Source organism: Elongatibacter sediminis (assembly GCF_037892215.1).
Classification (GTDB): Bacteria; Pseudomonadota; Gammaproteobacteria; order Xanthomonadales; family SZUA-36; genus Elongatibacter; species Elongatibacter sediminis.
The window spans coordinates 324,536-368,347 of the sequence record NZ_JAZHOG010000004.1 but is presented as its reverse complement, the minus strand read 5'-3'; the positions used below and the strand labels follow the sequence as shown (position 1 = coordinate 368,347).

Genomic DNA, 43,812 nt, shown 5'->3' with positions numbered 1-43,812 from the left:
TTTGGGTTCTCCCCAAATGCAGTCATGTGTAAACCATGTGCTCGGAATATTCTGTCAGCTATCTGTCGATAAGCTCATCAAAGGCCTGCGAGAAATCGCGGGCCTTTTTTTGTTTCAGTAAAGCCCAACACCCTTCGCGCTCTCCTGCGAGCATCAGGTGCAATTTGAATTATCAATAGTCGGCATCGAACAATTGAATTGTACTTTTAAATAAGCAAACCCTAATATTGACGTTGCCCCGTCTTCCGACTTTCTATCTCTGCAGGACGAACTAAAGTGGAATCCCTCGACCCGGTGCTTCTCGCGCGGATCCAGTTCGCGTTCACCATCAGTTTTCACATCGTATTTCCCGCGTTCACCATCGGTCTGGCCAGCTTTCTGGCGGTGCTCGAAGGATTGTGGCTGGCGACCGGGCGCGAGGTGTTCCTGCGGCTGTTCCGGTTCTGGTTGCCGGTGTTCGCGGTCGGCTTTGCCATGGGGGTCGTATCGGGCATCGTGATGAGCTACCAGTTCGGTACCAACTGGGGACCGTTCTCGGAGATGACCGCACCGATTCTCGGCCCGCTGCTGGCCTACGAGGTGCTGACGGCGTTTTTCCTGGAAGCCGGCTTTCTCGGCATCATGCTGTTCGGGCTGGAGCGGGTCGGACCGCGGCTTCACTTCACGGCCACGGTGCTGGTGGCGGTCGGCACCCTCATTTCAGCCTTCTGGATACTGTCGGCCAACAGTTGGATGCAGACACCGACGGGCTGGCTGCTGGAGAACGGGCGATATGTACCGGAATCGTGGCCGGCGGTGATTTTCAATCCGTCTTTCCCCTACCGCTTCATCCACATGGTGCTGGCCGCCTACCTGAGCACCGCATTCGTGGTCGGTGCGACCGGTGCCTGGCACTTGCTGCGCAACCGCGCCAGCGAACCGGCCCGCATGATGTTCGGAATGGCCGTGTTGATGGCGGCAGTGGTGGCGCCGGCACAAGCGGTGGTCGGCGACCTGCACGGACTCAATACCCAGCAACATCAGCCGGCCAAAGTGGCGGCCATGGAGGGACACTTCGAAACCCGCCGCGGTGCGCCACTCATTCTGTTCGGCATGCCGGACATGGAGGCCGGGGAAACCCGCCATGCACTGGAAATCCCCAAGCTGGGCAGTCTGATACTCGCGCATGACCCGGACGGCGAGGTCACCGGCCTGGACGCTTTCCCGCGCGCGGACTGGCCCAACGTTCCGATCGTGTTCTGGACCTTCCGCATCATGGTCGGCATCGCCCTGCTGATGATCGCGTTCGGTCTCACCGGCGCCTTTCTGGCCTGGCGCCGCCGGCTGTTCGGCTCGTCCACGTTTCTGCGCTGGGCCATTGCCATGGGACCGCAGGGGTTCATTGCGCTGTTGGCCGGATGGTTCGTCACCGAGGCAGGCCGCCAGCCATACCTGGTATACGGACTGATACGCACCGCCGATGTGGCTTCTCCGATCGGCGCACCGGGCGTGGCCGGTTCGCTGCTGGCCTTCGTGGTGGTCTACCTGCTGGTGTTCGCAGCCGGTACGTTCTACCTGCTGCGTCTGATGCGCCGCATACCGGAGGAAATCGGCATGCGCTCGCTGAAACAGGGGCCACTGCGCAGCGGCGGCCCCGGCGAGGCCGCGGTCTCCGGCCATCATGACGATCCGGAGGTGACGTCATGAGCCTTGACCTGCCCACCATCTGGGCGCTGTTGATCTGCATCGCCATCCTCGCCTACGTGGTTCTGGATGGCTTCGATCTCGGTATCGGCATCCTGTTTCCGCTGGGGCGTAACAAGGAAGAACGCGACACGATGATGAACACCGTGGCGCCGGTCTGGGACGGCAACGAGACCTGGCTGGTGCTGGGCGGTGGCGGGCTGTTCGCGGCTTTTCCACTGGCCTATTCGGTGCTGCTGACCGCCTTCTATGCCCCGGTCATCGGCATGCTGCTCGCGCTGGTGTTCCGCGGCGTCGCCTTCGAGTTCCGGTTCCGAACCGAGCGTTGGCGGCCGCTCTGGGATTTGGCGTTTACCGGCGGCTCGACCCTGGCCGCATTTTTCCAGGGGGTGATGGTCGGCGCCTTCGTGCAGGGTATCGCGGTGCAGGACCGGGTCTACGTCGGTGGCTGGTTCGACTGGCTGACACCGTTCTCCATCCTCACCGGCATCGCCCTGGTAACGGGCTACGCGCTGCTGGGCGCCTGCTGGCTGGTCATCAAGACCGACGGCAGCCTGCAGCGCCGGATGCGCGATCTGCAGGTACCGCTGGGAACGGCTGTCGTGGCCCTGATCGGGCTGGTCAGTTTCGGCACCGTTCTGGAAAACGACGCGGTGCGTGATCGCTGGTTTGCGCTGGGCTCGTTGCTGATCCTGTGGGGCATTCCGCTGGCCACCGCCGCGATCGCGGCGGCGTTTTTCCTTGCCGTGAAACGGGGACGCGAAGTCCTGCCGTTCGTCCTCTCACTGGGCCTGTTCGCGGTTTCTTTTGCCGGCCTGGTCGCCAGCCTGTACCCCCACCTGATCCCGCCCCACATCAGCTACCGGGAGGCCGCCAACGCGGATTCCAGCCTGAGTTTCATGCTGGCCGGCACCCTGGTGCTGCTGCCGGTCATCCTCGGTTACACCGGGTACTCTTACTGGATTTTCCGCGGCAAGGTTCGGCCCGGCGAGGGATACCACTGATGCCGCGCGAACAGGACGCGCCCCCGCGATCACCGGCCTGGAAGAAAGGGCTCTGGTTCGTGACGCTGTGGGTCGGCGGTGTCGTCGCCGTTTCGACGCTGGCCTGGCTGGTTCGGCTGCTGATTCCCGCCACTTGACCCCGGCTACCGGAGGTCCACTCATGCCCGCTTGCGGTCGGTCGCGGCCGCGGCGAAAAATGTTTTTGCGCGAGTGCCGGCCGGGCGGCTACAATCCGCACGCCGTCCGGGCCGACGTGCCGGGTCGTTCTTCCGGTGTCGCGAACCGGGATTAGCGCGCCGCCCGGATGGCTTTCGCATTAACCCCTGCTCCACTTGCCGGCGAGCCACTGCCGTCTGGCCCGTCAGCGCAGGCTCGCGTATCGTTCCCCCATGGGCAAAATTCGCGACAGCGGTATGCCGGAAGCATCCACCTGGGACGGATTTTTCGCCCCGGAACGAATTCTCGATGCCCTCAATTGCCGCGATCTCGAACACGACATCGTGGATTTCGGCTGTGGCTACGGAACGTTCACACTGGCCGCGGCACGGCGCACGGCCGGCACGGTGCACGCGCTGGACATCGAAGCTGACATGATCGACCGGGTTCGTGACCGGGCGGGCGTGGAAGGCCTCGCCAATATTCGCACCGAGTGCCGCGACTTCATCCGCAACGGGACTGGCCTGGCGGATGCCTCATGCGACTACGCCATGCTGTTCAACATCCTGCACGCCGAAGCACCGCTCGAACTTCTGCGGGAAGCCGCCCGCCTGCTGCGGCCCGGAGGGCGGATCGGCATCGTCCACTGGGTGCACGACCGGCCGACGCCGCGTGGCCCCGATCCGGCCATCCGGCCGCGGCCGGACCAGTGTTGCGCCTGGCTGGAGGCCTGCGGTCTGTCCACGGAAGTCCCCGGCTTGCCCCTGCCGCCACATCATTTCGGGGTCGTCGGCCGCCGCGCCCCAATCACGCGCTGACCGGCGTCAAGGCAAAAAATCTAGGCTTCGAGCCAGTTCGGTACCGGCAGATCTTTTTCCCGGAGAAAGGCCGGGTTGTAGAGTTTCGACAGGTAGCGCTGGCCGAAGTCGCACAACACCGTGACCACGGTGTGTCCCGGGCCCAGTTGCCGGGCCAGCTTGATCGCGCCCGCCACATTGATGCCACTGGAGCCGCCCAGGCACAGACCTTCTTCCTGCAGCAGCGGGAACAGCACGTCCAGCATCTCCGCGTCGGTTACCTGAAACGCATCGTCGACCGGCGCGCTGCCGATGTTGGCGGTGACCCGGCCCTGACCGATGCCTTCGGTGATGGAGTTGCCCTCGGCCTTCAACTCGCCGTGCTTGAAGTGATTGAACATGCATGAACCCATTGGGTCGGTCAGGGCAATGACCGTCCCGGGATTGCGCTCCTTCAGATAACGGCCGACGCCTGAAATCGTGCCACCCGTGCCAATGGCACAGCAAAAAGCATCGACGGTTCCGTCGGTGTCGCGCCAGATTTCCGGCCCGGTGGAGCGGTAATGGCCGTCGCCGTTGGAAAGGTTTTCCCACTGGTCGGCGTAGAGCACGCTCGCGGATTCACTGGCGCGAAGTTCATCAGCCAGCCGTTCGGCCACGTGCACGTAGTTTTCGGGGTTCTTGAACGGCACGGCAGGCACTTCGTGCAATTCAGCCCCCAGCAGTCGCAGCGCGTCCTTCTTCTCCTGCGCCTGGGTGTCGGGAATGGTGATGACGGTGCGGTAACCCCGCGCCCGGCCGACCATCGCCAGTCCGATCCCGGTATTGCCGGCCGTGCCTTCGACGATGATGCCGCCAGGCTGCAGTTCTCCGCGTTCCTCGGCATCGAGAACGATGAATTTCGCTGCGCGGTCCTTGATCGAGCCGCCCGGGTTCATGAATTCGGCCTTGCCGAGTATCGTACAGCCGGTTTCCTCCGAGGCCCGCCGCAGGCGGATCAACGGTGTGTCGCCGATGGCATCGAGCAGGTTGTCGCGTACGTCCATGGAAGTTCGTCCCCCGTGAAGCTCTGTGAGCCCTCTGCGTTGCGAGGGTCGATTGTAGCCAAGACGGGCGCCGAAAACAGCATGGCGACCGACCATTGGAACGGTGGCCGCGGCGCCGGGGAACGAGTGAAAACGGGCGCCGCGGCCAACCAGCGGCTCAGCTCTCCAGTGCCAGGTTCGCGGCGGACCCGGACCGGCTCACCGGACGTGTGCCCAATGCGAACGCGCCCGCACCCAGCAGTGTCTGGACCAGGGACATAACGGCCAGCAGGAGTGGATACTCCCAGCCGCCACCGGCATTGGAGAATACCCAACCATTACCCGCGTGCGCCCAGGTGGCGCCGAGCATGACCGGAATCAGCGCCGCCGCGGCCAGGCGTACGCGCCAGCCGGCCAGCAACATGAATCCGGCCGTCACCTCGATGGCGAATACAAAATAGGCCAGCCAGGCGGGCAAACCCAACGAAGCGAAGTACTGAGCAGTGCCTGGCAAGGTGAAAATCACGCCTTTCAGATACAGGCTGTGCGTCAGTGCCACCACACCCAGAGTCATGCGTGTCAGCGCGATACCCCAGGATTGAAGTTGTTTATCGTTCATGACCAATCTCCTTTCCAAAGTCAGTGGCTGAAGTTTGCAGGTTGCGTTACTGCAAGTAAATTCGCAAAATATGAAAATGAATATTGCAAATTTGCAAACTCTGGACTGGGATGATCTGCGTGTGTTCAACGCCATCGTCGGCGCCGGTTCGCTGAGTGGTGCCGCGGAACAGTTGGGGGTCAACCACTCGACGGTGTTCCGCCGCCTCCGGCGCCTCGAGCAATCCATGGGTGCGCGTCTGTTCGACCGCCTGCCCCAGGGTTACGTGCTGACCACGGCCGGGCATACGCTGGCCGAGCATTCCGGGCGGATCGGCGAGGAAATCGACACGCTGGAGCTTCGTCTGCTCGGCCGCGACTACCGGCCCAGCGGCACCATCCGGGTCACCGCACCCGACAACATCGCCTACAACTACCTGCCCCGCCACTTCGAAACCTTCCGCGCCCGATATCCCGACATCCGCATTGAACTCATCGTCGGCGCGGCCTCGCTGGATCTGTCACGCCGCGAAGCGGATATCGCGGTTCGCGCGACTTCCAAACCGCCCGAGCACCTCGTCGGTCGGCAAGTTTGCCGCTTTGCCTGGTCCTTTTACGCAGCACCCGCCTACCTCGAAGCCATGGGTCGTGTCGACGAACAGAGCCGGCTGGAGGGCCACCGGCTGATCGCCGCTGAGGGTTCTCTGACCCGCCTGCCCGCACTGCAGTGGATCGACCGCAACGCCGCACACCAGGTGGTAGCCCGCTGCAACACACTCAACGGCATAGCCGCATTGGCACTGAGTGGTCTGGGGATCGCCCTGCTACCGGACGATCAGATGCGACCCGGCCTGGAACGGCTGTTTCAGCTCACCCCGCGCGTCACCAGTGACCTGTGGGTCCTGACCCACCCGGAACTGCGTCGAACCGAGCGCATTCGTTTGTTGATGCATCACCTGAGCGAGGAGTTGGGAGACGAGAATTCCCGGCTTCGCCAGGCGCCGGGCTGAAGGAAGTGCAGAATGCGGCTGACAATCGGGCCGCAAACGTCTGATTACACGCGACAGAACGGCCCCGGGCAGGACGGGAAGGATCACATCGCCGAACCCGCCAATGGAACGGTCGGTATGAATGTGCTTAACTTCGCAATCGTAAACCCGGCGGATTCCGGCGGAGCCCGGAACCAACCCGGGCTTCAACGGTCCATCCCGGTGCCCCATACCTGACAGGAGAACACCATGCGCCAGACCGCGCTCACGATGATCGGATTGTTTCTGTTGCTGTCTGAGACGGCCTTCGGCGCCTGGGAACCGGACGCCAACAACCAGATGGAACTGGCCGTCCAGGAAGCCATTCTGGCCATCAAGGAAAAAGATCCCGGCATGAACGACTGGTTCGCCAATTCCGCCGGCTATGCCGTGTTTCCCAAAGTCGGAAAGGGCGGTATCGTCATCGGTGGCGCACACGGAAAGGGCCTGGTGATCGCCAATGACCAGGTAATCGGCGAGACCTCGCTGACCCAGGCATCCATCGGCCTGCAACTCGGCGGCCAGGTCTACTCCGAGTTCATCTTTTTCCGCGACCAGACCGCTCTTTCCGACTTCCAGCGCGGCAATTTCGAACTCGGCGCACAGGCTTCGGCGGTCGCGGTAACGCTCGGTGCATCGGCGGACGCCAGCTACAACAAGGGCGTGGCCATTTTCACCAACGTTTCAGGCGGGCTCATGTACGAAGCCTCCGTTGGCGGCCAGAAATTCAAGTACGAGAGTCGCTGAGCCAAGGCTGAGCCTCCGGAACCACGGGTCGTGACCTGCGGCCCCGGCCATGACGAGTGCCGGGGTCAGTTCCCGGCCGACCCGGCCGAAGCGGAATCACCCGGGTCTTGTGGATCCGGCGCGACCAGCGCCGGAGTAACCTCAACCGCGTGCAGATAGAACCCGGAGCCGGCGCGGCTGAGACGCACGTTGACCCGGCCCGCCTGGGTCGTGCGAATCCCCACCAGAACGTGCGTCAGTGACCCATCATCGCTCACCTCGAGATCGGCGCCGTCAGCGACGATCGAGTAGATCCCTGAATCCCAACCGTTAACCGCGAAGTCCACCAGATAGCCACCCCCGGCCTCCGCGTTGAGGCTGAGTATCACCACGCCTTGCCCGCCCGTGGCGAAATGGGCGCCATGCACGGGATCGACCCGGTGCGGGTCCTGCAACACCAGATGCCCGGCCGCGGCGTCGAGCGAATGAGCCGGCGACATGCGGATCGTGCCTCCAGCGGCGGAATCGAACAGGTCCGTAACGATCCCCGCACGTTGATCCTCGGTTAGCGCAGCCGGCGGGCGGGGACGTTGAACACCCGGTGCGGCGGGTGGCAGCACGGCGGGAATCCGCATGGCCGGCCGCAGCTCGACGACTTCAGGCACGTTCGATCCCGGCGGCACGGACTTCGCAGCCCCGGAGCCGCCCCCCTGCGAACTCACTGGTATCCCGGCCAGCGCGATCATCACGCCCGTCAGCGATAGCCAACCCACGATTGAACTCACCGCGCTCTCCCATCTGCAGCAGATGCGATCAGACTAGAACGGGTCCCGGGCCGGTGCAAGCCAGTATCAGAGGAAGCAGAAGTCGGCCAGTCACCGGGTTCGGGCCATGCTCAGCGGCAGAAAACCCTCAGCGCGCGTGGCAGGCAGCGCATTTCCGCCGGCATGGTCCCGCGGAACTCACCATCCGCCATCAGGCCGAGGCCGGCCGGCGCGACCAGGCGGATTGCGCGGGCCCGCAGCATGCGAACCTCCGGGCGTTGCACGTGGCGTCCCGTAAACACCATCGGAAACAGCCTCAGCAGCTTCCACCGCGGCATGCGGGAAACCAGGGTAACGTCGAACTCACCGTCATCGCAGCGAGCCTGAGGCGCGATCAGAAAATGGGTGCCGGTGTAGCGGGTGTTGGAGATTTCGGCGAACAGAAGATCCTGGTCGAGCACCCGGCCATCCAGCTCCAGGCGAAAGCGATAGCTGCGCAAACCCATCAGGCGCCACAGCACGGCCCAGGTGTAGGCCGAGCGGCCGAAGGCTTTCAGGCCCTGCGCGGTCCGCCCGGCGTCGACAACGAATCCGGCACCGATGACATTGACCCAGTAAAAGCGGTCGGCGCCGGTTCCGTGATCCAGGGAACGGTATTCGCCGACATCCACGAGCCGGGTTCGCCCCGCCGCCAGCAGGTCGACCGCGCCGCGCCAGTCACCGGGTTCAAGACCGAGATCGCGGACAAAGGCGTTGCCGGTTCCCACCGGAATGACACCCAGCACCGGCCGATCGGCCGGCGCCAGGCGCATCAAGCCATTGACCACGCCGAAGACCGTGCCATCGCCGCCCACGGCGACCACCGCATCGTAGCCGGACAGTGAATCAGCGCGCAGGCCGGTGGCCAGACCGGCGTCCGCCACCGACAGGACGTCGAATCGGAAATCACACGCGCTCAGAGATTGGCGAATGGCTGGCAGCAAGCGGCCGGCCCGGCCCCCGCCCGCCGCCGGATTGGGCACCAGTAGAAGCTTCATGCCCGCGCGGGCGCCAGGAATCGAAAATCTAGAACCGGCATGCCGGAAACTCCCGGTGGGTACAGATGGCGATGATTCTATCCTGATACTCTGGAACGATGGAAAAGCCGCCAGAATCCAAGGGCCCTGGCCGCCTGTCGCCCGGGCTCCGCCGTGCGACACGCATCATGCTGGCCAGCCTGCTGTTGACCGTCGCCTGCGACGGCCGGGAGCCGCCTGCCGGAGACGACGACGCAAGCCTTGCAAACGAACGCGCTCCGCAGCAAGCAGGGGGATTCGAGCGCACAGGCGTCATCGACTCACCAGAACTGGACGAGATCAGCGGCCTTGCGGTGACCGGCAGCGAGCACTATGTCGTGCACAACGACGACGGCCCTCCCCGGCTGTATCTGCTCGACAGTCTCGGCAAGCTAGTGCGCCGACTGGATCTGGCGCCGGCGGAAAACCAGGACTGGGAAGACCTGGCCGTTGTGCCGTCAGCAAGCGGCTCGCTGCTGGTGGTGGGCGACATCGGTGACAATCTGAAAACACGGGATTCCATTCAGCTGTATTTCACCGAACTGCCGACGCCACCCGAATCATTCACTGCAGCCGCCGGGGACGAGGCCGGTCCGCTTCCGGTGATTCACGGCCTGCGACTGCGCTATCCGGATGGCGCCCACGACACCGAATCCCTGGCCTACGAGCCGGCGTCACATCGACTCATTCTGCTCACCAAGCGCGATCAGCCGCCGCGCTTGTATGGCATCGGCGTGAATACGGCGCTGCACACCGACGAAGCGGTGCTGGAATATCTGGGTGAACTGAAAACCTTGCGCCCGCCCACTCCGGCCGACCTGCTGCTCGACCCACTGCGTGGCGCCTGGATATCCCAACCGACGGCACTGGATTTCAGCCGCGACGGCCGCACGGCCGCCGTGCTGACGTATCGCAGCCTGTATGTTTTCCGGCGCGAAGCCGAAGAGGATTGGGCCTCCGCCTTCAACCGCCGCCCGGTGGAATACACCGGTCCGCCCGACACCCACGACGAGGCGGTCGCGTTCGATGGCGCGGGACGAATCGTGGTCACGACCGAAGGCCGGCCGGCGCCGCTGTACCGCCTCGTGCTTCCCGAGGACAGCGGCGCGGTTCGGTCCGCTCAGTCCGAATCGAGACCGTGATCCGCCAGCAGGCCCCGAAATTCGTCGTCATCGATGATGCGTACGCCCAGCGACTCGGCCTTCTCGCGCTTGGAACCCGCCTCTTCGCCAGCCAGCACGACGTCGGTTTTCTTCGACACGCTGCCGGTGACCCGCGCGCCGAGTGATTCCAACAGGTTTCTGGCCCGCGCCCGGGGCATGGACAGCGTGCCCGTCAACACCCAGGTCTGCCCGGCCAGAGGCTGCTCGCCTTCCGGAGCTTCCGGTGCCTGTGGCTCCACACCCGCTTCCTTCAGCGCGGTGAGCACATCGCGGTTGTGTTCTTCCTGAAAAAACGCGTGCACATGGCTGGCGACGACCGGTCCGACATCGGGTACTTCCAGCAGGTCGTCGATCCCCGCGGCGGCCAGTCGTTCCATGGAGCCGAACTGCCGGGCCAGCGATTGCGCAGTCACCTCACCGACCTCACGGATACCCAGCGCGAACAGCAGCCGCCCCAGTTCCGGTGATTTGCTGCGTTCGATTTCGTCCAATACGTTGCGGGCCGATTTCTCGCCGATCCGTTCGAGGGCGACAAGGTCATCGAGCCGCAGGCGATACAGGTCCGCCACCGATGTCACGAGGCCGGCCTCCACCAGTTGATCAATCAGTTTCTCGCCCAGCCCCTCGATGTCCAGCGCCTTGCGCGAGGCAAAATGCATGATGCTTTGTTTGCGCTGAGCCGGACACACCAGGCCACCGGTGCAGCGCGCCACGGCCTCGCCTTCCACCCGCTCGACGGCGGATCCGCACACCGGGCATTCGCTGGGCAGTTCAAAAGGCTCGGGGTCGCCCTCACGGCGTTCAGGGACCACCCGCGCCACTTCGGGAATGACGTCGCCGGCGCGGCGAACGACCACCCAGTCGCCGACCCGGACGTCCTTGCGGCGAATCTCGTCGAGATTGTGCAGGGTTGCATTGGTCACGGTCACCCCGCCGACAAAGACCGGCTCAAGGCGGGCCACCGGCGTCAGCGCACCGGTTCGGCCGACCTGGACTTCGATGGCCAGCAGCCGGGTGATTTCCTCCTGGGCCGGAAACTTCCGGGCCAGCGCCCAGCGCGGTGCGCGGCTGACGAATCCGAGGGTTTCCTGGTCTCGACGGCCTTCGACCTTGAACACGACCCCGTCAATGTCGTAAGCGAGTTCCCCGCGTTTTTCGCCCAGGTCACGGAAATAGTCGAGGCACCCCCCGGCATCGCGCACCCGCCGAACTTCCGGATTGACCGGAAAGCCCCATCCGCGCAGGGCTTCAAGCACTTCGAACTGGCTTTCGGGCAAGCCCGTATCCGCCACCGCGGCATAGGCGAAGAACGCCAGCGGACGGCGCGCGGTAAGCCGTGAATCGAGTTGCCGCAGGCTGCCGGCCGCCGCGTTGCGCGGATTGATCAGTTCCTTGCCGCCCTCTACCCTGGCCCGGGCGTTGTATGCCTCGAAACCTTCCAGCGGCATGTAGATTTCACCGCGAACTTCCAGGTCGCCGGGCCAGCCCTTGCCGCGCAGCTGCAGCGGTATGGCGCGAACGGTACGCACGTTGTCCGTCACGTCCTCGCCGGTCAGTCCGTCGCCCCGGGTAGCGGCCTGAACCAACCGGCCGGCGTCGTAGCGCAGCGAAATCGCCACTCCGTCCAGCTTGGGCTCGGCGACGTAGTCCGCATGCTCCACTTCAAGACCACGCAGCACCCGGTCGTGGAAGGCTTCGACTTCCTCGTCCTCAAACGCATTGGCCAGGGACAACATCGGCCGGCGATGGCGCACTTCCTCGAATCCGGAAGACGGCGGCGCACCGACCCGACGCGTGGGCGAGTCCTCGGTGGCCAGGTCGGGAAAAGCCGCCTCGATGTCTTCCAGTTCGCGCAGCAGGCGATCGTACTCGGCGTCGGGAACGCTGGGTTCATCCAGCACGTAGTAGCGGTAGTTGTGACCTTCGATTTCGCGGCGTAACTCCGCTGCGCGCCGCTCCGCGTCATCGCGGCTCTCCGACGCACGGTTCCGGCCAGACGGATGATCCGAATCCGGGCTCACGGACGGTGACGCTCGTCAGGACAGGGACTTGCGAGCCTGTTCACGGTCATACACCCTCATCTCCTCGCGCAAGGCCACTTCTTTCTGCCGCGTAAATGGCTCGTGCTGGTCATCCTGGATTTCGGCATTCAGAATTTCCGACAGCCGGCGCGTGGAAGCCAGCATGGCGTCCCAGGCGTCCAATGCGAGCATCGGTCCCGGCAGCGGCATGAACACCGCCAGCGCCTTGGTCTCGAAGGTGTTCCACGCGTCCCGGTCGAAATAGCCGGGCTTGACCGCGTTGGCCAGGCTGAACAGCGGCTGGTCGGACCCTTCCGCCTGGCGATGAAAGATATCCAGATCGCCAAACTCCAGCCCGGTCTTGATCGCGGCTTCCAGCAATTCCGCGCCGGATATCACGTGATTGTCCCGGGCGAGCAGGAACAGGGTGACGATTCGGTCGGGCGGCGGACCCGTGGGTCGGCTCGGACGGCGCGGCGCCGGAGCCGGTTCGCCGGACCCGGGGGTTTCGGAAGACCCGGCAGTCTCGACGCCACCTTCATCGATCGGCAGCTCTGCCTGGCCCTGTACCGGATCAGGCCCGGCAGAATCCTCCGGCCGGGCATCCGTGCCTGGCTCAGCGCTGGCCGCGCACAGGGTGGGTTCGCGCCGCACGCCGGCCGGCTGCGGCTTACGCCGCGATGCCCTGGGCTTGCGCTTGCGCTCGGGATTGCCGAACAGAAAGATCGAGATCAGGATGACGGCCCCGATCGCGATGATGATCCATCTCAAGGTCGCTGAGTCCATAGGTTTCGTCTCATTGGCCCGCAAAGGCCCGCGGGCCCGGTAAAATCGCTAGCTCGCCGCCAGCTGGGCCGCCTGGTCGATATCCACCTGAACCAGACGCGACACGCCGGGCTCACGCATGGTCACGCCGGCCAGTTGCTGGGCCATTTCCATCGTGATCTTGTTGTGCGTCACGAAGATGAACTGCACGGTTTCCGACAATTCCTGCACCATACCGGAAAACCGGGCGACGTTGGAATCATCGAGTGGCGCGTCCACCTCGTCCAGCAGACAGAACGGAGCCGGATTGAGCTGGAAGATGGCGAACACGAAAGAAACGGCCGTCAGCGCCTTCTCACCACCAGACAGCAGGTGAATGCTGCTGACCCGTTTACCCGGGGGTCGCGCCATGATGCTGACACCGGTCGTCAGCAAGTCGTCTCCGGTCAATTCCAGGTAGGCGTGACCGCCGCCGAACAGGCGCGGAAACAGTTCCTGAACACCCTTGTTGACCCGCTCGAAGGTTTCCTTGAACCGGGTGCGGGTCTTGCGGTCGATCTTGGCGATCGCCTCCTCCAGGGTGGCCAGAGCCTGGCACAGATCCTCGTTCTGTGCGTCGAGGTATTCCTTGCGCTGCTTTTCTTCCTCAAACTCGTCGATGGCCGCGAGATTGACCGGCTCCAAGCGGGTGATGCGCTCGCCCAGGCGCTCGAGTTCGGCCTCCCACTCCGCCACCTCGGCGGCATCGGGCAGGTCCGCGGCCAGGGCCTCGACATCGCCGTCGAGTTCCTCGATCTGACGTTCCAGGTTTCGTGCGTTGAGTTCGAGTTCCTGCTGTGCCAGGCGATCGCGCTCGAGTTGCTGGCGGATTTCATCGGACTGTTGCACCGATTTCTGCCGCTCGGCGTCGCGCTCCCGGTAGGCTTCCTCGAGTTGCTGCAATTCTTCGCGAGCCGCGGTCAGGCGGGCTTCGGTATCGGAACGCCGGGCTAGCAGCGCATCCATATCGGCCGCATGCGCCTTGTCCGGGTCTTCGGCACGGGCGAGTTGTTCACTGAGCGTTACGTAGCGCTGCTGAAGCTGACTGAGCTGCGTGTCCATGCGCTCGAGAGACTGTTGCAGGGAGTCCAGGCTCGCACGGCGGGATTCCGCCTTCAGGGCCAGGTCGTGCCGCCGGTCGCGCGCTTCGCGCACCCCGTTGCGGCTGGCGTCCCGACGCGCCATCAACTCGCTGCGTTGCGCATCCAGGCCGTCGCGCTCCTGCTTCATCGCGGCCATTTCCTCGACGTGCTGCTCGAGGATCGAACGGGCCGACTTGATCTTCTGCTGGTCGGCATCCAGTTGCTCACGCAATTCCGCCACTTCCTCTGCAATCGCGGCCTGGCGCTTGTCCATCATGGCGATGCTGGCGCGCCGGCTCTCGGCCCGGCTTTCGACTTCGCTGCGGCGTTGGTGCGCGCTGTTCACCGATTCCTGCAATTCACGGATGGACGCTTCCAGCCGGCCCAGTTCGGTCCGCTCCGCTTCGATGGCTGTGGATTGTTTGGCGACCTCGGCCGTGAGTCGCTCCACCTCGTCCCGCAAGTCCGCGATCGCTTTTTCCCGGGCCAGCATGCCTTCTTCGCCCGGCTGACCGCGTGCGACCCGGATCCAGCCCGACCCCAGCCATTCACCCCGGGGCGTGATAAACGACTCGGCCTCGTCGAGGTTTTTGCGCTCTTTCCAGGCCTGTACCAGCTCGTCAGCGACACGCACACGGTTCAGCCAGTCGACGACCACGTCCGGCGCGCCCTCAACATGTTCGGCCAGGGTACCGGACCGTGGCGCCACGTTGCCGGCGGTGTCATCAAGCAGTTCAACCAGCGAACCCTCGAGTCCGGCAAGCGCGCTGATGTGCCGATCGTCGTCGCGCGTCAGCACCGACTGCAACCACTGACCCAGCACGGTCTCGACCGCCAGTTCCCAGCCGCCGGCCACGCGCAATTTTTTGGCCAGGCGGGCAGCGTCGGCCAGGCCCTGCGCCTGCAGCCATTCGTCGTTTCCGCTTTCGGCCAGAGCCGCTGTCTGCACGGCCTGCAGGGACTCCAGCCGGCCCTCGCGGGTGTGGAGTTCGCGCTGCCGTTCCTGCACCTGGCGCTCGGTTGCGCGCAAATTGTCACGCCGCTCGGTGAGCTGCGAGCGAAGCTCGTCCAGTTGTTTCTGGTTCGCCGACTGTTCCGAGGCCAGCTTGACGGCCTCCTCCTCCAGGGCCGCCAGAGCCTTGACGAAGTCCGAGGTATCCGCCGTTTCGGTTTCCTGTTCCAGATTTTCGAGCCGGCGCGCGGCGCGGGCCATGCGCTCGTCGAGATTATTGATTTCGGCGCGTTTCAGATCGGCCTGGCGCTGCGACTCGGAATTGCGGTGATGATGGGCTTCGAAGGTTTCCTGCCACGACTGCACCTCCGCCTCGACAGCGGCCAATTGCGTATTGGCTTCCTCTTCTGCCTCGATCGCCGTTTTCAGAGCCGGCTCCACTTCGGCGAGCGCACGAGTCAGTTCCTCCACCTGGGCGCGGTCCAGCACAATGTGCTTTTCGATGTCGTTCAGCGCTTCTCCCGTTTCGTCGTAATCGGCGCGCTGCCGCGCTTGCAGTTCCCGGGCATGTTGAATGGTTTGTTCCAGGCGGGCGATTTCGCTGCCGACCGAGTACAACTCCCCCTGGACCTCATTGAAACGTTCCCCCGCCTGCCCCTGTTCCTGGTGCAGTTTCTCCAGCGCCGCCTCGGCATTACGCTGGCCGGCGATCGACTGCTGCAACGCGGTCTCGCGCTGCGCCAGTGCGGTGGAACCGGCATCGGCCTGCTCCTTGAGGGCGCGCCAGCGCAAGGCCAGCAGGCGTGATTCCTTCTCGCGTTTTTCCTTCTTCAGCTTGCGGTAGCGCTTGGCGGCCGCGGCCTGACGCTGCAGCCGGTTGAGATGCTTGCCCACCTCATCACGCAGGTCGGACAAACGCGCCAGGTTGTCGCGGGTGTGGCGAATGCGGTTTTCGGTCTCACGCCGCCGTTCCTTGTACTTGGATATGCCGGCCGCCTCTTCGAGGTGACCGCGAATTTCCTCGGGCCGTGCCTCGACCACCTCGGAAATCATGCCCTGCTCGATGATGGAATAGCTGCGCGAACCCAGCCCGGTTCCCAGGAACAGGTCGCGAACGTCCTTGCGCCGGCAACGGGTGCCGTTGAGGAAATAATTGGACACGCCATCGCGGGAGACCTGGCGCTTGACCGAAATCTCGTTGTAACCGGCGAACTGACCGGCCACCCGCCCGTCCGAATTATCGAAGATCAGTTCCACGGTCGCGGTACCCACCGGCTTGCGGGTCGATGAGCCGGAAAAGATGACGTCGGCCATCGACTCGCCACGCAGAACCTTGGCCGAACCTTCACCCATCACCCAGCGCACGGCATCGATGATGTTGGATTTGCCGCAGCCGTTCGGCCCGACAATGCCGGTCAGGTTGGTGGGCGCATGAAAGACGGTCGGGTCAACGAAGGATTTGAACCCGGAAAGCTTGATCCTGGCCAGCCTCATGCTGCACCGGGGCGCATTGGAATCGTATTCATTAAGTGGCTAAACTGCGTCGCTTGTTGAAGGGTTTATGGTAATTTTCCCAGTTCCGGCGAAAATCCACCGGTAAAATTCGTCAGCGCTTTTGTCAGGAATATTCAGGAGTTACCGTGAGCACCCGGCCCAGTACAGAACTAGAGGTATTTCCCAACCCGAAACCGACGCGGGATTATACCATTCGGATCGAGTCTCCAGAATTCACCTGTCTGTGCCCGAAAACCGGCCAACCGGATTTCGCCACCCTGCTGCTCGAGTACATCCCCGATCAGCGCTGCGTGGAGCTGAAATCGTGGAAACTGTACCTGTGGAGTTTCCGCGATGAGGGGGGATTTCACGAGGACCTCACCAACCGGATTCTCGACGATCTGGTCACCGCCCTGGATCCGCGCTACATCCGTCTCACTGCCACATTCAACGTCCGGGGCGGAATTTATACCACGGTCGAAGCCGACCATCGCAGTCCCGGCTGGAACGGCCCGGTCCCGGCCCGCACGGCCTGACCCTCAGTCGCCAGACCCGTCCGGAACGCGCGCCTCGATGGTCAGCGCGTGGATGTCGGTTTGCATCAGGTCTCCCAGGGCATCGTAGATGAGTCGATGGCGCCGGATCATCGGCAAGTCTTTGAATTCCGCCGCGGAGAGCCGCAGCCGGAAGTGACCGCGGCCGTCCCGTGCGCCGGCATGGCCGACATGCAGGTGGCTTTCGTCAATGATTTCGACCGTTCCGACCGTCAGCGCCGCGCGCAAACGCCGCTCCATTTCGGCTGCCCGCGCCGGCGCCCGCTCGGCCGCCCCGCTCATTTCGGCAGCACCCGTATGAACGGCGTCACTTCCACATCGGCGTACACGCCGGCGGCCACGTAGGGATCGGCATCGGCCCAGGCGCGGGCGTCATCCAGTGAATCGAATCGCGCGACGATCAGTGAGCCGTGGAAGCCCGCGGGCCCCGGGTCGGGAGCATCAATCGCGGGACGGGGCCCGGCCACCAGCAAACGGCCCTGGTCCTGCAGTTCGCGCACACGCTCGAGATGCGCCTCCCGGACCCCCGGCCTGCGCGCCAGTCCATCCTCGGCATCCCTGGAATAAATCACGTACCACATGTTCGGCTCTTCCACCTTCGCAGTCACTGGCTCAAACGAGGCAGCTTACGCGCAGCGCGCACCGCGCTCAAGCCGTTCGCAGCCGGGATGCATCAAGGCCTGTTCAACAGGCATGCACAGGCCCTAAAATGGCTTCCTGCAATCGGTAGAGTCCCGCACTTGAGCGAACGAATCGACATTGGCCAGCGCGGCGTCAATCCGCGACACGTCGACTACATCGCCGGCGTTCTCATTCGCGGCGGATTGATCGCGTTGCCGACGGATTCCGGCTACGCATTGGGCTGGCGGGCCAGCAGCCGCAAGGCCAGAGAACAGGTGATCCGGATCCGCCAACTGGATCGCAACCACCATTTCACCTACAGCTGCCGGTCGCTGTCGGATGTCGGTCAATTGGCGCAGGTCGGCAATACCGAACACCGCCTGATCCGCCAGGCGACGCCTGGCCCTTTCACCTTCATACTGCCGGCCACGCGCCAGGTGCCGCGATGGGCCCAGCAGGGCAAGCGCCGGACCATCGGGGTGCGCATTCCCGATCATGACCTGGTCCAGGCCCTGCTCGACGCCATGGATGAACCCATCCTCAGTTCGTCGCTGCTGTTGCCCGAGCAGGACGAAGAGATTCTCGACAACGAGGATCTGTATGATGCCGTGCACGGACTGGTGGATCTGTTCGTTGATGCCGGCTATTGTCCACTGGAACCGACCACCCTGGTCGATCTCACTTCCCAGCCCCCGGTGGTCCTGCGCCAGGGGCGCGGCGTGATAGACTTCTGAGCTGTAATCGCAGCACCCGCGAGCGGATGACCGCGCGCTTTCGCCTCGATTGAAACGCGGCCCTGACTGAAACGAGACACCTATTGGAAGCCCACGCCGAATCTGAAACCCCGGCCGTCGAAGCGCACCAGGAAGAGATGCCTTTCGCCATCGTGCAGGGCCAGCCGGTCACGCAATTGCCGCAGGACCTGTACATCCCGCCGGACGCGCTGGAGGTGTTCCTGGAAGCGTTCGAAGGTCCGCTGGATCTGCTGCTCTACCTGATCCGGCGCCAGAACCTGGATATTCTGGACATTCCGATCGCCGAGATCACCCGCCAGTACATGGGCTACATCGACATGCTGCGTGAGCTGCAATTCGAACTGGCGGCCGAATACCTGGTGATGGCCGCCATCCTGGCGGAGATCAAGTCGCGCATGCTGTTGCCGCGACCGCAGACCGAGGACGGGGAAGAAGAGGATCCGCGCGCGGAACTCGTCCGCCGGCTGCAGGAGTATGAGCGGTTCAAACAGGCCGCCGAAGACATCGACGCCATGCCGCGGCGGGAGCGGGACTTCGCGGTACTCGAGGCCTGGGTCGAAGACCGGCAGGTGATCCGCATCCCGCCCGAAATCGGCCTCAACGACATGCTGAGCGCCCTGCGCGACGTCATGGGACGGGCCGAGCTGTTCGGTCATCATCACGTGGAGCTCGAACCACTGTCGGTGCGCGAACGCATGACCCGAATCATCGATCGCTTGCGCGATATTTCACACTGCGAATTCACCGCGCTGTTCACCCTGGAAGAAGGCCGCATGGGTGTGGTGGTAACGTTCCTGGCGCTGATGGAATTGTCCCGGGAGCGCCTGGTCGATCTGTTTCAGAACGAACCCATGGGTACCATCTATGTGCGCCGGCCGGGTGCTGACGGCGCACTGGCCGATTGACGTCAGCCTGGAGACCCCGCCGCATGAATCATCCGAAATCATTCATACCCGCACAGCCGAAGGTCCCGGAGTAGAAGCCGCCATGTCCGAGAATCCAGCGTCCAGCACGGAGCTGAAATGCATCATCGAAGCCATTCTTCTCGCCGCGGGAGAGCCGCTGACCGTCGCCCGGATCGCGTCGGTATTCGAGGAGAAGGAAGCACCGGCGCACGGCGATATCGCCCAGGCCCTCGAGGCTCTGTCGACCGACCTTGAGCACCGCGGAATCGAACTGGTCGAAGTGGCCTCGGGCTTTCGTTTGCAGACGCGGCCCGAGCTGGCACCATGGGTGCAGCGCTTGTGGGAAGAGCGCCCGCAACGGTATTCCCGCGCCCTGCTGGAGACCCTGGCGCTGATCGCCTACCGCCAGCCGATCACGCGTGGAGAAATCGAAGAGGTCCGCGGCGTATCGGTGAGCTCCAGCATCGTTCGCACCCTGCAGGAACGCGAGTGGATCCGGGTCGTGGGCCATCGTGACGTACCGGGCAAGCCCGCGCTGTTCGGTACGACCAAAGCGTTTCTGGACTACTTCGAACTCAAAAGCCTGGATGATCTGCCGACCCTGGCTGAAATTCGCGACATGGAAAACCTCGAACCGGAACTCGCGTTTGAAGGTGCGACGGAGGGTGCAGCCCCGGAATCCGCGGAGGCGGCCTCCTCGGCCGATACCGATGAAGTCACGGACGAAACGGACGCCGTGGAAGAGAACGCCGGAGACGAAGAGGACGGGTATGCAGCCGCACCCTCGGAAGACACCGATACATCCGGCGCCGGGGAAGACGAATCGATAGCCGAGGCCGCTGAAGGCGACGCCTCGGCCGAACCGTCCGGGGACCCGGGCGACGACACCACGACCGAAAATTCCGGGGAGCAGGACAATGATCCGCAAACCGAAGACCAGGCGCCGGGTGACCGTACCCCGACCGAAGCCTGAAGTACCGGTTTCGCGATGAGTCCGAAGCGCAAGATGGCCGCGGGCCGAAAGGGGCGCGGCCCGGCGCGCCGGCCGGGCCGGCAAGCCGCCCCGGGCGATGAGAGCCGGCCAGAAGCCACGCCGGAGCGGCTGCAGAAAATCATGGCCGCATCCGGACTGGGTTCGCGCCGCGGACTGGAGGAGCGAATTCGCCAGGGCGCGGTGAGGGTGAATGGACGCAAGGCCGAACTGGGGCAATCCGTCGGGCCCGGTGACCGAATCACCTACGGCCACGGGGACTGGACCGTGACCGCGAGCCCGGTGACGCAGCGCACCCTGCTGTACAACAAGCCCGAAGGCGAGGTCACGTCACGCGCCGACGAAGCCGGTCGGCCAACGGTGTTCGACCGTCTGCCCCGGCTCAAGGGGGCCCGCTGGGTCGCCATCGGCCGTCTCGATATCGCGACCACGGGATTGCTGATTCTCACCACGGATGGCGAACTCGCCCACGCGATGATGCACCCGTCGAACCAGGTGGACCGCGAGTACGTTTGCCGGGTTCGCGGTGATGTGAGCGAAGACGAGGTCGAAGCGCTGCGCACCGGCGTGGAACTGGAGGACGGCCCGGCCCGATTCAACGACATTGACCGGCTGGGCCATGCCGGCACCAACCCCTGGTTCCAGGTCACCCTGCTCGAAGGGCGCAACCGGGAAGTCCGGCGCCTGTGGGAATCACAGGGCCACCAGGTCAGCCGCCTGAAACGGGTGCGCTACGGCGCGGCACGCCTGCCCCGGGGCCTCGCCCTGGGCCGGTGGTCGGAACTCGGCCCGAAGGACCATCGAGTGCTGCGCACAGACGTGGGACTGTCCGCGGCGACCCACCGGCTGACCCTCGAGCCTCGGGGCGGCAAGGGTTCCGAAAAGCGGTCGTCACCGCGATCGCGCAAGGGAGGGAAACGGTGAAACTTCAGGAATTGCAGGATCTTTGCGAAGGATTCGTGAGAAGAGTCGAAGCGGCAGACCACGCACACGACATCGGACACGTTCAGCGAGTGGTGCGGAATACGGCATGGCTGACCGGTGAAGAAAATGCCGACCCGTGGATCACCCTCCCCGCCGCCTGGCTGCACGATTGTGTCGCCGTCGCCAAGGACAGTCCACTGCGCGCCCAGGGCTCACGCCTGGCCGCCGATGCGGCCGCCGAATTCCTGCGCGGCATCGGCTATCCGGAAGATCAACTCGACGCCGTTCGCCACGCCATCGAAGCGCACAGTTATTCCGCCGGCATTCCCGCTGACACCCTGGAGGCCCGGATCGTTCAGGATGGAGACCGGCTCGATTCCCTGGGCGCCATCGGCATCGCCCGCTGCCTGCTGGTCGGAGGACGCCTGAACCGGCCGTTGGCGAGTGCCGACGATCCGTTCTGCGATGAGCGCGATCCGGACGACAGCCTCTACACCATCGATCATTTCCACAGCAAACTACTGAAACTGCCGGATTTGATGCAGACCGACGCCGGACGGGCGGAAGCCCGGCGCCGCGCTCAGCGGATGCAAGACTGGCTGGACGACCTGCGGGCGGAAATGCTGGAAGGCCACCGCGGCTGACGGACGGGGGAATCGCCGCCGCGGAAGCGCCGCGACGGCCGTGAACGGCCCGCCCCGTTCGCCCGTTCAGGATTGACCGGGATGGTAGATGGCACCCGCGCCGTCGGCGTATTCGCTCAACACCCGCGCGGCTTCGGGCCGCATCAAGTCAAGGCGCACCGCGATGCCGCGCTGCTCCAGGCTGGCAGTCCAGTTCTCGGGCTTGTCACCCTCGTCAAAACCCGCGGCCTCGGCATCTTCGCGCCGCGCACCGCAGACCAGGCTGTTGATACCGGACCACGGCACCGCACCGAAACACATGGAACACGGTTCGCAGGAGGTCACCAACTGCATCGGCCCGGCCTCGGCCAGATTCCAGGAACCCACCGAACGCTGGGCCAGGCAGAGCGCGATGATCTCGGCATGCCCAATGGACAGGTTTTCACTGGTGACCACGTTCACGCCCACGCCCACCAGCCGGCCGGTATCGTTATGAACCACGATGGCGCCGAACGGCCCCCCGGTCTCGCGCCGCACATTCTCGGCGGAAAGGCTTACCGCCATCTGCATCCGGTGCTCCGCCGAATCCAGTGCCATGCCACGCGCATTGAGCCAGTGGCCTACCCAGGAATCTACCCAGGCCGGCAGCGCGGCTTCAAAATGATGATGCAAACTCATGGTTGATTCACTCGCCAATCGGTAAGAATCCAGGCGTCACCGTAGCCGCACGAACACCCGCGAGCAAGACATGAAGATCTCGAGCGCTTATGGCCGGCCGGTATCACGCTGACGGACTGCTTCGAACAAACAAACAGCGGTGGCCACCGAAACGTTCAGGCTGTCCACCGAGCCGGACATCGGAATCGACACCAGATGGTCGCAGTGCGAAGCGGTCAGCCGGCGCAATCCCTTCCCTTCCGCGCCCATCACGAGCGCAAGCGGGCCGTTCAGGTCCATGCGGTACAGCGACTCGTCACCGCGATCGCTGGTGCCGACCAGCCAGATGCCTGCATCCTTCAGCTGGCGCAGCACACGGGCGAGATTGGGCACCATGACCAGCCCCAGCGTCTCGGCCGCCCCGGCAGCGGCCCGGCGCACCACCGGCGTGATACCACTGGCGCGATCGCGGGGCAATACCACGAAATTCACCCCGGCTGCATCGGCCGAACGCAGGCAGGCCCCCAGGTTGTGGGGATCCTGAATACCGTCGAGCACCAACACCAGCGGCGGCCCTTCGACGGCCTCCAGCAAGGCGGGCACATCGGCCTCGCCGTGAATATTGTCCGGGCGGAACCAGGCGATCACATCCTGGTGCCGCTGCTGATCACAGGCGCGATCGAGATCGTGGCGCGGATGGCGCTCGACCGTCACCGCGGCCGCCCGGGCCGTTTTTTCCAGCTCGGCCACGCGGGAATTGCGGCACTCGGCGGCGATCCACAGGCCGGTGACGGACTGCGGCGATGCTTGCAACGCGGACGACACGGGATGAATGCCGATCAGCAACTGACGGGCTTCAGAACTCATTCTTCGGCGAGATGGAAATCAACCTTGCGCTCGTCCACATTGACCGCCATGACGCGCACCCGCAGCTTCTGCGCCAACTGAAACACCCGTCCCGCCCGGTCGCCGGTGAGCCGGTGGACGACCGGGTCGAAGTGATAGTAGTCGTTCGGCAGCGACGTGATATGCACCAGGCCGCTGACCCGGTATTTCTCCAGTTCGACGAACAGACCAAACGATGTGACCCCGGTGACCTGGCCCCGAAATTCATCGCCGATGTGTTGCTGCATGAACACGCACTTCAAACGCTCGGCCACATCCCATTCGGCCTCCTCCGCGCGGCGCGAGGTGTGCGAACAATGGTCGCTGAGTTCGCCGATGTCCTTGCGGCTGTACCGGTAACCATCCGCCTTGCGATGTTCCAGTACGTGGTGGATCGCGCGGTGCAGCAACAGGTCCGGATAGCGCCGGATCGGTGAGGTGAAGTGCGCGTACGCCTCCAGCGCGAGACCGAAATGGCCGGCATTGGTTTCCTGGTAGGAAGCCAGGCTCTGGGAGCGCAGCAACATGGCCATGATCAGGTCCTTGTCATCGCGGCTCTTGATCTGCTGCACGATGCGTTCGAAATCCATCGGCTCGGGCCGGTTCTTCCAGGTCTTGCGGATTCCCAGCCCGGCCAGGAACTGCTCCAGTTTTTCGGTCTTCTCCGGCGGCGGCGGCTCATGGGCACGAAACGGCGCCGGAATACGCTGCTGCAGAATGAATTTGGCCGCCTCGACATTGGCGGCGATCATGCATTCCTCGATCAGCATGTGGGCGTCGTTGCGCTCATAGGGCTGAATATCGCCCACCGCACCGCGTTCGTCGAAGACGAAGCGCACTTCCGTGCTTTCGAAATCGATCGCGCCGCGGCGATTGCGCGCCCGGCGCAGGGCCTTGTACAGGCTGTAGAGATCACGCAGGGAAGCCGAGACCGCAGGCAGGCCTTCACGGATATCGCCTTTGCCGTCGACCAGCCACTCCCAGACCTGGTTGTAGGTCAAGCGGGCCTGGGAGCGCATGACGGCGGAATCGAAGCGCGCACGCGTGACCTGCCCTTCTTCGTTGATCGACATGTCACAGACCAGGCACAGCCGGTCGGCCTCGGGATTGAGCGAACACAATCCATTGGACAGCGCTTCGGGCAGCATGGGTATCACGCGGCCCGGAAAATAGACCGATGTCGCCCGGTTCTGCGCCTCGTCATCCAGCGGCGATCCTGGCTGGACATAGCTGGCCACATCCGCGATGGCGACCACCAGCCGCCAACCATTCTTGCGGCGCTGGGCAAAAACGGCATCATCGAAATCCCGCGCATCCGCACCATCGATCGTCACCAATGCGAGATCTCTCAGGTCGCGGCGGCCCTCGATCATGGATTCGTCGATCTTCTCGCCGAAAGCTGCCGCCTCGGCTTCCACCCCGTCCGGCCATTCGTGCGGCAGGTCGAAGTTTCGAATGGCGATTTCGGTGGCCATGCCCGGCGCGCCGCTTTCACCAAGGATTTCAACGATTTTGCCCAGGGGCGGCTTGTGTTCCGCGGGCGGGCGGACGAGTTCCGCCACCACGACCTGGCCCGGTTTGGCCTCACCGGTCTGGTCGAGCGGAATCAGAACATCCTGGTTCAGCCGCGGATCGTCCGGCACCACGAAAGCGACTCCACTTTCCCGCACGAAGCGTCCAACGACGCGTTCGTGCGCGCGCTCCAGCACCTCGGTGATCGCCCCTTCCCGACGACCACGGTGGTCGATTCCGGTCACGCAGGCCAGCACCCGGTCGCCGTGCATCACGCTGCGCATCTGGCGCGGCGACAGATAGAGATCGGACTCGCCGTTGTCGGGAATCACGAAGCCGAAACCGTCCTTGTGCGCGGTCACCCGGCCACGCACCAGGTCCATGCGTTCCGGCAGACCGTAGGCACCGCCCCGGTTGCGGACGAGTTGGCCGTCGCGCAGCATGGCGCGCAGGCGGCGGCGCAGAATTTCACGGCTGTCGGTGGACTCCACCCCGAGCCGCGAGACGATGTCCTTGCGTTTGAGCGGACGGCCGTGATCCTCCAGCAAATCGATGATCGTCTGCCGGTCCGGTGCTTCCGCGTCGATGCGGCCTGACGGGCTATCCCCGCCACTCTTACGCCGGTTTCGGCTCATCGGGTTGTTCCTGGCTGTTTTTCAGTTTTCATGGGTGCATTGTATCGTGAATGACCCCGCCTTCCGCGGGTTTCCGCCCAGGCCCCTCATCCCGGCCGATACCGGGGCGCGGCGTCCTCCCGGATATTGACAGGCCGGGTCCGAATCACTACAGTACGCACCGGTTCGCAGGTTCCCCCCTTACCTCGAGCCAACCGGGCAGAGGCTCACCCCTTGCCTCTGCCCCCTGCCCAGGTGGCGGAATTGGTAGACGCGCTAGCTTCAGGTGCTAGTTATCGAAAGATAGTGGAGGTTCAAGTCCTCTCCTGGGCACCAGTTTCCGACTTGCGAAGGCATGTCGAACACCCGAGAACAAAAACCCGTATCCGGTGATGCATTAAATTGGACGGCCCCGCGAGGGGCCGTTCGCGTTTACGGCCGTGGCAGGCGCAATCCCACCCGGGTAATCCGGTCATCGTCGATTTCCCGCACCACCAGCCAGGCCGAGCCCAGCGGGACGCTGTCACCCACCACGGTGCGCTGGTGAAAAGCTTTCGACAGCCACTGGTGCAGGGTGAGTTCGGCCGCATCGCGCGGAACCTCGACGCCATAGACAGCCGCAACGTCACCCAGGGTGGCGTCACCGTTGAGCGTGAATTCTCCGAAGAACCGGCTTTCGTCCAGGTATTCCGGTCCGGCGTGCGGGTCAAACAACGAACACAGAAAATCCACGTGCTGGCGGCGGGCGATCAGGTACACGAAATCACCCGTTTGCAGCGCCGTGTCGTACTGGGGTTGAGGCTGCCCGTCACGCAGAAGGGCGGAGGCCACGACGCCCTCAGGCAATGCCAGCGCGGCGATGTGGCGTCCGCAGGCCGGGCAGTCCGGTTGAACCGTGAACCCCACCATCTCGTGTTCGTAGTGTCCGGGAACATCCAGTGTGATGCGCTGGGCCGGCCGCGGCACCGGCGGAGCCTCAATGCCCAACAGCCGTGCGGCGGGGGCCACCGTCATGCCCTGAAACAGCAGGGAAACCAGTACCACGAAGAATGTGATATTGAAATAAAACGATGCGTTTTCAAGGCCATACATCACCGGAAAGGTTGCCAACACAATGGGAACCGCACCACGCAGCCCCATCCAGCCGATATAGAGTTGTTCACGCCACGGAAACCGGAACGGCAGGAGACTCAGCGCGACCGCCACCGGTCTGGCGATTCCCATCAGGAACAGGGCGATGGCCAGGCCCTGCCAGGCGGTATCCAGCAGATCCGACGGGGTGACCAGCAGGCCGAGAATGAGAAACATGGCGATCTGGCTCAGCCAGGCCAGGCCGTCGTGCACCCGCAGGACGTTTTGCCGCGACTGCAGGCGCGCGTTGCCAAGCACGACGCCCGCCAGGTAAATGGCCAGAAATCCGCTGCCGTCGAAATGCGCGGTGATCGCGAAGACCAACAACCCACCCGCCGCGGCGAGCAGGGGATAAAGACCACTGATCAAGTTCAGCCGGTTGATCAGCAGCACCAGGACCTGGCCGCCCACAACGCCCATCACGCCGCCGATCAGGAATTGCCGGGCCAGAGAGGACAGCAGGGCCAACGCGTCGAGGTGCACGGCCCCTGCCGCCAGCAGTTCCAGCACCAGCACGGTCAGCAGAATGGCCATCGGATCGTTGCTGCCGGATTCGATCTCGAGCGTCGCCGCAACGCGCTGTTTCAGGCTGGCGCCCTGGGTACGCAGCGTGCCAAACACCGCGGCCGCGTCGGTGGACCCGATGATGGCGCCCAGCAACAGGCCTTCCAGCCACGAGAAACCGAACAGAAACGCCGCGAAGGTCGCCAGCAGGGCGGCGCTGACGAACACCCCCACCACGGCCAGACTGATGGCCGGCCACAAGGCCACGCGAAAACGGGACCGCCGGGTTCGCAGGCCGCCATCGAAAATGATCACGGCCAGGGCCACCGTGCCGATGGCGTATGCCGTTTCGAAGTCGCTGAAAGGGATGCCGCCCGGTCCGTCCTCGCCGGCGATCATGCCGAGAACCAGAAAGACGAGAAGCAGCGGAACACCGACCCGGGTGGAAATCGCACTGGCGACGATGCTGGCCAACAGCAACGCCGACGCAATGAGCAGAGCTATGTTCCAGAACTCCATCCGATCGAATCACCCGTGAAAGCGACCGCCCGCGAGGGCCAGGCCCGGCGTTCGGATCACCTCGAATTCCCGGCTCAGGTATGGCCGGAAGTGCTCACCCGCTGGCGGCGGGCCGGGCTTTCAGGCGAACGGATACTGCCGGACGATATTTTCGTTGCGTTCGGGACCGGTTGATACGATATGCACCGGCGCACCGACATGGTGTTCCATGGCTTCGAGGTAGCGCCGCGCATTGGCCGGCAGATCCTCCAGGGATGTCGCGCCTCGTGACGAGTCGGACCAGCCAGGAAATGTTTCGTACTCGGGTTCCAGATCGCTCCAGCGATCGGCGTCGACCGGCGTGGATTCCAGCGCTGCTCCATCGAGCCGATAGCGGACACAGATCCGGATTTCGTCCAGACCGTCCAGCACATCGAGCTTGGTGACGCACAGACCGGTCACCCCGTTCAGCTCCACCATGCGGCGCAGCGCGACCGCATCCAGCCAGCCACATCGCCGTGCGCGGCCGGTGGTTGCGCCGAATTCGTCGCCCTGCCGGGCCAGGTGACTGCCGGTATCGTCGAACAGTTCGGTCGGGAACGGCCCTCCGCCCACCCGGGTCGTATAGGCCTTGGTGATGCCGAGCACGTAGTCGATGGCATTCGGACCCACACCGGCTCCGGTGCACACGCCACCAACCGTCGTATTGGATGACGTGACATAGGGATAGGTACCGTGATCGATGTCCAGCAGGCTGCCCTGGGCGCCCTCGAACATGATGCGTTTGCCGGCTTCACGCAGGGTGTGGAGACGCCGACTGATGTCGGCCACCATGCCGCCGAAGTACTCGCCCAGCGCCAGCGCTTCGTCGACCACCCGGTCGAACTCCAGCGTCTCGACGCCGAATCGTTCGCGCAACACGAAATTGTGGAAATCGAGCACGTCGCGCAGCTTTTCCTCCAGCACGCTGCGATCCAGCATGTCCGTGATGCGCAGTCCGCGGCGGGCCACCTTGTCCTCGTAGGCGGGACCGATTCCCCGGCAGGTGGTGCCGATGGCCTGGTTACCCCGCGCGGCCTCCCGCGCCCGGTCCAGCAGTTCGTGGTACGGCATGATGATGGCGCAGGCCGGCGAGATCCGGATGCGGTCACGGATGTCGAAACCGCGAGCTTCCAGCGCTTCGATTTCCTGCTTGAGGGCGCCCGGCGACAACACCACACCATTACCGATCAGGCATTCGACGCCCGGCTGCAGAATGCCCGAGGGCACGAGATGCAGCACGGTTTTCTCGTCGCCGATGACCAGGGTGTGGCCGGCATTGTGCCCCCCCTGGAATCGCACCACTGCATCGGCGTCGCGACTCAGAAGATCGACAATTTTTCCCTTGCCTTCGTCACCCCATTGGGTGCCCAGCACAACGATGCTCTGGTTCATTCTTCACTTCCAAACTGCGGGGTTCTACGGACCGGCAGTGTCGTGGGATTCAATGCAGAAACTGCAGCAACAATGCGCCGGCCAGCATGCTTACCGCACCGGCCACGCGAATCGTGCGCGTGCTCATCCGCGTGATTTCGGCCAGGTACCGCTTCCACGCAGCCGGTGCGATCGCAGGCATCAGCCCTTCGATGATCAACACCAGCGCAATCGCGGTGAGCAGGTCCTGGCCCATGGACGGTCGAATCGCGCCGCCGCTATTCGCTTTCCGTGGCGTCGGATCCGAAATAGTCGAAGAACCGCGAGGACCGATCCAGCACCATCACATCCTGACTACCGCCAAACGCATTACCGTAGGCCTGCAGGCTGCGGTAGAAAGCGTAAAACTCCTCGTCCGCGCCATAGGCCGCCGCGTAGGTTTCCGTTGAAACCGCGTCACCTTCACCCCGGATCTGCTGACCGTCACGCTCCGCTTCGGCGAGAATGACCCGAACCTCTCGATCCGCATTGGCGCGAATGCTCTCGGCTTCTTCCCGTCCCTGGAAGCGCAGCAGGTTGGCTTCTTTCTGACGATCGGTCGCCATGCGCTGGAATACCGACTCCCGCACATCGTCCGGCAATTCGATGGATTTGATGCGCACATCGACCACTTCGATGCCGAACTCGTCCGATGTCGCAGCATTGGCGGCACTCTGGATGTCACGCATGATGTTGGTCCGCTCGGCCGAAACCACGTCGACCAGGGTTCGGGATGCGATCTGGGCGCGCATGCGATCCTTGATGATCTGCTCCAGCCGATTCAAGGCCATGCGTTCGTTGCCCTGGGTCGATATGTAGAACTTGGCCACATCGGTGATGCGCCACTTGACGAACGAATCGACGTTGACGAACTTCTGTTCCGAGGTCAGCATCTGCTCCGATGGCGTGTCCAGCGCCAGAATCCGGCGGTCGAACGTGCGCACGTTATTGAAGAACGGCAGCTTGAAGTGCAGCCCGGGCTCGTAGTCCGAACTGACGATTCGGCCCAACTGGAACTTGATGGCGTATTCGGTTTCCTTGACCACGAATACACTGGACAGCCCGAGCACCGCCAGGGCCACGACCAGGATCAGGATAATGGGTCGGTTCATTGTCGCCCCTCCCTTCTGGGATTGCGATTGCTGCCGCTATCGGCACTCTCGTTGCGGTTGTCCGGACCCACCAGGGGCGGCATCAAGGATCCCGCGCCGGTTCCGCCTCCACCACCCAGCTGATCCAGCGGAAGGTACAGCACGTTACCGCTGGAATCGGCGTCGAGCAGGATTTTGTTGGAACGTCCGAACACGTTTTCCATGGTTTGCAGGTACAGCCGTTTGCGGGTAATCGCCGGGGCCTTCTGGTACTCCTTGAGCAACAGACTGAAGCGTTCGGCTTCACCTTCGGCCAAAGCGATCGTGGCCTGCTTGTAGCCTTCGGCTTCCTGCAGGATGCGGGCTGCCTGGCCGCGCGCCTCGGGCACCACGCTGTTGACGTGTACCCGGGCCTCCTCGATGAATCGCTGCCGATCCTCGCGGGCCCGGTTGACGTCCGAAAACGCCTCGCGCACCTGCATCGGAACATTCACGTCCTTGAGTGTGAACTCGGTGATCTGAATGCCGGCGCTGTACAGGTCGAGCATGTCCTGCAGCAGAACCTCGGTGTTCTGCGAGATTTTCTCTCGTCCGGCACCGGCCAGGATCGTGTCCAGGCCGTTGGTGCCCAGGGATTCACGCAGGGCGCTTTCGGCCGCTCCCTGCAGGGTCGGTTCCGGATCTCGCACATTGAACAGGAATTTCTGCGGGTCGAGAACCCGGTATTGAACCGTGTAGTTCAATTCGACGATGTTCTCGTCCTCGGTCAGCATCTGGCCCCGGTCCTCGACCGAACGCACATTGCTCACATTGACGGGAATCGTAGTCTCGAACGGGCGCGGCAAGGTCAGATTGAGGCCCGGGTCCAGGGTCCGGCTGTATTTGCCAAAGCGCAATACGACCCCCCGTTCCGCCTCATCGACGATGTGCACGGAATCCCAGCCGACCCACAACAGGGCGGCGATGACCAGCACCGAAATCAGGCCGCCGCTGCCGGCGCCGGACGAATCTCTACCGCCACGACCGCCGCCACCGCCTCCGAACAGGCTCTTCAGCCGCCGGTTGACGTTACGGAATACTTCTTCGAGATCGGGTGGCTCATCCCCGGAACTCCAGGGATCTTTATTGCCCTTTCCGGGCTCTTTCCAGGGCATTACAGCCTCCTGTTCTGAATTCGTGACGGCGCCAAACGCAAGCTTGGGTTAAAAGGCGCGGGTTTCAAGACACGACAGCCGCTTTACGCGGCTTCGCCGGCCTGGGGCAACAACTGTCGGCGGATGACGCGGCCTTCCGCGCCCGGGCGACGGGCCAGCCGGCGCGCGACATCCAGCGGGACATCGACCCGCAAGCGCCACGAACCGTCATCGGCGATGCGTTCTTCGTGCACCGCGCCCAGATCGAACAGTTCGGCGCGCAGACGGCCCTGGCGGCCGGACAACTCGATCCACCCGTTTACGCGGGACACGGCGAGCCGCGCCGCGATGGCTTCGCGCAGTTCTTCCATGCCCTGGCCACTCGCGGCCGACACGGTGACGCTGACGGGACGGCCGAGGTCATCGGTCAATACCTGCACCGGCTGGCCGGTGCGGTCGATCTTGTTGAGTACGCGAATGACCGGGATATCACCGGCTTCGATGGATTCCAGAACGTCCTCGACTTCGTGCTGCCTCTCTGCATGATACGGGTCGGATGCGTCCACGACGTGCAGCAACAGGTCCGCCTCGCGGGCTTCCTGCAGGGTCGCGCGAAACGCAGCCACCAGTTCATGCGGCAAGTCACTGACGAAGCCGACCGTGTCGGCGAGCAGCACATCGGCGCCGTCGGGGTCTTCCAGGCGGCGGACCGTTGGATCCAGCGTGGCGAACAAACGGTCCTCGGCCAAAACGCCGGAACCGGTCAGGTGATTGAACAAGGTGGATTTTCCGGCGTTGGTGTAACCCACCAGCGCCACCAGCGGCGCCTGTGAGCGTACCCGGCGGCGGCGGCTCTGTTCGCGCTGACGCGCCACTTTTTCCAGCCGGCTGCGTAGCTGACGAATGCGCACGCCAATCAGCCGCCTGTCCGTTTCCAACTGGGTCTCACCCGGACCGCGCAGGCCGATACCGCCCTTCTGGCGTTCCAGATGCGTCCAGCCGCGAACCAGGCGCGTCGACAAGTGTCGCAGTTGGGCCAACTCGACCTGCAGCTTGCCCTCGTGCGACTGCGCGCGCTGCGCGAAGATATCCAGGATCAGGGTGGTGCGATCCAGCACGCGACACCCGCAGGCTTTCTCGATATTGCGTTCCTGCACCGCGCTCAGGGAATGGCTGACCAGCACCAGATCGGCACCTGCCTGCTCAACCGCCTCGCGCAGCTCCTCGATTTTGCCGCTGCCAACGTAAAAGCGAGCGTCCGGCCGGTCACGCGGTGCCGTGACCACACCGGCGATTTCCGCGCCCGCGGAAACGGCCAGTTGGTGGAATTCGTCCAGCGCTTCCGGACCGGTCAGCCGGAATTCAGGGTGCAGGATGACCGCGCGGTCGCCGCGCTCGGCACGGTCAAACAAGGAAATGCCTGCCAGCGAAGAAGGGCCTATTCATTTTCCTCGTCGAACACACGCACATTGCGCGCCGGAACAACCGTGGAAATGGCGTGTTTGTAAATCATCTGGCTGACGGAATTCTTCAGCAGCACGACAAACTGATCGAAGGACTCGATCTGGCCCTGCAGCTTGATGCCGTTGACGAGATAAATCGAAACCGGTACGCGCTCCCGACGAAGCGCATTCAGGAAGGGTTCTTGTAGTGACTGACCTTTTGACATGGCCGCTCTCCTTTATTGTGGACCCCGACCGCATGACCCAGACGAATCGAGACAAGTCCTATTTTGGTGCGACGCCAGCCTGATTCAAGGACGAGAGGCAGCAAGAAACGCGCCAACATCGTCGAACACCGATTCCAGCGCGGCATCCGTGGCTAAATCATACCACAGTGCCTGACGCTCCTGCCGCAGCCACGTCAACTGTCGTTTGGCCAATTGCCGGGTCGCGGCCACGCCCTCTTCGACCATTTCCTCAGGGTCCGTTTTGCCTTCCAGATGCCGCCACACCTGCCGGTATCCGACGCAGCGCATCGACGGCAGATCGGGAGTGAGATCACCCCGCTCGCGCAGAGCGCGGACTTCATCGATCAAACCCGCTTCGAGCATGATCCGGAAGCGTCGCTCAATGCGCTGGTGCAGGACCCGGCGTGATTCCGGGCACACCACCAGGCGCAGGACATTGCAGCCCAGCGCATCTTCCGCCTGGCGGCGGTGTTCACGCTGAATCTCGCTCATCGGCCGGCCGGTGATTTCGATGACTTCGAGCGCCCGCTGGATACGTTGCGGGTCATTCGGATGGATTCGGCGCGCGATCACGGGATCCCGTTCCGCCAGGCGTTCATGCAGGGCCGCCCAGCCCAGGCGCCGCGCGTCCTCTTCGAATTTGCGCCGCAACCCGGCGTCGGCCGGCGGCATCGGCGCGAGACCACCACTCAGCGCACGAAAGTACAGCATGGTGCCGCCGACCAGCAGCGGCACCCGGCCGGAACGGTGGATCTGTGCCATCTCGGCGAGGGCATCCTCGCGGAACTCCGCGGCCGAATAGGATTCGGCCGGATCCCGGATGTCGATCAGGCGGTGCGGTGCGCGGACCAGGGTCGCGGCATCGGGCTTGGCCGTGCCGATGTCCATGCCGCGGTAGACCAGCGCCGAATCCACGCTGATGATATCGACCGGAAATCGTTCATGCAGCGCTACGGCCAGCCCCGTTTTCCCCGAGGCCGTCGGCCCCATCAGGAAAATGACCGGCGGGCTCGATGACGGCATCAGCGCCCGCGCAAAAACAACCGATCCAGCGACGCCATGTCGAGCTGAACCCAGGTGGGACGGCCATGATTGCAATGCCCGGAACGTTCGGTTCGTTCCATGTCGCGCAGCAAGGCATTCATTTCGGCCACGTTCAGTATGCGATGAGCGCGCACCGAACCGTGACAGGCCATGGTCGAGAGCAGTTCGTTGGCTTCCTGACGTACGCGATCGCTGCGACCGTGACGCGCCAGGTCGGACAACACATCGCGCACCAGGCCGGCCGCATCGGCCCCGGCCAGAAGGGCCGGCACTTCGCGCAGCAGCAAGCTGTCCGGCCCCGCCCGGTCAAACACGAGACCGAACTCCGCCAGCGAATCAGCGTGTTCTTCTGCGAGGTCCGCCTCGGCCTCGCTGATATGAACGGAAACCGGCACGAGAAGGCGCTGAGTGCGTATGCCCTCACCTTCAAAACGGCTTTTCAAGCCCTCGTAAGTAATGCGTTCATGGGCGGCGTGCATGTCGGTCAGGACCAGACCGTGCGCGTTCTGCGACAGGATGTAGATACCGTGCAACTGGGCGAGCGCGAACCCCAGCGGCGGAATCTCCGAATCCGAATCTTCCGGATGGGGCAATGTCGCGGTGGCCGCCTGCGTGGTTTCCGTCGCCGGCCCGGGTTCGGCCGGCCGGTACAGGGCCGCCACTTGCGCCAAAGGCAGCCCCATGCCCCCCTGCGAAGGTTCGCGTTGGTGCTGCGGCGCCGCTGGCCGCAGCGCTTCGATGCCGCCGCCGGGCCGTGGCGCCCCGGCACCCGTCCCGCTGTCCGCCAATGCACGGTGCAGCGAAGAGAACAGAAAGTCATGCACCGCACGACCATCGCGAAACCGCACTTCCGTTTTTTGCGGATGTACGTTGACGTCGACCAGTGAGGGCGGCACTCCCAGATACAGCACGAACGCCGGATGACGGCCGTGGAACAAGACATCCTGAAACGCCTGCCGCACGGCATGGGCGGCGATGCGATCCCGCACGGCGCGACCGTTCACGAACAGGAACTGCCGGTCGGCCTGGGCGCGGTTGAAGCGCGGTTCGGCCACCCAGCCACCCAGGCTCAAATCACCACGCTGCTCATCGATCGACAGGGCGTGCGCGGTGAACTCGTCGCCCAGAGCGGCACGCAGCCGGCGCTCCCGCGAAGTTTCGTCGTCAGCCGCGTCGTACCGGGCGACGACCCGGCCGTTGTGCTCCAGCACAAAGGTCACGTCGAAACGGCCGAGGGCGAAGCGCCGCAACACGCCATCGACGTGATTGAACTCAGTGCGCTCGGCGCGCAGAAACTTGCGCCGCGCCGGGGTGTTGTAAAACAGGTCCGCCACCTCGACCCGGGTGCCCTGCTGCAGCGCATGCGGCTCGGGTTCGGAAATCGTGCCCTGGCGGACCCGTACCGACCACGCGTGCGGATCGTCCGCATGACGCGACGCCAGGTCGAGCCGGGCGACCGACGCGATGCTGGGCAGGGCTTCGCCCCGAAAGCCCATGGTCTCGACCTGTTCCAGGTCGTCCAGCGAGGTAATTTTGCTGGTGGCATGGCGTTGCAGCGCCAGCGCCAGTTCCGCAACCGGAATGCCAACGCCGTCGTCGGTTACGCGAATCAGATCCTTGCCGCCCTGTTCCAGGCTCACGACCACGGACTGCGCGCCCGCATCCAGCGCGTTCTCAACCAGTTCCTTGACCACGGAAACCGGTCGTTCAACGACCTCGCCGGCAGCGATCTGGTTGACCAGGTGATCGGGCAGTTGCTGGATGGTCATGCGGACATCGGGAACGGCTTCACGGGCCCCGATTATAGACCGGCGGCGAAGAAAATCCGGCCCTTGACCCGCGCAAAATGCAGCTCCGACTCGCGGCGGCCGTTCACCACGCCGGTTGTGATACGCCAATGCGGCGTCAGGTCGTCGGAATGAGAAGTTCGGTGCCGACCCGGATGATGTCGCCCTTCAGGCCGTTGGCCTGGCGGAGACTGTAGACGGTTACCCGGTAGCGGTCGGCGATACCGCCCAGCGTGTCGCCCGCCATCACGCGATAGCGCACCGGCTTGCGGTTGGCTGCGATCCAGGTCCCTGGCGGCGGGCTGAAGACGAAGTAGTCCTGCACGCCGCGTGCAATGGCGCCGGCCATCTTGCGTTGCCATTTCGGATCTTTCAGCCGTGCTTCCTCGGCAGGATTGCTGATGAAAGCCGTCTCGACCAGGATGGACGGCACGTCCGGCGACTTGAGCACGAGGAAATTGGCCGCCTCGACCCGGTTCTTGTGGGTCTTGCCAACCTCCCGCATGGACGAAAACACGCTTTGGGCGACCAGGCTGCTGGCCTCGAGGGTCGCGCTCTGGGACAGATCCAGCAACACCGAGGCGAGCATGTCGTCCTTGTCTTTCAGGGTCACGCCGCCGATCAGGTCGGAGCGGTTTTCGCTGTCGGCCAGCCGGCGCGCGAATTCGCTGGACGCACCGCGATTGGAAAGGATGAACACCGACCCGCCAGCGACCCGCGGATTATGAAACGCATCGGCATGAATCGACACGAACAGATCGGCACGATGCTGCCGCGCCTTTTCATAGCGATCACGGTGGGGAATGTAGTAGTCGCCGTCCCGGATCAACACTGCCCGCATGCCGGGGAGGTTGTCGATGGCTTTACTGAGTTCCTTGGCGATGGCCAGCACCACATCCTTCTCGCGCGTGCGCCGCGGGCCCAATGCTCCCGGGTCTTCACCGCCGTGGCCGGCGTCGATGGCGACGACGACATCACGCTCAGAATTCCGCATGTCGGCGTACTGCCGCACCGGAACGGCCCGGGCTTCGCCGGTTTCCGGATACAGATCGATGACCAGGCGGTGACCGTATTGCCCGGTTGGATCGAGCATGAAACTCTTCAATTTGCCGGCTTCGGACAAGTCGAATACGACCCGGAGCGTGCCCTCGTCGGGTGCGCCGTGGCGGACTCCGGTAATGATGCCGGCGTGTTCCTGCTGAAAATCCAGGGAATGTTGTAATTCTGAACCGTTCAGGTCAATGACGACCCGGTCCGGATTCTTCAGGGTGAACAGACGGTATTCGGCACGTCCGCTGAGATCCAGCACGGCGCGAGTTTTGTCGGGATCCGTCCACACACGGAAGCCACTGACTTCGGCCGCCGCAGCAGTCCGGATCAGGCCCCCTTGTGCCAGCGTCCCCAGGGCCATCCACCCTACGATCCAGGCCATGACAAGGCGCTTTGTCATTGGATTCATCAACCTCCCGTGTCGATGGGGTCAATGATGAACAGAAAATCGCGAAATTGCAACAGTTTCTCTTATAAAACCGCTAGATAGCCAGAAAACCTAGAAATCTACTTGTCGAATCCTTGCTGCAGCGCCCGAACCCGGTCCCGCGCCGCGCCCGTCCGCGCCGACAGCGCCACCACGCGCCCGGCTCCGTCGTAGTCGAACCTGAGTTCCAGGTCGGGCGCCGGCAGGAAGCCCTCGCCCCGTTCCGGCCATTCGACCAGCAGCAGTCCGTCGTCGCCGAACAGGTCGGGCAAGGCGAGGTATTCGATTTCGGCGGGAGACTCGATTCGATACAGGTCGAGATGCAGCACGGTGCGGCCGGGCAACCGGTAGGATTCGAGCAGGCCATAGGTCGGGCTCTTCACCCGGCCGCGATACCCCAGTGACCGAATCAGGGCGCGGGCAAACGTGGTTTTGCCGGTCCCGAGGTCACCGCTGAGGTAGATGACGAACGGACGGGGCAACACAGCGGCCAGCGCGGCCGCAAAGGACTCGACGGCCGCCTCGTCGGGCAGCACGCGGACCGGTTCCGCGAAATTCATATTCGGATCAATGGTCCGGATTCAGCACGCGGGGCAGGCGTGCCGTGATATCCGACGCGATCATTCCGCGCTCGCCAATCTCCCGGGCCGCGAGGTCACCGGCGAGCGCATGCGCGACAACCGCCGCCGCCGCCGCGGTCCACAGATCGAGGTGCTGCGCCACCAGCGCTCCCACCACGCCCGCCAGAACGTCTCCGGTACCGGCGGTGGCCATGCCGGGATTGCCCAGCGGACAGATGGCGTAACGGCCGGACCGTTCGGCCACCACGGTGCCGCATCCCTTGAGTATGACCGTCGCGTCGAAGCGTTCGGCGACGGCCAGTGCCGCGGCGATCCGGTCCTGCTGGACTTCCCGGGCCGGACAACCCAGCAGACGCCCGGCCTCCGCCGGGTGCGGCGTCAGCACCCAGTTTCCCCGTGGAAGATCACCAGCGCGCCCCATTTCCGGGTACAGGCGGGCCAGGATGTTCAAACCGTCGGCATCGAGCACGATCGGCACTTCGGTTCGCATGCAGGTCTTGAACAGGTCCTCCGACCACGAAGTCTGCCCCAGGCCGGTGCCGATGACGCTGACGTCGACCTGCCGCAACAGGGTCTTCAATTCCTTGCCGCGCCGCACGCCGCGGACCATGAGTTCGGGACAGGTCAGATTGACCAGGGCCGCATGGTCCGGGATCGTCGCCAGCGTTACCTTGCCGGCACCCGCCCGCAATCCCGCCTCGCCGCACAGGCGGACCGCGCCACTCATGCTGCTGTTGCCACCGATGCCCAGCACCCAGCCGAACGACCCTTTGTGCGAGTTCCGGTGCCGTCGGCGAAGGCTTTGACGGATAATTTTTTCGTGTAACAGAATTCCTGAATCAGGAACCGCGTCGCGGACGGTTTCCGGCGTTTCCAGATCCGAGAAGGTAATCGCCCCGGCATAGTCCGGGCCATCGGCCGTGTACAGGCCTCGCTTGTTTCCAATGAAGGTCACGGTCGCCCGGGCGCGCACGGCGCGGCCGCGAACCACACCGGTATCGGCGTCGAGGCCGGAAGGAATGTCCACCGCGAGGACCGGGAGTCCGGCCTTGTTGATCCAGTCGATGGCGGTGGCGTAGTCACCTTCCGGCGCGCGGTCCAGCCCGGTACCCAGCAGTGCGTCGATGACGAGATCGAACCGGTCGGAGGGATCCGGCGGCAACGGTTGGGTGGCGCCATCGGCCTGCAGCCAGCGCTGCGCCGCCACGGCGGCGTCGCCGCTCAGATGATCCGGAGGCCGGAGCGCGCAGACCTGCGCGGACAAGCCGGCCTCCTGCGCGAGGCGGGCAATGATGTAACCGTCACCGGCGTTATTGCCGCCACCACAGAAAATCTGCCAGCGGCGTGCCTGCGGAAAGGCCCGGCGCGCCGCCTCGAAGGCACTGCGGCCCGCCCGCTCCATTAGTTCGATTCCGGGGATGCCATGCGCTTCGATCGCGCTGGCATCCAGCCGCCGGACCTGCTCCGCGTTATACAATCTGTCTGCACTCGCCACCATGTGGAAATTATAGCCATGATCGATAGCGGGAGTGACCCGCAGAGTCCGGCCACGGAATCCGGCCACGGCGCGGAGTGGAGCGAACAGCGGCTGATATCCATCAAAGCCGACATTCAGCGCTGGAGCACTGAGCTGGGTTTCCAGCAGATCGGCGTGGCCGACATCGAGCTCGGAGACCACGAAAAACACCTGCACGCCTGGCTGGCCCGGGGATTTCACGGAGAAATGAATTACATGGAACGCCACGGCACCCGCCGCAGCCGGCCGGCGGAGCTGGTGCCCGGCACGGTGCGGGTCATCGCGGCGCGCATGAACTACCTCAATGACGAGGCGCGAAGGCCACAGGATTTGCTCAACGAGACGGGTAAAGGCCTGATTTCCCGTTACGCTCTGGGGCGCGATTACCACAAGGTGATGCGCCGCCGCCTGCAGAAACTCGCTGATCGCATCGGTGAGGCCGTGGGCCCGTTCGGTTACCGGGTTTTCGTCGACTCGGCCCCGGTGCTGGAAAAAGCGCTCGCCGCCAAGGCGGGACTGGGCTGGATCGGCAAACACAGCAACCTGCTGCGCCGCGACGCCGGCAGCTGGTTTTTTCTCGGCGAAATCTTTACCGACCTGCCGCTACCCGTGGACCGGCCGGTGGATGACCATTGTGGCCGCTGCACGCGCTGCCTGGACGACTGCCCGACCGGCGCCATCGTCGCGCCTTACCAGGTCGATGCCCGTCGCTGCATTTCCTACCTCACCATCGAACTGCGCGGATCCATTCCCGAGGACCTGCGGGCGCCGATGGGGAACCGGATATTCGGTTGTGATGACTGCCAGATGGTGTGTCCGTGGAATCGCTTCGCCCAGCACAGCGAGGAAGACGACTTCCGGCCCCGGCCGGGTCTGGATGCCGGTGAGCTGATCGAGTTGTTTGGTTGGAGTGAGGAGGAATTTCTGCGGCGCACCGAGGGCAGCGCGATCCGCCGCACCGGTCATGTCGGCTGGCTCCGCAACATTGCCGTGGCGCTCGGCAACGCGCCGCATGACGACGCGGTCATCAGCGCCCTGCGACGCCGCAAGGATCATCCCTCGGAGATTGTCCGGGAGCATGTGAACTGGGCGCTGAAGCGGCAGCGGGAAGCCACCCGAAACCCGTAAATACGTGCTGGACCAGCCGGGGCTGTGGTATCCTAGCCGCCTTCTCACATGCGTTCGCGTATGGCTCCGACCTTCCTGTTTCGTGGCCTGCGCGATGGTTCTTGCACAGGAGTCGTCTCCCATGGCCAGCAAACCCCTGCCGATTATCGATGCACTGAATGAACTGAGAACATTTGGCGGCCCGGGCCGCACTTCCGGGCTGTCGGACGAGGTGATAGAACGGTTCGCACGCCTGGACAATCGCCTGCAGGAAGTCATCCAGGAGGCGACCGAGGTCTTCCGGCACTTGTGCGACGAAGAACCGGCCCTGATGGCCATGGACGAGGACGAGCAGATCGCCGAAGTTCAGGCCGGGTTCATCAACTTTTATCCCGATGACGCGATCAAGCCGTATGTCGCGCTGGTGGCCCGGGGGCCGTGGATTATTACGATCAAGGGCGCCGTCATTCACGACTCAGGCGGCTACGGCATGCTCGGAATGGGTCATGCACCGCCAGCGGTGCTGCAGGCCATGAACGGCCGCCAGGTGATGGCCAACATCATGACCCCGAATCTCAGCCAGAAACGACTGCACGAAGCGTTGAAACGGGAAATCGGCCAGACGCGCGGCACCTGCCCCATGGACCGTTTCCTGTGCCTGAACAGCGGTTCCGAAGCCGTCAGCCTGGCAGCCCGCATCTCGGATGTGAACGCCAAGATGATGACCGATCCGGGTGGCCGCCACGCCAATCGCCAGATTCGCATGGCCAGCCTGTGTGGCGGTTTTCACGGCCGCACGGACCGTCCGGCGCAATACTCCGATTCCAGCCGTCAGAACTATGTGCGCCACCTGGCGAGTTTCCGCGATCAGGACCGACTGCTGACCGTCGAACCCAACAACGTCGAACAGCTCGAGCAGATTTATACCTGGGCTGATTCGAACAACATATTCATCGAGTCCTTCTTTCTCGAACCGGTCATGGGGGAAGGAAATCCCGGACAGGCCATCAGCAGGGAGTTCTACGATGCCGTCCGCATAAAAACCCGTGAACACGGCTCGCTGATGCTGGTCGATTCCATCCAGGCGGGTCTGCGCACACATGGCGTTCTGTCGATCTGCGACTACCCGGGATTCGAGGATGCCGAGGCGCCCGACATGGAGACTTACTCCAAGGCTCTGAACGCCGGGCAGTACCCCTTGTCGGTGTTGGCACTGACCGAAGAAACCGCCGGCCTGTACCGCAAGGGGATTTACGGCAACACGATGACCACCAACCCGCGCGCCATGGACGTGGCCTGCGCTGTGCTGAACGCCCTGACGCCGGAACTGCGTCAGAACATTCGCGAGCGCGGCCGGGAATTCGTCGAGAAATTCAAGGCGCTTCAGGACGATCTCGGCGACCGGATCACCCAGGTTCAGGGGACCGGCCTGCTGTTCAGCGTTGAGCTGAATTCAAAACTCTACAAATGCTTCGGAGCCGACTCCACCGAGGAGTACATGCGCATGCAGGGTTGCAACGTAATCCATGGCGGTCAGAACAGTTTGCGCTACACGCCGCATTTCGCCATCACCTCGGAGGAGGTAGATCTGATCGTCGAGGCGACCCGTGATGCATTGCTGAATGGTCCGATGCGCGCGAGTGCGGGCGAGGCTGCCGCCGCCTGAATCCAACCTGCGCGCAGTGGGTGCCCAGCCGGGCCTGATGGCCACCCCACTGCCGCAGGCGGCAGCGGATAGTCCGTCACTCGCCACCCGTTGCGCCCCGCCACGCCCTGCGATTGCCCGATTCGGGGCTCAAAATGCGCAGCGTAAGCCACCAACAACAGAGCGTGAGCACCATGAAACGATGTTTCCATCGCGCGGCGAAGCTGAAAACTGTCGCGCTGGCCGGCACTACCGCCCTGGCTATGGTCGCGCCCGCAGCCGCCCAGACCTGGCTGCTGAACGGCTCCGGGTTCGCGGACGTCGAGGCGGCGTGCCTGGCCGTCTACAGCACCCGCAACGACAGCTGGCTGATCCACTCCCGTGAGCAATGTGAAACACCACTCTCTCCGTGCTCCACCTTCAAAATACCCAACTCCCTGATCGGTCTCGATGCCGGTGTCCTGAAGGGCCCGGGCGACACCTTCACCTGGGACGGGACCGTGCATTCGCGCAAAGTGCTGAACCAGGATCACGACCTGGCCAGCGCGGTACGCCATTCAGTGGTCTGGTATTTTCAGCAGGTCGCCCGCTCTGTAGGCCCGGAACGCATGCAGCAGGCCCTCGACCGGTTCGGCTACGGCAACCGGGACATTTCCGGCGGCATCGACCAGTTCTGGCTCGGCAGCAGTCTGAAAATATCCGCGCTGGATCAGATCGACTTTCTGCGCCGGCTCAATGCCCGCGAACTGCCGGCGGATCCCGGCCACCAGGCCACCACCCGGGAGTTGTTGCTGCAAGACTTCGCCATTCCCGAGGATTTTCGCGGCACCCTGTACGGAAAAACCGGCAGCTGCCCGATGCCGGGTTCTGATCACGGCTGGTTCGTGGGTATCGTGGAGCGCGAAGAGGACACGCTCGTGTTCGCGGTCAATGTCATTGGCGAGAACCGGTGGGGACCCGAGGCACGCCGAATCGCCATCCGCATGCTGCAGCAAATCCCCTGATCGGGCAGAATGCGGCTTTTCCCAACCGGAACTGCATATGGCCCACCTTGACCCCTTGCCGGCTGAGTCCACGCCGGAGCTCAGCGAAGACTTCGCACTGTTCGAACAGATACTGGGCTTCGTACCCAACAGCCTGCTGACCATGCAGCGCCGTCCCGCCATGGTTCGCGCCTTTGGTGAACTGACCCGTTCGGTGATGGATCCGGACGGTGATGTCGACCTCGGTTTCATGCGCCTGATCGCGCATTTCGCCAGCCGTGCGGCCGGCTGCCAGTATTGCGAAGCCCATTCGCTGGTCGCGGCACAGATTCACGGCATTAGCCAGGAAAAGCTCGACGCCATCTGGGACTATGCGAGCAGCCCCCTGTATTCCGAAGCCGAACGCGCCGCACTGGACTTCGCGCTGGCCGCCGGCGCAGTTCCGAACGGAGTCGACGGTGCCGTGATGGACCGGATGAAAAAACACTGGACGGAAAACCAGATCGTGCAGATCCTGGGCGCCGTGTGTCTGTATGGTTTTCTCAACCGGTGGAACGATTCGATGGCCACCGATCTGGAGGACTCACCGCGCTCGATGGGAGAGCGGGTGCTTCGGCGGGGGGGATGGACCGGGGGAAAGCATGTTGGATAAGCACTCCGGTTTCAGCAAAGTGTCGCGCCTTCGCTTCCCTTCTTCACTCCCCGACTCCGTCGGGTTGTGAAACCGGCTGCGCTCAGTCACGACGATTCATACTGCACGTTGCTTCTCGACGAGCACTCC

General features: G+C 63.9%; 40 protein-coding genes, 1 tRNA gene and 1 pseudogene. 18 read left to right on the top strand and 24 right to left on the bottom strand.

The features are described 5' to 3' along the window. Nucleotides 1-276: 276 nt before the first annotated feature. The 4 genes from V3330_RS08535 to V3330_RS08520 all read left to right on the top strand — a co-directional run bounded on the left by V3330_RS08535 (nucleotide 277) and on the right by V3330_RS08520 (nucleotide 3,661). Nucleotides 277-1,686 carry a cytochrome ubiquinol oxidase subunit I gene (locus tag V3330_RS08535; RefSeq protein WP_354694974.1) on the top strand — a complete coding sequence of 470 codons (1,410 nt, stop codon included), beginning with the start codon at nucleotides 277-279 and terminating at the stop codon, nucleotides 1,684-1,686. Then, entirely contained in the window at nucleotides 1,683-2,687 is a 1,005-nt protein-coding gene (gene cydB, locus V3330_RS08530) for a cytochrome d ubiquinol oxidase subunit II (RefSeq protein WP_354694973.1), read from the top strand. The genes V3330_RS08535 and cydB overlap by 4 nt, the downstream gene beginning before the upstream one ends. After that, the gene (locus tag V3330_RS08525; RefSeq protein WP_354694972.1) at nucleotides 2,687-2,824 is read left to right on the top strand and encodes a DUF2474 domain-containing protein; all 138 of its coding nucleotides are present in this window, start codon (nucleotides 2,687-2,689) and stop codon (nucleotides 2,822-2,824) included. The genes cydB and V3330_RS08525 overlap by 1 nt, the downstream gene beginning before the upstream one ends. Nucleotides 2,825-3,076: 252 nt before the next feature. After that, nucleotides 3,077-3,661, top strand: coding sequence for a class I SAM-dependent methyltransferase (locus tag V3330_RS08520; RefSeq protein WP_354694971.1), 585 nt, complete (start codon nucleotides 3,077-3,079; stop codon nucleotides 3,659-3,661). A gap of 20 nt (nucleotides 3,662-3,681) precedes the next feature. On the opposite strand, the gene V3330_RS08515 is transcribed toward V3330_RS08520, so the two are convergent. Next, entirely contained in the window at nucleotides 3,682-4,686 is a 1,005-nt protein-coding gene (locus V3330_RS08515; protein WP_354694970.1) for a cysteine synthase A, read from the bottom strand. Nucleotides 4,687-4,843: 157 nt separating this feature from the next. Then, nucleotides 4,844-5,284, bottom strand: a complete 441-nt coding sequence (locus tag V3330_RS08510) for a DoxX family protein (RefSeq protein ID WP_354694969.1) — start codon at nucleotides 5,282-5,284, stop codon at nucleotides 4,844-4,846. Between the two features lie 76 nt (nucleotides 5,285-5,360). On the opposite strand from V3330_RS08510, the gene V3330_RS08505 reads away from it, so the two are divergent. Together V3330_RS08505 and V3330_RS08500 are read left to right on the top strand one after the other, a co-directional pair. Continuing rightward, on the top strand, nucleotides 5,361-6,272 hold the full coding sequence (locus V3330_RS08505; protein ID WP_354694968.1) for a LysR family transcriptional regulator: 912 nt from the start codon (nucleotides 5,361-5,363) through the stop codon (nucleotides 6,270-6,272). A 228-nt stretch (nucleotides 6,273-6,500) separates the two neighbouring features. Beyond that, nucleotides 6,501-7,037 carry a lipid-binding SYLF domain-containing protein gene (locus V3330_RS08500; protein ID WP_354694967.1) on the top strand — a complete coding sequence of 179 codons (537 nt, stop codon included), beginning with the start codon at nucleotides 6,501-6,503 and terminating at the stop codon, nucleotides 7,035-7,037. 65 nt (nucleotides 7,038-7,102) lie between these two features. On the opposite strand, the gene V3330_RS08495 is transcribed toward V3330_RS08500, so the two are convergent. Together V3330_RS08495 and V3330_RS08490 are read right to left on the bottom strand one after the other, a co-directional pair. After that, nucleotides 7,103-7,801: a hypothetical protein gene (locus V3330_RS08495; protein WP_354694966.1), complete on the bottom strand. Its 699-nt coding sequence runs from the start codon at nucleotides 7,799-7,801 to the stop codon at nucleotides 7,103-7,105. A 110-nt stretch (nucleotides 7,802-7,911) separates the two neighbouring features. Further along, a complete protein-coding gene (locus V3330_RS08490) occupies nucleotides 7,912-8,817 on the bottom strand; it encodes a diacylglycerol/lipid kinase family protein (RefSeq protein ID WP_354694965.1) in 906 nt (301 codons plus the stop codon). Nucleotides 8,818-8,915: 98 nt separating this feature from the next. On the opposite strand from V3330_RS08490, the gene V3330_RS08485 reads away from it, so the two are divergent. Beyond that, a complete protein-coding gene (locus V3330_RS08485) occupies nucleotides 8,916-9,977 on the top strand; it encodes a hypothetical protein (RefSeq protein WP_354694964.1) in 1,062 nt (353 codons plus the stop codon). Here V3330_RS08485 and ligA read toward each other — a convergent pair. From ligA to smc, 3 genes are read right to left on the bottom strand one after another with little or no spacing between them, the layout of a single operon-like run. Beyond that, nucleotides 9,956-12,019: an NAD-dependent DNA ligase LigA gene (gene ligA, locus V3330_RS08480; protein ID WP_354694963.1), complete on the bottom strand. Its 2,064-nt coding sequence runs from the start codon at nucleotides 12,017-12,019 to the stop codon at nucleotides 9,956-9,958. The genes V3330_RS08485 and ligA overlap by 22 nt on opposite strands. Nucleotides 12,020-12,034: 15 nt before the next feature. Continuing rightward, the gene (gene zipA / locus V3330_RS08475; RefSeq protein ID WP_354694962.1) at nucleotides 12,035-12,805 is read right to left on the bottom strand and encodes a cell division protein ZipA; all 771 of its coding nucleotides are present in this window, start codon (nucleotides 12,803-12,805) and stop codon (nucleotides 12,035-12,037) included. A 48-nt stretch (nucleotides 12,806-12,853) separates the two neighbouring features. Beyond that, the gene (smc, locus tag V3330_RS08470) at nucleotides 12,854-16,351 is read right to left on the bottom strand and encodes a chromosome segregation protein SMC (protein ID WP_354694961.1); all 3,498 of its coding nucleotides are present in this window, start codon (nucleotides 16,349-16,351) and stop codon (nucleotides 12,854-12,856) included. A gap of 146 nt (nucleotides 16,352-16,497) precedes the next feature. Between smc and queF the strand changes: the two genes are divergently transcribed. Further along, nucleotides 16,498-16,887, top strand: coding sequence for a preQ(1) synthase (queF, locus tag V3330_RS08465; RefSeq protein WP_354694960.1), 390 nt, complete (start codon nucleotides 16,498-16,500; stop codon nucleotides 16,885-16,887). Nucleotides 16,888-16,890: 3 nt separating this feature from the next. Here queF and V3330_RS08460 read toward each other — a convergent pair whose 3' ends face one another. Together V3330_RS08460 and V3330_RS08455 are read right to left on the bottom strand one after the other, a co-directional pair. Further along, nucleotides 16,891-17,187, bottom strand: a complete 297-nt coding sequence (locus V3330_RS08460) for a BolA family protein (RefSeq protein ID WP_354694959.1) — start codon at nucleotides 17,185-17,187, stop codon at nucleotides 16,891-16,893. After that, nucleotides 17,184-17,486, bottom strand: coding sequence for a YciI family protein (locus V3330_RS08455; RefSeq protein WP_354694987.1), 303 nt, complete (start codon nucleotides 17,484-17,486; stop codon nucleotides 17,184-17,186). Before V3330_RS08455 ends, V3330_RS08460 begins: the two co-directional genes overlap by 4 nt. 159 nt (nucleotides 17,487-17,645) lie before the next feature. Here V3330_RS08455 and V3330_RS08450 point away from each other — a divergent pair, with 159 nt between their 5' ends. From V3330_RS08450 to V3330_RS08430, 5 genes and pseudogenes are all read left to right on the top strand, one after another. After that, nucleotides 17,646-18,260, top strand: coding sequence for an L-threonylcarbamoyladenylate synthase (locus tag V3330_RS08450; protein WP_354694958.1), 615 nt, complete (start codon nucleotides 17,646-17,648; stop codon nucleotides 18,258-18,260). A 137-nt stretch (nucleotides 18,261-18,397) separates the two neighbouring features. Continuing rightward, the gene (locus tag V3330_RS08445) at nucleotides 18,398-19,186 is read left to right on the top strand and encodes a segregation and condensation protein A (protein ID WP_354694986.1); all 789 of its coding nucleotides are present in this window, start codon (nucleotides 18,398-18,400) and stop codon (nucleotides 19,184-19,186) included. A gap of 82 nt (nucleotides 19,187-19,268) precedes the next feature. After that, nucleotides 19,269-19,898, top strand: a pseudogene (gene scpB / locus V3330_RS08440) (SMC-Scp complex subunit ScpB); the annotation flags it as partial. Between the two features lie 276 nt (nucleotides 19,899-20,174). Further along, complete coding sequence (locus V3330_RS08435) at nucleotides 20,175-21,101, top strand: pseudouridine synthase (RefSeq protein ID WP_354694957.1); 927 nt, start codon at nucleotides 20,175-20,177, stop codon at nucleotides 21,099-21,101. Further along, nucleotides 21,098-21,745, top strand: a complete 648-nt coding sequence (locus tag V3330_RS08430; RefSeq protein ID WP_354694956.1) for an HD domain-containing protein — start codon at nucleotides 21,098-21,100, stop codon at nucleotides 21,743-21,745. The genes V3330_RS08435 and V3330_RS08430 overlap by 4 nt, the downstream gene beginning before the upstream one ends. Before the next feature lie 66 nt (nucleotides 21,746-21,811). Here the strand turns inward: V3330_RS08430 and V3330_RS08425 are convergent, their stop codons facing one another. The 3 genes from V3330_RS08425 to rnr form a co-directional block, all read right to left on the bottom strand. Beyond that, a complete protein-coding gene (locus tag V3330_RS08425) occupies nucleotides 21,812-22,402 on the bottom strand; it encodes a nucleoside deaminase (protein ID WP_354694955.1) in 591 nt (196 codons plus the stop codon). 87 nt (nucleotides 22,403-22,489) lie between these two features. Continuing rightward, a complete protein-coding gene (gene rlmB, locus V3330_RS08420) occupies nucleotides 22,490-23,248 on the bottom strand; it encodes a 23S rRNA (guanosine(2251)-2'-O)-methyltransferase RlmB (protein WP_354694954.1) in 759 nt (252 codons plus the stop codon). Beyond that, nucleotides 23,245-25,413, bottom strand: coding sequence for a ribonuclease R (gene rnr, locus V3330_RS08415; RefSeq protein WP_354694953.1), 2,169 nt, complete (start codon nucleotides 25,411-25,413; stop codon nucleotides 23,245-23,247). Before rnr ends, rlmB begins: the two co-directional genes overlap by 4 nt. A gap of 228 nt (nucleotides 25,414-25,641) precedes the next feature. Between rnr and V3330_RS08410 the strand changes: the two genes are divergently transcribed. Beyond that, nucleotides 25,642-25,728, top strand: a tRNA-Leu gene (locus V3330_RS08410). Nucleotides 25,729-25,824: 96 nt separating this feature from the next. On the opposite strand, the gene V3330_RS08405 is transcribed toward V3330_RS08410, so the two are convergent. From V3330_RS08405 to V3330_RS08350, 12 genes are all read right to left on the bottom strand, one after another. Continuing rightward, nucleotides 25,825-27,546 (bottom strand): potassium/proton antiporter, encoded by a 1,722-nt coding sequence (locus V3330_RS08405; RefSeq protein WP_354694952.1) that lies wholly within the window; start codon nucleotides 27,544-27,546, stop codon nucleotides 25,825-25,827. 120 nt (nucleotides 27,547-27,666) lie between these two features. Further along, the gene (locus tag V3330_RS08400) at nucleotides 27,667-28,959 is read right to left on the bottom strand and encodes an adenylosuccinate synthase (protein ID WP_354694951.1); all 1,293 of its coding nucleotides are present in this window, start codon (nucleotides 28,957-28,959) and stop codon (nucleotides 27,667-27,669) included. A 49-nt stretch (nucleotides 28,960-29,008) separates the two neighbouring features. After that, a complete protein-coding gene (locus V3330_RS08395) occupies nucleotides 29,009-29,194 on the bottom strand; it encodes a DUF2065 domain-containing protein (RefSeq protein WP_354694950.1) in 186 nt (61 codons plus the stop codon). A gap of 22 nt (nucleotides 29,195-29,216) precedes the next feature. Further along, nucleotides 29,217-30,089 carry a protease modulator HflC gene (hflC, locus tag V3330_RS08390; protein ID WP_354694949.1) on the bottom strand — a complete coding sequence of 291 codons (873 nt, stop codon included), beginning with the start codon at nucleotides 30,087-30,089 and terminating at the stop codon, nucleotides 29,217-29,219. Then, nucleotides 30,086-31,222 carry an FtsH protease activity modulator HflK gene (hflK, locus tag V3330_RS08385; RefSeq protein WP_354694948.1) on the bottom strand — a complete coding sequence of 379 codons (1,137 nt, stop codon included), beginning with the start codon at nucleotides 31,220-31,222 and terminating at the stop codon, nucleotides 30,086-30,088. Before hflK ends, hflC begins: the two co-directional genes overlap by 4 nt. 83 nt (nucleotides 31,223-31,305) lie before the next feature. Further along, complete coding sequence (gene hflX, locus V3330_RS08380; protein ID WP_354694947.1) at nucleotides 31,306-32,613, bottom strand: ribosome rescue GTPase HflX; 1,308 nt, start codon at nucleotides 32,611-32,613, stop codon at nucleotides 31,306-31,308. Nucleotides 32,614-32,639: 26 nt separating this feature from the next. Further along, the gene (hfq, locus tag V3330_RS08375; RefSeq protein ID WP_354694946.1) at nucleotides 32,640-32,870 is read right to left on the bottom strand and encodes an RNA chaperone Hfq; all 231 of its coding nucleotides are present in this window, start codon (nucleotides 32,868-32,870) and stop codon (nucleotides 32,640-32,642) included. Between the two features lie 84 nt (nucleotides 32,871-32,954). Further along, nucleotides 32,955-33,914 (bottom strand): tRNA (adenosine(37)-N6)-dimethylallyltransferase MiaA, encoded by a 960-nt coding sequence (miaA, locus tag V3330_RS08370; protein WP_354694945.1) that lies wholly within the window; start codon nucleotides 33,912-33,914, stop codon nucleotides 32,955-32,957. Beyond that, complete coding sequence (gene mutL / locus V3330_RS08365) at nucleotides 33,914-35,704, bottom strand: DNA mismatch repair endonuclease MutL (protein WP_354694944.1); 1,791 nt, start codon at nucleotides 35,702-35,704, stop codon at nucleotides 33,914-33,916. The genes miaA and mutL overlap by 1 nt, the downstream gene beginning before the upstream one ends. Before the next feature lie 136 nt (nucleotides 35,705-35,840). Then, a complete protein-coding gene (locus V3330_RS08360; RefSeq protein ID WP_354694943.1) occupies nucleotides 35,841-37,172 on the bottom strand; it encodes an N-acetylmuramoyl-L-alanine amidase in 1,332 nt (443 codons plus the stop codon). A 107-nt stretch (nucleotides 37,173-37,279) separates the two neighbouring features. Beyond that, nucleotides 37,280-37,759: a tRNA (adenosine(37)-N6)-threonylcarbamoyltransferase complex ATPase subunit type 1 TsaE gene (gene tsaE / locus V3330_RS08355; protein WP_354694942.1), complete on the bottom strand. Its 480-nt coding sequence runs from the start codon at nucleotides 37,757-37,759 to the stop codon at nucleotides 37,280-37,282. Between the two features lie 7 nt (nucleotides 37,760-37,766). Next, complete coding sequence (locus V3330_RS08350) at nucleotides 37,767-39,278, bottom strand: NAD(P)H-hydrate dehydratase (protein WP_354694941.1); 1,512 nt, start codon at nucleotides 39,276-39,278, stop codon at nucleotides 37,767-37,769. A 15-nt stretch (nucleotides 39,279-39,293) separates the two neighbouring features. Between V3330_RS08350 and queG the strand changes: the two genes are divergently transcribed. The 4 genes from queG to V3330_RS08330 all read left to right on the top strand — a co-directional run bounded on the left by queG (nucleotide 39,294) and on the right by V3330_RS08330 (nucleotide 43,683). Continuing rightward, nucleotides 39,294-40,424 carry a tRNA epoxyqueuosine(34) reductase QueG gene (gene queG, locus V3330_RS08345; RefSeq protein ID WP_354694940.1) on the top strand — a complete coding sequence of 377 codons (1,131 nt, stop codon included), beginning with the start codon at nucleotides 39,294-39,296 and terminating at the stop codon, nucleotides 40,422-40,424. Nucleotides 40,425-40,545: 121 nt separating this feature from the next. After that, entirely contained in the window at nucleotides 40,546-42,069 is a 1,524-nt protein-coding gene (locus V3330_RS08340) for an aminotransferase class III-fold pyridoxal phosphate-dependent enzyme (protein WP_354694939.1), read from the top strand. Between the two features lie 173 nt (nucleotides 42,070-42,242). Beyond that, nucleotides 42,243-43,052, top strand: coding sequence for a penicillin-binding transpeptidase domain-containing protein (locus V3330_RS08335; protein WP_354694938.1), 810 nt, complete (start codon nucleotides 42,243-42,245; stop codon nucleotides 43,050-43,052). A gap of 37 nt (nucleotides 43,053-43,089) precedes the next feature. Beyond that, entirely contained in the window at nucleotides 43,090-43,683 is a 594-nt protein-coding gene (locus tag V3330_RS08330; protein ID WP_354694937.1) for a carboxymuconolactone decarboxylase family protein, read from the top strand. The last annotated feature ends 129 nt before the right edge of the window (nucleotides 43,684-43,812 follow it).

Coding starts and splice junctions, on each gene's coding strand:
- tsaE (WP_354694942.1), bottom strand. CDS start 37,759: ATGAATTTCGCGGAACCGGTCCGCGTGCTGCCCGACGAGGCGGCCGTC.
- V3330_RS08485 (WP_354694964.1), top strand. CDS start 8,916: ATGGAAAAGCCGCCAGAATCCAAGGGCCCTGGCCGCCTGTCGCCCGGG.
- miaA (WP_354694945.1), bottom strand. CDS start 33,914: ATGCCGTCATCGAGCCCGCCGGTCATTTTCCTGATGGGGCCGACGGCC.
- V3330_RS08335 (WP_354694938.1), top strand. CDS start 42,243: ATGAAACGATGTTTCCATCGCGCGGCGAAGCTGAAAACTGTCGCGCTG.
- V3330_RS08350 (WP_354694941.1), bottom strand. CDS start 39,278: ATGGTGGCGAGTGCAGACAGATTGTATAACGCGGAGCAGGTCCGGCGG.
- V3330_RS08445 (WP_354694986.1), top strand. CDS start 18,398: ATGCCTTTCGCCATCGTGCAGGGCCAGCCGGTCACGCAATTGCCGCAG.
- mutL (WP_354694944.1), bottom strand. CDS start 35,704: ATGACCATCCAGCAACTGCCCGATCACCTGGTCAACCAGATCGCTGCC.
- V3330_RS08515 (WP_354694970.1), bottom strand. CDS start 4,686: ATGGACGTACGCGACAACCTGCTCGATGCCATCGGCGACACACCGTTG.
- hfq (WP_354694946.1), bottom strand. CDS start 32,870: ATGTCAAAAGGTCAGTCACTACAAGAACCCTTCCTGAATGCGCTTCGT.
- rnr (WP_354694953.1), bottom strand. CDS start 25,413: ATGAGCCGAAACCGGCGTAAGAGTGGCGGGGATAGCCCGTCAGGCCGC.
- V3330_RS08500 (WP_354694967.1), top strand. CDS start 6,501: ATGCGCCAGACCGCGCTCACGATGATCGGATTGTTTCTGTTGCTGTCT.
- V3330_RS08405 (WP_354694952.1), bottom strand. CDS start 27,546: ATGGAGTTCTGGAACATAGCTCTGCTCATTGCGTCGGCGTTGCTGTTG.
- V3330_RS08505 (WP_354694968.1), top strand. CDS start 5,361: ATGAATATTGCAAATTTGCAAACTCTGGACTGGGATGATCTGCGTGTG.
- hflK (WP_354694948.1), bottom strand. CDS start 31,222: ATGCCCTGGAAAGAGCCCGGAAAGGGCAATAAAGATCCCTGGAGTTCC.
- V3330_RS08460 (WP_354694959.1), bottom strand. CDS start 17,187: ATGAGCGGGGCGGCCGAGCGGGCGCCGGCGCGGGCAGCCGAAATGGAG.
- zipA (WP_354694962.1), bottom strand. CDS start 12,805: ATGGACTCAGCGACCTTGAGATGGATCATCATCGCGATCGGGGCCGTC.
- V3330_RS08455 (WP_354694987.1), bottom strand. CDS start 17,486: ATGTGGTACGTGATTTATTCCAGGGATGCCGAGGATGGACTGGCGCGC.
- cydB (WP_354694973.1), top strand. CDS start 1,683: ATGAGCCTTGACCTGCCCACCATCTGGGCGCTGTTGATCTGCATCGCC.
- V3330_RS08490 (WP_354694965.1), bottom strand. CDS start 8,817: ATGAAGCTTCTACTGGTGCCCAATCCGGCGGCGGGCGGGGGCCGGGCC.
- V3330_RS08360 (WP_354694943.1), bottom strand. CDS start 37,172: ATGACAAAGCGCCTTGTCATGGCCTGGATCGTAGGGTGGATGGCCCTG.
- smc (WP_354694961.1), bottom strand. CDS start 16,351: ATGAGGCTGGCCAGGATCAAGCTTTCCGGGTTCAAATCCTTCGTTGAC.
- rlmB (WP_354694954.1), bottom strand. CDS start 23,248: ATGAGTTCTGAAGCCCGTCAGTTGCTGATCGGCATTCATCCCGTGTCG.
- V3330_RS08520 (WP_354694971.1), top strand. CDS start 3,077: ATGGGCAAAATTCGCGACAGCGGTATGCCGGAAGCATCCACCTGGGAC.
- hflC (WP_354694949.1), bottom strand. CDS start 30,089: ATGAACCGACCCATTATCCTGATCCTGGTCGTGGCCCTGGCGGTGCTC.
- V3330_RS08525 (WP_354694972.1), top strand. CDS start 2,687: ATGCCGCGCGAACAGGACGCGCCCCCGCGATCACCGGCCTGGAAGAAA.
- V3330_RS08425 (WP_354694955.1), bottom strand. CDS start 22,402: ATGAGTTTGCATCATCATTTTGAAGCCGCGCTGCCGGCCTGGGTAGAT.
- V3330_RS08435 (WP_354694957.1), top strand. CDS start 20,175: ATGAGTCCGAAGCGCAAGATGGCCGCGGGCCGAAAGGGGCGCGGCCCG.
- V3330_RS08330 (WP_354694937.1), top strand. CDS start 43,090: ATGGCCCACCTTGACCCCTTGCCGGCTGAGTCCACGCCGGAGCTCAGC.
- V3330_RS08395 (WP_354694950.1), bottom strand. CDS start 29,194: ATGGGCCAGGACCTGCTCACCGCGATTGCGCTGGTGTTGATCATCGAA.
- queG (WP_354694940.1), top strand. CDS start 39,294: ATGATCGATAGCGGGAGTGACCCGCAGAGTCCGGCCACGGAATCCGGC.
- V3330_RS08400 (WP_354694951.1), bottom strand. CDS start 28,959: ATGAACCAGAGCATCGTTGTGCTGGGCACCCAATGGGGTGACGAAGGC.
- V3330_RS08510 (WP_354694969.1), bottom strand. CDS start 5,284: ATGAACGATAAACAACTTCAATCCTGGGGTATCGCGCTGACACGCATG.
- V3330_RS08340 (WP_354694939.1), top strand. CDS start 40,546: ATGGCCAGCAAACCCCTGCCGATTATCGATGCACTGAATGAACTGAGA.